The organism is Pontibacillus salicampi (assembly GCF_042434395.1).
Classification (GTDB): Bacteria; Bacillota; Bacilli; order Bacillales; family BH030062; genus Pontibacillus; species Pontibacillus salicampi.
Genome location: NZ_JBHLTP010000003.1, coordinates 806,691 through 862,334, shown reverse-complemented (window position 1 = coordinate 862,334; position 55,644 = coordinate 806,691). Strand labels below are relative to the sequence as shown.

General features: G+C 40.1%; 67 protein-coding genes and 1 pseudogene (1 of these 68 cut by a window edge). 15 read left to right on the top strand and 53 right to left on the bottom strand.

Annotation, left to right across the window (positions count from 1 at the left end; genetic code table 11):
* Positions 1-108 precede the first annotated feature (108 nt).
* Positions 109-795: a glutamic-type intramembrane protease PrsW gene (gene prsW, locus ACFFGV_RS05870; RefSeq protein WP_377345667.1), complete on the bottom strand. Its 687-nt coding sequence runs from the start codon at positions 793-795 to the stop codon at positions 109-111.
* A gap of 89 nt (positions 796-884) precedes the next feature.
* Between prsW and ACFFGV_RS05865 the strand changes: the two genes are divergently transcribed.
* On the top strand, positions 885-1,853 hold the full coding sequence (locus tag ACFFGV_RS05865) for an asparaginase (RefSeq protein ID WP_377345665.1): 969 nt from the start codon (positions 885-887) through the stop codon (positions 1,851-1,853).
* Between the two features lie 152 nt (positions 1,854-2,005).
* On the opposite strand, the gene ACFFGV_RS05860 is transcribed toward ACFFGV_RS05865, so the two are convergent.
* The 6 genes from ACFFGV_RS05860 to ACFFGV_RS05835 all read right to left on the bottom strand — a co-directional run bounded on the left by ACFFGV_RS05860 (position 2,006) and on the right by ACFFGV_RS05835 (position 7,887).
* Positions 2,006-2,983, bottom strand: a complete 978-nt coding sequence (locus ACFFGV_RS05860) for a YpdA family putative bacillithiol disulfide reductase (protein WP_377345664.1) — start codon at positions 2,981-2,983, stop codon at positions 2,006-2,008.
* Positions 2,984-3,197: 214 nt separating this feature from the next.
* Complete coding sequence (locus ACFFGV_RS05855; protein ID WP_377345663.1) at positions 3,198-4,478, bottom strand: Glu/Leu/Phe/Val family dehydrogenase; 1,281 nt, start codon at positions 4,476-4,478, stop codon at positions 3,198-3,200.
* 688 nt (positions 4,479-5,166) lie between these two features.
* Positions 5,167-5,748: a genetic competence negative regulator gene (locus ACFFGV_RS05850; RefSeq protein WP_377345662.1), complete on the bottom strand. Its 582-nt coding sequence runs from the start codon at positions 5,746-5,748 to the stop codon at positions 5,167-5,169.
* A 111-nt stretch (positions 5,749-5,859) separates the two neighbouring features.
* Positions 5,860-6,774 carry a MerR family transcriptional regulator gene (locus tag ACFFGV_RS05845; protein ID WP_377345661.1) on the bottom strand — a complete coding sequence of 305 codons (915 nt, stop codon included), beginning with the start codon at positions 6,772-6,774 and terminating at the stop codon, positions 5,860-5,862.
* A 79-nt stretch (positions 6,775-6,853) separates the two neighbouring features.
* On the bottom strand, positions 6,854-7,201 hold the full coding sequence (locus ACFFGV_RS05840; protein ID WP_377345660.1) for a hypothetical protein: 348 nt from the start codon (positions 7,199-7,201) through the stop codon (positions 6,854-6,856).
* Positions 7,202-7,254: 53 nt separating this feature from the next.
* Entirely contained in the window at positions 7,255-7,887 is a 633-nt protein-coding gene (locus ACFFGV_RS05835; RefSeq protein ID WP_377345659.1) for a CBS domain-containing protein, read from the bottom strand.
* A 190-nt stretch (positions 7,888-8,077) separates the two neighbouring features.
* Between ACFFGV_RS05835 and ACFFGV_RS05830 the strand changes: the two genes are divergently transcribed.
* The 3 genes from ACFFGV_RS05830 to ACFFGV_RS05820 are packed head-to-tail and all read left to right on the top strand — an operon-like array spanning position 8,078 to position 9,140.
* The gene (locus ACFFGV_RS05830; RefSeq protein ID WP_377345657.1) at positions 8,078-8,293 is read left to right on the top strand and encodes a spore coat associated protein CotJA; all 216 of its coding nucleotides are present in this window, start codon (positions 8,078-8,080) and stop codon (positions 8,291-8,293) included.
* Complete coding sequence (locus ACFFGV_RS05825; RefSeq protein ID WP_377345656.1) at positions 8,286-8,549, top strand: spore coat protein CotJB; 264 nt, start codon at positions 8,286-8,288, stop codon at positions 8,547-8,549. The genes ACFFGV_RS05830 and ACFFGV_RS05825 overlap by 8 nt, the downstream gene beginning before the upstream one ends.
* Positions 8,550-8,570: 21 nt before the next feature.
* Entirely contained in the window at positions 8,571-9,140 is a 570-nt protein-coding gene (locus ACFFGV_RS05820; protein ID WP_377345655.1) for a manganese catalase family protein, read from the top strand.
* A 94-nt stretch (positions 9,141-9,234) separates the two neighbouring features.
* Here the strand turns inward: ACFFGV_RS05820 and ACFFGV_RS05815 are convergent, their stop codons facing one another.
* From ACFFGV_RS05815 to ACFFGV_RS05800, 4 genes are read right to left on the bottom strand one after another with little or no spacing between them, the layout of a single operon-like run.
* Entirely contained in the window at positions 9,235-9,591 is a 357-nt protein-coding gene (locus tag ACFFGV_RS05815) for a hypothetical protein (RefSeq protein ID WP_377345653.1), read from the bottom strand.
* Between the two features lie 4 nt (positions 9,592-9,595).
* Positions 9,596-10,177 (bottom strand): CPBP family intramembrane glutamic endopeptidase, encoded by a 582-nt coding sequence (locus tag ACFFGV_RS05810; RefSeq protein WP_377345652.1) that lies wholly within the window; start codon positions 10,175-10,177, stop codon positions 9,596-9,598.
* Complete coding sequence (locus ACFFGV_RS05805; protein WP_377345651.1) at positions 10,164-11,711, bottom strand: RecQ family ATP-dependent DNA helicase; 1,548 nt, start codon at positions 11,709-11,711, stop codon at positions 10,164-10,166. The genes ACFFGV_RS05810 and ACFFGV_RS05805 overlap by 14 nt, the downstream gene beginning before the upstream one ends.
* Positions 11,708-12,757, bottom strand: a complete 1,050-nt coding sequence (locus ACFFGV_RS05800) for a YpbB family protein (RefSeq protein WP_377345650.1) — start codon at positions 12,755-12,757, stop codon at positions 11,708-11,710. The genes ACFFGV_RS05805 and ACFFGV_RS05800 overlap by 4 nt, the downstream gene beginning before the upstream one ends.
* 202 nt (positions 12,758-12,959) lie before the next feature.
* Between ACFFGV_RS05800 and ACFFGV_RS05795 the strand changes: the two genes are divergently transcribed.
* Complete coding sequence (locus tag ACFFGV_RS05795; protein WP_377345649.1) at positions 12,960-13,208, top strand: ferredoxin; 249 nt, start codon at positions 12,960-12,962, stop codon at positions 13,206-13,208.
* A gap of 53 nt (positions 13,209-13,261) precedes the next feature.
* Here the strand turns inward: ACFFGV_RS05795 and ACFFGV_RS05790 are convergent, their stop codons facing one another.
* Complete coding sequence (locus ACFFGV_RS05790) at positions 13,262-13,720, bottom strand: helix-turn-helix transcriptional regulator (RefSeq protein WP_377345648.1); 459 nt, start codon at positions 13,718-13,720, stop codon at positions 13,262-13,264.
* A gap of 126 nt (positions 13,721-13,846) precedes the next feature.
* Between ACFFGV_RS05790 and ACFFGV_RS05785 the strand changes: the two genes are divergently transcribed.
* Positions 13,847-14,344: an inorganic diphosphatase gene (locus ACFFGV_RS05785; protein ID WP_377345874.1), complete on the top strand. Its 498-nt coding sequence runs from the start codon at positions 13,847-13,849 to the stop codon at positions 14,342-14,344.
* 98 nt (positions 14,345-14,442) lie between these two features.
* On the opposite strand, the gene ACFFGV_RS05780 is transcribed toward ACFFGV_RS05785, so the two are convergent.
* From ACFFGV_RS05780 to ACFFGV_RS05705, 16 genes are all read right to left on the bottom strand, one after another.
* The gene (locus ACFFGV_RS05780) at positions 14,443-15,807 is read right to left on the bottom strand and encodes an RsiX family anti-sigma factor (protein ID WP_377345647.1); all 1,365 of its coding nucleotides are present in this window, start codon (positions 15,805-15,807) and stop codon (positions 14,443-14,445) included.
* On the bottom strand, positions 15,791-16,339 hold the full coding sequence (gene sigX, locus ACFFGV_RS05775) for an RNA polymerase sigma factor SigX (protein ID WP_377345646.1): 549 nt from the start codon (positions 16,337-16,339) through the stop codon (positions 15,791-15,793). Before sigX ends, ACFFGV_RS05780 begins: the two co-directional genes overlap by 17 nt.
* Positions 16,340-16,517: 178 nt before the next feature.
* Positions 16,518-18,290: an ATP-binding protein gene (locus ACFFGV_RS05770; RefSeq protein WP_377345645.1), complete on the bottom strand. Its 1,773-nt coding sequence runs from the start codon at positions 18,288-18,290 to the stop codon at positions 16,518-16,520.
* Positions 18,290-19,012, bottom strand: coding sequence for a response regulator (locus tag ACFFGV_RS05765; RefSeq protein ID WP_377345644.1), 723 nt, complete (start codon positions 19,010-19,012; stop codon positions 18,290-18,292). Before ACFFGV_RS05765 ends, ACFFGV_RS05770 begins: the two co-directional genes overlap by 1 nt.
* A gap of 91 nt (positions 19,013-19,103) precedes the next feature.
* On the bottom strand, positions 19,104-20,300 hold the full coding sequence (gene ccsB, locus ACFFGV_RS05760; RefSeq protein ID WP_377345643.1) for a c-type cytochrome biogenesis protein CcsB: 1,197 nt from the start codon (positions 20,298-20,300) through the stop codon (positions 19,104-19,106).
* Between the two features lie 98 nt (positions 20,301-20,398).
* A complete protein-coding gene (gene resB, locus ACFFGV_RS05755; protein WP_377345642.1) occupies positions 20,399-22,033 on the bottom strand; it encodes a cytochrome c biogenesis protein ResB in 1,635 nt (544 codons plus the stop codon).
* A gap of 30 nt (positions 22,034-22,063) precedes the next feature.
* The gene (gene resA, locus ACFFGV_RS05750; protein ID WP_377345641.1) at positions 22,064-22,612 is read right to left on the bottom strand and encodes a thiol-disulfide oxidoreductase ResA; all 549 of its coding nucleotides are present in this window, start codon (positions 22,610-22,612) and stop codon (positions 22,064-22,066) included.
* A 57-nt stretch (positions 22,613-22,669) separates the two neighbouring features.
* Positions 22,670-23,410 carry a pseudouridine synthase gene (locus ACFFGV_RS05745; RefSeq protein WP_377345640.1) on the bottom strand — a complete coding sequence of 247 codons (741 nt, stop codon included), beginning with the start codon at positions 23,408-23,410 and terminating at the stop codon, positions 22,670-22,672.
* A 149-nt stretch (positions 23,411-23,559) separates the two neighbouring features.
* Positions 23,560-24,093, bottom strand: coding sequence for a spore maturation protein (locus ACFFGV_RS05740; RefSeq protein ID WP_377345639.1), 534 nt, complete (start codon positions 24,091-24,093; stop codon positions 23,560-23,562).
* Positions 24,090-24,680 carry a nucleoside recognition domain-containing protein gene (locus ACFFGV_RS05735; RefSeq protein WP_377345638.1) on the bottom strand — a complete coding sequence of 197 codons (591 nt, stop codon included), beginning with the start codon at positions 24,678-24,680 and terminating at the stop codon, positions 24,090-24,092. Before ACFFGV_RS05735 ends, ACFFGV_RS05740 begins: the two co-directional genes overlap by 4 nt.
* On the bottom strand, positions 24,673-25,776 hold the full coding sequence (locus ACFFGV_RS05730) for a D-alanyl-D-alanine carboxypeptidase family protein (RefSeq protein WP_377345637.1): 1,104 nt from the start codon (positions 25,774-25,776) through the stop codon (positions 24,673-24,675). Before ACFFGV_RS05730 ends, ACFFGV_RS05735 begins: the two co-directional genes overlap by 8 nt.
* Before the next feature lie 340 nt (positions 25,777-26,116).
* Entirely contained in the window at positions 26,117-27,007 is an 891-nt protein-coding gene (locus ACFFGV_RS05725) for a superoxide dismutase (protein ID WP_377345636.1), read from the bottom strand.
* 158 nt (positions 27,008-27,165) lie between these two features.
* The gene (locus tag ACFFGV_RS05720) at positions 27,166-27,669 is read right to left on the bottom strand and encodes a DUF3907 family protein (protein ID WP_377345635.1); all 504 of its coding nucleotides are present in this window, start codon (positions 27,667-27,669) and stop codon (positions 27,166-27,168) included.
* A gap of 82 nt (positions 27,670-27,751) precedes the next feature.
* A complete protein-coding gene (locus tag ACFFGV_RS05715) occupies positions 27,752-28,156 on the bottom strand; it encodes a hypothetical protein (RefSeq protein ID WP_377345634.1) in 405 nt (134 codons plus the stop codon).
* A gap of 74 nt (positions 28,157-28,230) precedes the next feature.
* Entirely contained in the window at positions 28,231-28,827 is a 597-nt protein-coding gene (scpB, locus tag ACFFGV_RS05710) for an SMC-Scp complex subunit ScpB (RefSeq protein ID WP_377345633.1), read from the bottom strand.
* Between the two features lies 1 nt (position 28,828).
* The gene (locus ACFFGV_RS05705) at positions 28,829-29,581 is read right to left on the bottom strand and encodes a segregation/condensation protein A (RefSeq protein ID WP_377345632.1); all 753 of its coding nucleotides are present in this window, start codon (positions 29,579-29,581) and stop codon (positions 28,829-28,831) included.
* 153 nt (positions 29,582-29,734) lie between these two features.
* Here ACFFGV_RS05705 and ACFFGV_RS05700 point away from each other — a divergent pair, with 153 nt between their 5' ends.
* A complete protein-coding gene (locus ACFFGV_RS05700) occupies positions 29,735-29,824 on the top strand; it encodes a YjcZ family sporulation protein (RefSeq protein WP_084103087.1) in 90 nt (29 codons plus the stop codon).
* A gap of 231 nt (positions 29,825-30,055) precedes the next feature.
* Complete coding sequence (locus ACFFGV_RS05695) at positions 30,056-30,580, top strand: DUF309 domain-containing protein (RefSeq protein WP_377345631.1); 525 nt, start codon at positions 30,056-30,058, stop codon at positions 30,578-30,580.
* Positions 30,581-30,638: 58 nt separating this feature from the next.
* Here the strand turns inward: ACFFGV_RS05695 and ACFFGV_RS05690 are convergent, their stop codons facing one another.
* The 15 genes from ACFFGV_RS05690 to ACFFGV_RS05620 all read right to left on the bottom strand — a co-directional run bounded on the left by ACFFGV_RS05690 (position 30,639) and on the right by ACFFGV_RS05620 (position 41,753).
* Positions 30,639-30,986: a GNAT family N-acetyltransferase gene (locus ACFFGV_RS05690; protein WP_377345630.1), complete on the bottom strand. Its 348-nt coding sequence runs from the start codon at positions 30,984-30,986 to the stop codon at positions 30,639-30,641.
* 368 nt (positions 30,987-31,354) lie between these two features.
* Positions 31,355-31,801 (bottom strand): site-2 protease family protein, encoded by a 447-nt coding sequence (locus ACFFGV_RS05685; protein ID WP_377345872.1) that lies wholly within the window; start codon positions 31,799-31,801, stop codon positions 31,355-31,357.
* 134 nt (positions 31,802-31,935) lie between these two features.
* Entirely contained in the window at positions 31,936-32,370 is a 435-nt protein-coding gene (locus ACFFGV_RS05680; RefSeq protein WP_377345629.1) for a peptidylprolyl isomerase, read from the bottom strand.
* 22 nt (positions 32,371-32,392) lie between these two features.
* On the bottom strand, positions 32,393-33,694 hold the full coding sequence (lysA, locus tag ACFFGV_RS05675; protein WP_377345627.1) for a diaminopimelate decarboxylase: 1,302 nt from the start codon (positions 33,692-33,694) through the stop codon (positions 32,393-32,395).
* Positions 33,695-33,875: 181 nt separating this feature from the next.
* Positions 33,876-35,342 carry a spore germination protein gene (locus tag ACFFGV_RS05670; RefSeq protein WP_377345626.1) on the bottom strand — a complete coding sequence of 489 codons (1,467 nt, stop codon included), beginning with the start codon at positions 35,340-35,342 and terminating at the stop codon, positions 33,876-33,878.
* A complete protein-coding gene (gene spoVAEA / locus ACFFGV_RS05665; protein WP_377345625.1) occupies positions 35,308-35,901 on the bottom strand; it encodes a stage V sporulation protein SpoVABEA in 594 nt (197 codons plus the stop codon). The genes ACFFGV_RS05670 and spoVAEA overlap by 35 nt, the downstream gene beginning before the upstream one ends.
* Before the next feature lie 6 nt (positions 35,902-35,907).
* Positions 35,908-36,258: a stage V sporulation protein AE gene (gene spoVAE / locus ACFFGV_RS05660; protein ID WP_377345623.1), complete on the bottom strand. Its 351-nt coding sequence runs from the start codon at positions 36,256-36,258 to the stop codon at positions 35,908-35,910.
* Entirely contained in the window at positions 36,259-37,275 is a 1,017-nt protein-coding gene (gene spoVAD, locus ACFFGV_RS05655) for a stage V sporulation protein AD (protein ID WP_377345621.1), read from the bottom strand. It lies immediately after the preceding gene.
* A gap of 11 nt (positions 37,276-37,286) precedes the next feature.
* Positions 37,287-37,742: a stage V sporulation protein AC gene (gene spoVAC, locus ACFFGV_RS05650; RefSeq protein ID WP_377345620.1), complete on the bottom strand. Its 456-nt coding sequence runs from the start codon at positions 37,740-37,742 to the stop codon at positions 37,287-37,289.
* A gap of 14 nt (positions 37,743-37,756) precedes the next feature.
* Positions 37,757-38,173: a stage V sporulation protein AB gene (locus ACFFGV_RS05645; protein WP_377345619.1), complete on the bottom strand. Its 417-nt coding sequence runs from the start codon at positions 38,171-38,173 to the stop codon at positions 37,757-37,759.
* Complete coding sequence (locus ACFFGV_RS05640) at positions 38,154-38,786, bottom strand: stage V sporulation protein AA (protein ID WP_377345617.1); 633 nt, start codon at positions 38,784-38,786, stop codon at positions 38,154-38,156. The genes ACFFGV_RS05645 and ACFFGV_RS05640 overlap by 20 nt, the downstream gene beginning before the upstream one ends.
* A 131-nt stretch (positions 38,787-38,917) precedes the next feature.
* On the bottom strand, positions 38,918-39,673 hold the full coding sequence (sigF, locus tag ACFFGV_RS05635; RefSeq protein ID WP_377345616.1) for an RNA polymerase sporulation sigma factor SigF: 756 nt from the start codon (positions 39,671-39,673) through the stop codon (positions 38,918-38,920).
* Between the two features lie 12 nt (positions 39,674-39,685).
* Positions 39,686-40,129 carry an anti-sigma F factor gene (spoIIAB, locus tag ACFFGV_RS05630; RefSeq protein ID WP_377345615.1) on the bottom strand — a complete coding sequence of 148 codons (444 nt, stop codon included), beginning with the start codon at positions 40,127-40,129 and terminating at the stop codon, positions 39,686-39,688.
* On the bottom strand, positions 40,129-40,482 hold the full coding sequence (gene spoIIAA, locus ACFFGV_RS05625; protein ID WP_377345614.1) for an anti-sigma F factor antagonist: 354 nt from the start codon (positions 40,480-40,482) through the stop codon (positions 40,129-40,131). The genes spoIIAB and spoIIAA overlap by 1 nt, the downstream gene beginning before the upstream one ends.
* Positions 40,483-40,586: 104 nt before the next feature.
* Positions 40,587-41,753 carry a D-alanyl-D-alanine carboxypeptidase family protein gene (locus ACFFGV_RS05620; RefSeq protein ID WP_377345613.1) on the bottom strand — a complete coding sequence of 389 codons (1,167 nt, stop codon included), beginning with the start codon at positions 41,751-41,753 and terminating at the stop codon, positions 40,587-40,589.
* Positions 41,754-41,985: 232 nt separating this feature from the next.
* On the opposite strand from ACFFGV_RS05620, the pseudogene ACFFGV_RS05615 reads away from it, so the two are divergent.
* Positions 41,986-42,206 (top strand): annotated as a pseudogene (locus tag ACFFGV_RS05615) (IS1595 family transposase); the annotation flags it as partial.
* A gap of 131 nt (positions 42,207-42,337) precedes the next feature.
* Positions 42,338-42,682, top strand: coding sequence for a hypothetical protein (locus tag ACFFGV_RS05610; RefSeq protein WP_377345612.1), 345 nt, complete (start codon positions 42,338-42,340; stop codon positions 42,680-42,682).
* Between the two features lie 164 nt (positions 42,683-42,846).
* Here ACFFGV_RS05610 and ACFFGV_RS05605 read toward each other — a convergent pair whose 3' ends face one another.
* The 9 genes from ACFFGV_RS05605 to ACFFGV_RS05565 all read right to left on the bottom strand — a co-directional run bounded on the left by ACFFGV_RS05605 (position 42,847) and on the right by ACFFGV_RS05565 (position 50,669).
* Positions 42,847-44,154, bottom strand: a complete 1,308-nt coding sequence (locus ACFFGV_RS05605; RefSeq protein WP_377345611.1) for a pyrimidine-nucleoside phosphorylase — start codon at positions 44,152-44,154, stop codon at positions 42,847-42,849.
* A 30-nt stretch (positions 44,155-44,184) separates the two neighbouring features.
* A complete protein-coding gene (locus ACFFGV_RS05600; protein ID WP_377345610.1) occupies positions 44,185-45,000 on the bottom strand; it encodes a purine-nucleoside phosphorylase in 816 nt (271 codons plus the stop codon).
* A gap of 14 nt (positions 45,001-45,014) precedes the next feature.
* Entirely contained in the window at positions 45,015-46,193 is a 1,179-nt protein-coding gene (gene deoB, locus ACFFGV_RS05595) for a phosphopentomutase (protein WP_377345609.1), read from the bottom strand.
* A gap of 94 nt (positions 46,194-46,287) precedes the next feature.
* The gene (xerD, locus tag ACFFGV_RS05590; protein WP_377345608.1) at positions 46,288-47,175 is read right to left on the bottom strand and encodes a site-specific tyrosine recombinase XerD; all 888 of its coding nucleotides are present in this window, start codon (positions 47,173-47,175) and stop codon (positions 46,288-46,290) included.
* Positions 47,176-47,181: 6 nt separating this feature from the next.
* The gene (locus ACFFGV_RS05585; protein WP_377345607.1) at positions 47,182-47,400 is read right to left on the bottom strand and encodes a YqzK family protein; all 219 of its coding nucleotides are present in this window, start codon (positions 47,398-47,400) and stop codon (positions 47,182-47,184) included.
* A 262-nt stretch (positions 47,401-47,662) separates the two neighbouring features.
* Complete coding sequence (gene fur / locus ACFFGV_RS05580; protein ID WP_377345606.1) at positions 47,663-48,115, bottom strand: ferric iron uptake transcriptional regulator; 453 nt, start codon at positions 48,113-48,115, stop codon at positions 47,663-47,665.
* A gap of 106 nt (positions 48,116-48,221) precedes the next feature.
* Positions 48,222-48,860 carry a stage II sporulation protein M gene (spoIIM, locus tag ACFFGV_RS05575; protein WP_377345605.1) on the bottom strand — a complete coding sequence of 213 codons (639 nt, stop codon included), beginning with the start codon at positions 48,858-48,860 and terminating at the stop codon, positions 48,222-48,224.
* A 93-nt stretch (positions 48,861-48,953) separates the two neighbouring features.
* The gene (locus tag ACFFGV_RS05570; protein WP_377345604.1) at positions 48,954-50,120 is read right to left on the bottom strand and encodes an endonuclease Q family protein; all 1,167 of its coding nucleotides are present in this window, start codon (positions 50,118-50,120) and stop codon (positions 48,954-48,956) included.
* On the bottom strand, positions 50,121-50,669 hold the full coding sequence (locus tag ACFFGV_RS05565; RefSeq protein ID WP_377345603.1) for an NUDIX domain-containing protein: 549 nt from the start codon (positions 50,667-50,669) through the stop codon (positions 50,121-50,123).
* Between the two features lie 137 nt (positions 50,670-50,806).
* Between ACFFGV_RS05565 and ACFFGV_RS05560 the strand changes: the two genes are divergently transcribed.
* Positions 50,807-51,727, top strand: a complete 921-nt coding sequence (locus tag ACFFGV_RS05560; RefSeq protein ID WP_377345602.1) for an aldo/keto reductase — start codon at positions 50,807-50,809, stop codon at positions 51,725-51,727.
* A 74-nt stretch (positions 51,728-51,801) separates the two neighbouring features.
* Here the strand turns inward: ACFFGV_RS05560 and ACFFGV_RS05555 are convergent, their stop codons facing one another.
* Complete coding sequence (locus ACFFGV_RS05555; protein ID WP_377345601.1) at positions 51,802-52,137, bottom strand: winged helix-turn-helix transcriptional regulator; 336 nt, start codon at positions 52,135-52,137, stop codon at positions 51,802-51,804.
* Positions 52,138-52,311: 174 nt separating this feature from the next.
* Here ACFFGV_RS05555 and ACFFGV_RS05550 point away from each other — a divergent pair, with 174 nt between their 5' ends.
* The 4 genes from ACFFGV_RS05550 to ACFFGV_RS05535 all read left to right on the top strand — a co-directional run.
* Positions 52,312-52,740, top strand: coding sequence for a DoxX family protein (locus tag ACFFGV_RS05550; RefSeq protein ID WP_377345600.1), 429 nt, complete (start codon positions 52,312-52,314; stop codon positions 52,738-52,740).
* Between the two features lie 270 nt (positions 52,741-53,010).
* Positions 53,011-54,681, top strand: a complete 1,671-nt coding sequence (locus tag ACFFGV_RS05545; RefSeq protein ID WP_377345599.1) for a PTS transporter subunit IIBC — start codon at positions 53,011-53,013, stop codon at positions 54,679-54,681.
* 3 nt (positions 54,682-54,684) lie between these two features.
* Positions 54,685-55,479: an endonuclease/exonuclease/phosphatase family protein gene (locus tag ACFFGV_RS05540; protein WP_377345598.1), complete on the top strand. Its 795-nt coding sequence runs from the start codon at positions 54,685-54,687 to the stop codon at positions 55,477-55,479.
* A gap of 27 nt (positions 55,480-55,506) precedes the next feature.
* On the top strand, positions 55,507-55,644 hold the beginning of the coding sequence (locus ACFFGV_RS05535) for a glycoside hydrolase family 13 protein (protein WP_377345597.1). Its footprint extends 1,518 nt past the window's final position; the window shows 138 of its 1,656 coding nt (coding positions 1-138); its start codon is at positions 55,507-55,509; its stop codon lies off the right edge, out of view.

The following is a 55,644-nucleotide window of genomic DNA, read 5'->3' as shown; positions in this document are numbered from 1 at the left end:
AATGGAATATCTTAAATGTCTCCTCTAGTTTCTGAAACTGTACCGGTTTTATACATGGTTACCAAAAACGACATAGAAAAAGGCAACCTACTTGGAAGTAGATTGCCGTTAAGCCTCTTTCTTATTCTGTTTAATGGAAATGACATCAGCTGTAACCTGATTGGCCAGCTTAACTTTCCGAAGCGCCATAAACCAAAGCCCTATCATAAATGGAACTAATATAAACAACCAGCTAGTCTGCCATACCTCCAATACGAAATCATATGATCCATGAACGATGATGGGAATAATGAGTGCTACACTCAATATTTTGAATTGATCTCTAGGGGGGCCGACTTTTGCTTTTCCCATATAATATCCCATTAGTACGCCAATGAGTGCGTGGAAAGAAACAGGGAAAAATGCACGATAAAATGCAAAGGAGATACCTTTTGCAAGCAGATATAGTATATTTTCTACCGTAGCAAAGCCAAGGCTGATGGAAACACCGTACACAATGCCATCATAATGACCGTCAAATGATGTATGTTTGTAAATGGCATACAAAAAAATAAACCATTTAAAGAACTCCTCTAAAGTAGCTGCCGTTACAAAGGAGGAGAGAAATGGCGACTGCATAAGCCCTTCCTCTTGAAAGGCATATTGGATAAACATAATCGGAAATACTAGTAATGCTCCAAGAATAAACATTCGAAAAACCATGGAAAAGGGTTCCGGTTCAAAGCGGTCTTTTAAATAAAAAAATGCCAAAAGCGCAAATCCTGGTGCTACAGCTGCTGATAGTATAGCAATCATACCGGCCTCTCCCCTTCCATTACAATCTATTTCATCGTATCATGAACATATTGGAAAGAAAATACTAATTTATACTGCAGGTGATGGAGATGAAAAAGGTACTAATTATACATACAGGTGGAACTATTTCCATGAAGGAAAATAAAAATACTGGTGAGGTGAACACAGAAGGAGAACACCCTTTAGAGGAAATGGTCCCTTCTTTGTCCAGTATAGCAAAAATACAAGATGAAGTTTTATTTCATATCCCCTCTCCTCATATGACCCCTAGTCATATGCTCCAATTAGGCTCTCGTATACACGAGAAGCTTGCTCAGGAGGATTTTGATGGAGTGGTGGTCACACATGGTACAGACACGTTGGAGGAAACAGCATATTTCTTGGATCTATATGTACAAACAAGGAAACCTGTCGTTGTGACAGGGGCTATGCGCTCGATTAATGAGATTGGTTCAGACGGTTTATATAATTTGATTACGTCCATTCGGGTAGCCTGCTCTGATGAAGCGCAGGATAAAGGGGTATTAGTAGTCATGAATGACGAAATTCATACTGCTAAAAACGTGACGAAAACATCCACAAGTAATGTAGCCACTTTTCAAAGTCCACAATACGGACCGATTGGTATCGCGACTAAACGGGGAATATTCTTTCATCATACGTTAACAAAGCATGAATCCTATCCAATCCAAGCTGTTACCAATAATGTCGTATTGCTCAAAATGTACGCAGGAATGGATGCTGCCCTTCTAAGGGCTATTCAGCAAACCCAGTTGGACGGTTTGGTAATTGAAGCACTAGGACAGGGCAATATCCCTCCATCACTTGTTGATCCACTACGGGAGATTGTAGATAACGGTGTTCCAGTAGTATTAGTTTCCCGATGCTATCAAGGCATCGTTCAGGATGTGTACAGTTATAATGGTGGCGGGGCACAGTTAAAAGACATGGGAATAATCTTTGCCAATGGTCTTACCGGGCCTAAAGCAAGAATTAAACTAATGATAGCTCTGGAACTAACCAAAAACAAGCATGACCTGGTAGCCATGTTTGCATAACGCCACACGGATAAGACGAAATCCTATATTTTTAGGATTTCGTCATTTTTTATCTAGAAATGAATCAAAAAAATAACCGTCCAAGGTTATTACCCTGAACGATTATATGTGAAGGGAATCTATCTCATGCCAATATTTTACCCTACCTTTAACTATTTTGACTCACAAATGTGTTTGGCAATGTGCACACCGTGATGTCGTCCATTTTCAATAAAGATTTCATTGTTATTATATCCAGCAGCAATCACGCCTGCAATATAGATTCCAGGAATATTCGTTTCCATTGTTGCTTCGCTAAACGAAGGTCTTCCTGTATCTTCTTCGATCGTGATTCCCATCTCCTTTAGAAAGCTATGATCAGGATGATAACCAGTCATGGCAAATACGAAATCATTGTCCACTGCTTTCTTCTCACCTTGGACAGTATAATACACTTTATCGTGGGTAATTTCCGTAACAGAAGCATTGAATTCCATATCTATATGCCCATTTCGGACAAGCGCCTCAAATTCTGGTAAAATCCATGGCTTTACGCTTTTGGAATAATCAGAACCTCGGTAAATCACGGTAACATTAGCGCCTGCCTTTACCAATTCTAGTGTAGCATCTACGGCAGAATTTTTTCCTCCAATGACAACGACATCCTTATCAAAGTATGGATGGGCTTCTTTGAAATAATGCATCACTTTATCAAGCTGCTCTCCCGGTATGCCCATGTGATTAGGATGATCATAATAGCCAGTTGCTATGACGACATGCTCTGCTGCATAGCTATGCTGTTCCCCATTTTTTCTAGTAGTGCACACTTTGAATTGGCTTCCCTCTTTCATCACCTTATCCACTTTTTCATAAGCGTTTATCCGTAGTTCTTTTCTTTTTGCAACCGTACGATAATACGCTAGTGCCTGATTACGTACTGGTTTTTTATGCTCTGTTATAAATGGCATATTGCCTATTTCCAATTTTTCACTTGAACTAAAAAACATTTGGTGAGTCGGGTAATGGTGAATGGAATTCACTACATTTCCTTTTTCTATAAGTAAGGGATGGATTCCACGTTCCTGTAGCTCAATAGCGGTAGACATACCACAAGGACCTGCTCCGATAATAATTACATTTTCTTTTTGCACTTTCTTCACTCCTCTTACATGAAAACTGCATGAATTTGTACTGCATCCTATGCTTCCTTAACATAGCAGGCAAATAAATAGCGTATTAGAACGAATGGCAACAGATTATTTCTCTTCGCATTTCGAATCTAATCGTAATGTTCCTCTTAACTATGACAAAAATAAAACATCTCCTACCGTCATAATGATAGGAGATGCAAAAGAAAGTTTCAAGTTATATCCACCCACGGAAGCGAGCAGCCTCAGCCATTTTCCGGACTCCAACCATGTAGGAGGCAAGACGCATATCAATTCGTCTTGTTTCAGCTGTTTGATATACAGAGTTAAATCCTTTAACCATGACCTTGTGAAGCTTCTCTTCCACTTCTTCTTCTGTCCAGTAATATCCTTGGTTATTTTGCACCCATTCAAAATAGGATACAGTTACACCACCGGCAGACGCCAGTACATCTGGAACGAGGAGAATATCACGCTCGGATAATATCTTGGTTGCTTCTAAAGTGGTTGGACCATTTGCAGCTTCCACAACAATACTCGCTTTAATGTTATGAGCATTATCTTCTGTGATTTGATTCTCAATGGCTGCTGGGACAAGAATATCACAGTCCAACTCTAATAGTTCCTGGTTTGTGATTGTATTTTTAAATAAATTCGTTACGGCTCCAAAGCTGTCCCGACGATCCAGCAGGTAATCAATATCTAAGCCGTCTGGGTCATGCAACCCTCCATAAGCATCAGAGATACCAATGACTTTGGCGCCTTTATGATGCATGAATTTCGCAAGGAAGCTTCCCGCATTACCAAATCCTTGAATAACGACACGAGCACCTTTAATGTTTATATCTTTCTTTTTCGCTGCTTCTTCAATACAAATGGTAACCCCTTTAGCGGTTGCTGATTCACGTCCGTGCGAACCACCGAGTACAATAGGCTTACCTGTAATAAAACCAGGATTGTTAAATTCATCAATACGGCTGTATTCATCCATCATCCAGGCCATAATTTGAGAATTTGTAAAGACATCTGGTGCTGGAATATCTTTAGTAGGTCCTACAATCTGACTAATGGAGCGTACATAACCACGACTAAGCCCTTCTAGCTCTCGAAAGGACATTTCACGTGGGTCACATACTATACCACCTTTACCTCCACCGTAAGGCAAATCTACAATTCCTGCTTTCAGGCTCATCCATATAGATAATGCTTTTACTTCTTTTTCAGAAACATTTGGGTGAAATCTTACTCCACCCTTAGTCGGTCCTACAGCATCGTTATGTTGGGCCCGGTAGCCTGTGAAAATTTTGATAGAACCATCATCCATCCTTACTGGGATACGAACGGACATCATACGTACTGGTTCTTTTAATAGATCAAAAACTTCATTAGGATAACCCAATTTCTCTAGTGCATTTTTCACCACTGTTTGAGTTGACTTCAACACATCCATGTTATCGTTCTTCTCGTTTGAAGAGTCTGCTGCTTTATCGGCTACCATCAACTTACCTCCCATGAAAATCTGTTCCATTTAGAAAAGGCCTTCCCTAGTGGAAAAGAATACTTTTCTATTGTTAATTAATTTTTACCTATACCGTCTATATGTGTGTACAACCTTATCGACTATGTTACAAAATCAGTATACATGTTCTATACACATATGCAACAGTATTTAAACATTACATACACTTACGAATTCATAACTGTAAGCGATTTCATTATAAAAGGGTTCTCTTAAGGTTTCAATGCATCTGCCTAAACTTTTCTGCTATTCCTATTTCCGGCTAACAGAAAAAAGATAGATATGTATAATACAGACAGCTTGCATCACTAATTTGATACTAACACATTTTCATGAACCAAGTGAAATAGTATCAATTTATACGCCTTTCTCTAGTCCCAACAAATCCTTTCTAATAGTAACATGATATGAATAGGTAGTGTATTCCCTTTTTCATATTTTTTAAATTAAATGTTCCACTTTTTAAGGGATGTGGTTAACTGAGATTCTAACCCTAATTGGTAATCTTTAACGTGGATATTTGTTATAGCTTGTTGTCAATTACTCTATTAGCGCCCTTCCCCGTTAACATTGTCAGGATGAACATGGAAAAAAGCAGCGTGTCTATTTATTTGGCACAATAAAAAAGATCGCACCAGAAGGTCGATCTTGTTCCTATGCATTAAGGCTACCCAAAATACTTTGTTAGCAAGTGTACAGCATTATCCTTCATTATTTCTTTCCCATACTCTTGTAACCGATGTGACGTTACTGTACTAGGAGAGGCAAACTCTGACATGATAGCAATGACACTTTCTCTATCATGAATGTCTAAGTCTTTCTCTTCCAGCTGCATATAATACGTGGAGTCCATATAATAAACGGATCCACCATCAAGTGGAAGCTGATAGAGGTGCTGACTTACTCCAATAACATCTTCGAAGCTTGTAAAGGCAAATATCATTTCCTTACTTTCATCTAATGTTACTTTCATTTCAATAAAATCCTCATCGAAATCTTCTGTATCCTCTTCACTTTGTGTAACAACAATCAACATTCCTTGTGCCTGCATGAGATACACCTGAACTTGCAGCATGCCCTCTAACTCTATACCTAATTCATCCGTGGCCTCATACATCATGTCATGAAACAGCTGATGAACTCTAGGCAGATCATACCAGAGGTCTTCTCTCGTTAACCCCCGATCCAGCAAATCATCAAACGTCAGAAATATTTTGAACTTATTGTTAGACATTCTCTCAAGACGCATTCACTCGTCCCCCTTGAATGCATATAAAAATCCTTTTGATAGTATATGTGTTCTTTAGTAAAATGCTACCGTTTTATAAAGTATATGAAAGAAAAGGCTTGGGGACAAGTTTTATTTATTTTTCAGCAGCCAACTCTCCCATTCCGCTTTGGAATTACCGATTTTATAAGGAAGCACAATCTCCTGCTCTTCCTGCGGCAAATTATCCAGAGCATGGCCGCCAACACCAATTTGGAGCGCTGGATACCTTTCGTCCAACGTTTCAGCTAACTTCAGGGTTGCTGGTATATTTTTCTTTAACGTACAAGACATAAATAAAAAGGCTGGCTGAACTTCATTAATAACCACATCAACATCTCCTGCGGCAACACTCTGTCCTAGATATATAACATCATAGCCTTTTCGTTTGAGAAAAAGCGTGAAAATAAGAAGCCCTAATTCGTGCTTCTCATTCGGTCCACAGACGCATACTGCTTTAGGAAGCATCTTATCACTTGGCATGGTAATTAACATCATTCCCAGTCTGGAACGCAAGAAATTAGTAGCGAAATGTTCATGGGCACTAGAAATTTTATTTTCTTCCCAGTAGTAGCCAATTTTAACTAATAGAGGACTTACAATATCCATGGCTACCTTTTCAGGGGAAAACATACTAAAAGCATAATCTAATTTCCCATGAGCCTTGGATTCATCAAAGGCCAGTAAGGATGTCATTAAATCATCGGAAAGACTCTCTAGAATACTTTTCCCTTCCTCTTCTTCCGTATCCTCCGTTTCATATGATACGGAAGCTTGGTTATTTTCTAAAATAGAGACCGCCTGGGAGATAGTAAATCCCTTATCTACTTTATCGATAAGCCATTTTAATACTTTTACATGTTCTTCTGTGTACAATCTATGACCAGCCTCATTACGGGTGGGACGAATCATTTGGTATCTTCTTTCCCAGGCTCTTAGGGTGCCTGGTTGTATTCCGAGCATATTAGATACTGCTTTTATGTTATATTTACCTTGAGTGCTGGACATACTGTTTCCTCCACGACTAACTTTTTTGTCTATTATACCGCTTCGTCTAAATTATGTATAGGTTTTTTATAACTTTTGGTTAAGTTCTTCGGTGGAGAAAACTTAGCATAAATACAAAGGTATAAAAGCCTATTGTCATTTTAATAGAAAAAACAGCTAAACTGCCAGGCATACATAGTATTCCCCCAAATAATACGTGTTTAAAAGCAGGCATCTTCCTTGTATGCCACCAATGGAAAACCACGATGGAATGTGCCCAAATACCAATTAGAAAAGCAATCCCACCCAACAGAAAATCGACGGGAAATAAAATGGTTTGAAGTAATGCTTCTAATGTTAGAGGCACACGGGCAAAAGGCAGCCAATAAATCGAGAAAAAACAACCAATAAACCCTACAGCCCCCGGTATCAGACATCTTTTAAACATGGAAAAACCTCCTTAGAACATTTTTATGTTCCTTAGGAGGTCCCCATGCCCTACTAGTCCTCTTTTACGTCTAGGACACGAAAGCCTGATTTTTCTAGTTTTTTTACCAGCTTATCTATATTTGGTGTCTTCTCTATTTTCATAACAATCCTTCTTGCCAATTTATCTGTTTCATCGAACGTTGCCAGTGATATAACGTTCTCATGAAACTGTTTAAGGATTTCCGCTAAGCGGGCAATCCTTCCCTCCGATTCCTCAGAAGTAAATGCAATCCTGACACCGCTTCGCTTCGTACCAAAAGCACTTTCAAATTGTTCGATAACGTCGAACCTCGTTACAATGCCCAAGAATCGGCGCCCATCGTCTAATACCGCGACGATAGGAAACCCCTTAAAGGTTGTCAGTGTCCTCTCAAAGACATCCTCTTCGGTGACATAATAGTCCTGATGGGAAACAAGATCACCAGCCAGGGTCTGTTGCAAAAATATATCCTTTTCTTGATTTGAAGTAAAATACGTTTGATAAATAACCTGCCTGGAAATCATCCCCAGAAATGTACCTGCTTCCAAAACAGGCATCCCCTCAATGTCATGCTCATCAAGTGTATGTAACACTTCGTGTAAAGGAGTACTAGCTTCCGCAATCCAGCATTGATGCATTGGTTTCATAATCCCTTTGACAAACATCTGCTTCACCTCATTATGTGTTCTTTTTTGACTAGCCGTTTTGTCTTCTTATCATTATCTTCACTGTACCTTAATTATTATATTCGACATGGTTCTATAAATCCCTTTATATTTTGTGAGAATAGGACATGTTCCACACCCATAAAGTGGAAGTGAAGCCTATTGTCTAATGTAGAAAGGAGGAGAATGCTTGTTTACACAAGTAAAGCAATATTATCCTTATATAAGTCCTTTTGATCCCTGTCCCCCAATGAGAGTGAAAACCTATCAAACGCCACCTAACCTTTATATCGGATATCAGCCTCCTAATCTAGAACAATATCCACCAAAACAAGCACTGTATTGCGGCACGTTATGGCCAGCATTCTTTAGTCCCTATCCAAGCAGGAGCGATGAACATGGATAAACAGATGCCTAAAGAATTTTATGAGCTGCTAGAGAATATTCAAGCAATTGATTTCGTGTTAGTAGAATTAACTTTATATCTCGATACTCACCCAAATGATTATATAGCTATTCAACAGTTTAATGAATGCGCAAAACAAAGTAAGCTACTTAAGAAACAGTACGAAAAAAGCTACGGGCCCCTGCGACAATATGGAGAGAGCTATTCCGGCTACCCATGGAATTGGGGAGACGCCCCTTGGCCATGGCAGGTATAGAAAGGGAGAGGGTGAACAACCATGTGGTACTACGAAAAAAAGCTCCAATACCCTGTTCGTGTAAGTACGTGCAGTCCCCACTTAGCCAAATTCTTAATTGAGCAGTATGGCGGCGCAGACGGAGAGCTTTCCGCAGCTCTCCGTTATCTGAATCAACGATATTCTATACCTGATAAGGTAGTTGGTCTGCTCACGGATATCGGAACGGAGGAGTTTGCACATTTAGAAATGATTGCAACAATGGTATATAAATTAACGAAAGACGCTACTCCAGAACAAATGGATGCAGCTGGTTTGGGAGCCCATTATTCCAATCATGAAAAAGCGCTGTATTATGAAAATGCAGCTGGTGGAGCATGGACGGCAACTTATATAGCAGCCAAAGGAGACCCTATAGCAGATTTGTATGAAGATATAGCAGCAGAAGAAAAAGCACGAGCTACGTACCAGTGGATAATAAATCTTTCTGATGATCCTGATTTAAATGATGGTCTGAAATATTTGCGAGAAAGAGAGATTATTCACTCTCAGCGCTTTAGAGAAGCTGTAGAAATTTTAAAGGAGGAGCGTGACCGACAGTTATATTTTTAATGTCAACAAGACCCACATCTCTCTCTGCTAATGTGGGTCTTATTTCTTCTATATAACGTTCATTTCATGCCCCTCCTTAATAGGGGCAGCTACGTTAGCGTTGTTTATTCTGGAGGACAAAATGGTTATTTTCTGTTTGTTCATGGGCGGCTTGTTCCGTAACAGTATTAAGATTGCTATACATATTCGTAAGTAAAGCGTCCTTCATATAGAAAATATAAAGTGGAATGAGAATCAGTAGTAAAAGAAATACAATAAGCAGCACTTTGCTAACGGTTAGCTTATTCTTCTGATTGGTTTTCCCAGTATGCACTTTACTTCTTGGCGGCAAATCGAGAACATCCACCTCCTCCGCTTCGAATTCGGGGTTAGAAGATGCCTCCTCCAGCTGTTCACCATTTGTCCTGTCCCTTAAAGCATTAGCTTGGTCCTTCAAGTATCTTTCTGTCATTATTTCACCTCATCCATTTCAATCGAATCATAAGACCTAAGACTAAGTCGATTAAAAAATGCGCTACAATAGTAACCCATAATTCCCCTGTCCATTCATACATTAACCCTAGATAAAAACTAATAAGGAGAACGGAGACTAGCAGGACAGGCTTAGTAAGATAGCGAATATGCATAAGCGCAAAAGCAACGCTCGCCAATACATATCCAAACTCCGTATGAAGCACACCTCTGAATAACAGCTCCTCCGAAAAAGCAACTACAAATGCAATGATAGCAATCTCCGGAATGGATATGGATCGAAATACTCTCTCGTTAATCCCACCATCATCATAATAGCTTTTCGGTAGAACTTTCATTAATATTATATCAACCAAAAGGATGAATACAGCTGCAGATACCCCGAATTGGATGACAGTAGAAACGTTCCAAACAAACAAGGCTTGAACATCTGTAAAAGAGTCAAACAGCACCCACATAGCACCTAAGGCGATGCTAAATAGTAAGGCTTGGGTAGCATATACTTGTGATACCAGTTGTCTATCACTTAATTGTTTAATCAGCTCAGCTTGCTTATTCCATTTCATAATCGTCTCCTTGCCTGAATATCATCCTAAGCTCCGTTATCCAATCAGTTGGTCGATGAGCCTTCATTAGTGAGTTTATATCCCATGCGGAAAACGTAAAATCACAGCGATCACAGCAAAATCCAGTTGGTTCCTTTAAGGATGATTGGAAGCTGGAGTAAATCTCCTTTCGAAGGCAATCATGCTGATGAAGCCAATGTAGTAAAGATTGGAGCTTTTTCTCCTTCACAAGCGTACGCTCTTGGATAAACGAAATAATGGAATCATAGCTATGCTTCATCTTTTCCTCATTTACCACAATTCTATTTTCTTGTATCATACCATGCTTTTCTAGTTGAAATCGCAAAAATCTCCATTGGACCTCGCTAATTTCCAATTTCCCTTCCATTTCGACATCGCTTGGCATAATCTCACTTTCATGGAGAGCCATCCTGTGTAAGGACTGGATTACTTGAAAGACCGTTCTGTCTTCAGGCAGCTCAGAACGTATAAATGTCTTAGGAATTTCACTATCCCCAGGAGCATAAAAGGTTAAACTTACACTTTGTTCACCATCTCTCCCGGCTCGTCCAATTTCCTGAAGAAACGATTCTACTTGGGATGGCAGATGGGCATGAATCACCAATCGGATATTCGACTTATTCACTCCCATTCCAAATGCACTTGTACAGCAAATGACGTCTAATTGATCATTCATAAATTGCTGTTGTATTAGCAATCGATCCATTTGCTCCATCCCTCCATGATAATAAGCAATCCTAAGATGAGGCAAGGCTTGAGACAAAGTAAAGGCCGCCTTCTCCGACCACTGCCGGCTAGAAAAATAAATCATGGTTGGGACGGGATGTGTCGTTAAGACGGATTGTATTCTATTTAGTTTCTCATCCATATTTGCAACATGCTCTATTGTAAAAGCAATGTTCTCTCGGTCCATCGGATAGATGCGCTTCTTCATGTGCGGACGACCAAGCTGTTGACTAATATCTTCTTGGACGTGAAAGGGTGCTGTAGCGCTGAGTGCTAATAAGGTGGGATTATCTAACGCTGTAATTGCCTCATGCAGCTTTAAGTAATCCGTTCGAAACTCATGCCCCCATTGTGATATACAATGAGCTTCATCCACTACAAATAAACTTATGGTTACGCGCTGTTTAAGCTCGTGAATAAATATCTCGTTCTGCAGCATTTCTGGAGAGCAATAAATAAGCTGATACGATTCTAAATGATCATACACCTTTTTCTTCTGGCTACGATCCAAGAAGCTATTGATGGCAGCCACACGCTTAAATCCTTGCTGCTTTAGTTGCTTCACTTGATCGACCATTAAGGAAATTAACGGGGAGACAATAAGTACCGTCCCATCCATCACTGCCGCCGGATATTGATAGCATAAGGATTTACCGGTACCAGTTGGCAGAATCCCTATGACATCCTCCCCTTTCAAAACATCTTCTATAATTTCCTTTTGCCCCTCCCGAAAGGAATCAAATCCGAAATATTTCTTCAGATTATCTTCTAATGGAACGTTAATCATGTAAAAGTCTCCTTTTGAAAAGCTGCTAGCACTAACCGAATTTGAAAGTACGAATACTGATCATCCAATGCTTCTTTGATAATCTTTAATCTGTTAGTGTTTAATTCGTCAGCTTTATGGGAAATGTCATGTGCAGCGTTTTTTGGGACAAATCCTTCCACTGAAAAACCAGGATCCTGTATAGCGATTTCTATAACGTGATCCTGTATCGTGCTTTGTTTTAAGTTACGGATTTGTGCGATTCGCTCCAGAGGCTGGCCTTTTTGAAGCCATTCTCTTGTCTTTCTAGCAGATTGGGTTAACGGTATTTGCTTTTGGATATCGATACAGAAAGAGTACAATACCGGATAGGGAGCTGCTTTATGTAGTATGTGTTCCAATTGATAATGAATAACAGCAGTTAACAACAAACTAATATCATGTATCGAGCATTGAAATTTCGCTGCTAACTGAGCTTTGCTTAACCCAAATCGATGAAGACCGCTCATGCGGTACACAACGAGCTCTGCTAGGTATTCCGGCATGTCAGCTAATATCGTATGTAATTCTTCATACAATTGCTGCATATAATGACGTAAATCAGGCATGGTTTCTTTATATTTCTTTTTCACCCATTCCAGAATGTCTTGTTTCTCCTCAACTGGTATAAAGTTGTGTTGAGATGCTACCATATGAGAAGCAGTCTGAACAAACAGGAGAAGTCTTGACCAATATACTTGCTCCATGTAGTGGTAATGAATACCACCAAGCCAGGAGAATGGATATTGATCCCAATTTGCTGCAAGGTATTCTTCTCCCTTCATTGTTAAGTGGAGATTTCGGTTATGTATTTGAATTAAATCATCCTGTGCTAATGCACGTACTTCCTGTTCCAGTTGATCTCGATGCAGACTTCTGTAGCTTCCGAAAGCAAAAGCAATGTCATATGCCTGCATATCCTGGAATGTTTGGGATGATTTCTTGCCTGTTAATGTATGATGTATGGCTGATAGGCTTCGTTCGCCTTTTATTTGCTTAATACAGTGAAGAATTAACAAATGAAACATGGCTATAATCACCTCTTTCGGACAATGATAAGACTAGGTAGTTAAAGCTCTCCCTAGTGGGATTTCAGCATGATTTGTTGTTGAAATGTTAAGAAAGTAGCTTTACAATAAGTAATGAGGCGAATGTTTCCAACTCAGGATACTTATATATGATATAGAAAAAGTCCATTTTAGACTCAATTTTTTTAGGAGGGTATGAGACATGGCTAAATATACAATTGTTGATAAAGAGACATGCATCGCTTGTGGTGCGTGTGGAGCAGCAGCGCCAGATATCTATGATTATGATGATGAAGGTATTGCTTATGTAATTCTAGATGACAACCAGGGTACGGCTGAAGTACCAGATGAGCTAGATGAAGATTTAGAAGATGCATTTGAAGGTTGTCCTACGGATTCGATTAAAGTGGCTGATGAGCCATTTAATGGTGATCCATTAAAACACGAATAAAACCATTCTCATAGATGAATCCCTTCACCTTGGTGGAGGGATTTTATATGGTCTTATTTAGTTTGTTGAATTAGCTCCTTCATCTTCTCTTCTGCTTCGCGTAAATCGAAGGTGCTAAAATAACGATAATATGCTTCATCAATAATACGATAATGCTGACTTAACACATTTTGCTGTATGGAAAATCCCTTTTCCGTTTGAATGTGCTGCCACCATACTTTTCCTCCGAGTGTTTTTTCCTTCGGTCGATCTACATGCTGATGCACGATAGTTTCTAACACTTCAATTGGATCGGCACCGATACTATTTTGTATCACTTCACTATCTCGAAATAAAGCACACATAGCAACAATCGTCGTCCACCCAGCATCTATCCGACCTTTTTCTATTTGTACAAGAGTCTTTTTGGATAAACCTAATATGGCAGCCATCCTATCTTGTGTATATCCTTTTTCCACCCTAACTAACTTCATCTTAGTAGAAAGTTGTTGTATTAAAGCTTGTTTGTCCATATTCACCAGTCCCAGTTTTACATCGATAACAATATTTTAACACGTATCGGACTTTCCTTCCTACCTAAATATTGATATAATATGAAGTCGAAACCTGATACATATTTAGAATTCAAAGGAGGAACCATCATGGCTGAAAATAAAGTACTTGATGTTTTTATTGAAATTCCAACTGGAAGTCAAAACAAATATGAATATGATAAAGAGCAAGGCGTCTTCAAACTGGACCGCGTTCTTTTCTCTTCTCAATTCTACCCTGCTGAGTATGGCTATATTGACAACACGCTAGCTCTAGATAATGACCCTCTAGATGCACTTGTTCTTGTAACCAACCCTACTTTCCCAGGCTGCGTTATTGAATCTCGTGTTATCGGATTCTTGAACATGATTGATGATGGAGAGGAAGATCAAAAGCTTCTAGCTGTTCCTACAGAGGACCCACGTTTTAAAGATGTGCACACATTAGATGATATTCCTCAGCACAAGCTTGAAGAAATTTCTCATTTCTTCAAGACCTACAAGGACCTACAAGGGAAGAAGACTGAAATTGGTGCTTGGGAAGGCGTAGAAGCTGCTAATAAATTAATTGATGACTGCCTAACTCGTTATCAAGAAAATAACTAAGCCAAGCCTTATCACCCAAAATAACTCAATCATACTTCCACAACAAAGAAGGACGATATCATTTGTGATATCGTCCTTCTTTTTATTAAACCCTCTTACTAGCTTCCAGATGGGAGCGTGAAAGGTTTCGGATTTACTGCTTCTGGCACCTGAATCGGAGTAGTGAAATGATAATCTGACACAGACTCAACATTTGCTCCTTTGAAGTGAACAGCAGTAAAATTATATGATTTAGCGGTCATAAGAATACCTTCTACGAGTGCCATAGAGAAAAAATCGTCATCTAGCTCCACGTTATCTGCAAACGTAATTATTAGTACATCTCCATTTTCCTCCACATTTTCATAACCTAGAGAGGAAAAAACTGGTTCACCTTTCTTATTCATTATCGAATGGGTAGTAGTAGTTATTGCTTTTTCAACAGATTGCTCTTCCTTTATGTCTTTTGGTAAAAGCAACGGATCTTCAGTACCAGACGGATAAAGCAAGGAATACGTTTGCTTTAAGTCAGTTGACGTAATTTTTTTCGTGAACCCACTATGGGTGAAACGAATTCCTTCTTCTTTACCTTTTCTTAGCGTTAGGGCATCCTGATTTAAAGCATTCAAAATAACCTGTAAAGAATGGATTATGGTCTCTTCAGTCTTTAATGTTGCGGGAGGATCATAATCCTCTGGAAAAACAGCTTGGAGAGCTCCATTCTCCGTATTTTGAAATTCCACGTCTTGGAGAGCATATCTCTCCAAGCCCCACCTTGCATTTGTATAAGAAGTAGAAATGGCATTATATACATCAGCTGTACTCCCAAAGGAGGCTGGAACCTTGAAGGAGATGGGAACAACTTCACTCCCGCCTTTCCTTGGCACTCCAATGGTGGCCAGCAGTTCCTTATCATGAGTAGTTGTAACAAGAGTTTCCTGTTTCATCCCATACGTCCTCATGGATGTTTCCCCAGATTCGTTCTCTTGATGTCCCTTCTCCTCCTGTTTTGTATTAGGCATTTCGTCCTGTTTACTTATCGTTGGTGGAGAATTATCTGTTGCGTCGTTTGGCTCGGCTCCCTCATTTTCCATGGGGGGTAAGGACGAGTCATTAGCACCTGTAGAATCCCCCTCTTTTCCTTCGGGTGGTGTTTCGGATGCGGAAGGCAATGATCCTGATTTCTTCTCCGCAAAATCAGCTGTACTTTCTTCCGTCGACTCTGATGGCTGGTTTGCCGAATCAAACGTACGGTCCATCCAAAGGGGGGTGCTCAACATAGCAAACAAGGCAGCAGCCGCTATTCCTGTAATAGGAATTAGCTTTTTTCGCTTTGGTTTAACATGAGCGGACATATGCTGATCTGATAGGTTTGCTTCTATTCGTTCATAATATGTTTCAGAAGGAGTAGAATCGTGTATTTGCGGCATTTTTTTCAACAGATCTTCCAGTGCTTCATCTGAATAGTTATCGTTGCGCTTCATGATTCCCCTCCCCCTTTCTTTGTTCTTCCTCCATTAATTGTTTCAATACTTTCATTCCCCTATGCTGGGTTGTTTTTACTTTACTGATACTCATATCTAATATTTCTGCTGTCTCCTGTATGGATAAAGAGTGAATAAAACGTAATATTAGTACACTCTTTTGGTCAACACTGCAGCGATCCAAGCAACGATACATTTGTTGAATAGTTTCATTCTGCAGGGCGATTTCCTCTGGTAATGGTTCATTATCAGAAATGAGCTCGCCTTTTTCTCCCCAGTCAAAGAATTCAAGAATTTTATCCCTTTTTCTTTGCTGTTTTCGAAAGAAGTCAATAGCTACGTGTCGTGCAATGGAGAAAATCCAAGTCTTTTCACTGCTTTCGCCTTTAAAGCGATCATATGATTTCATTACTTTAATATACACTTCCTGAACGAGATCTTCTGTTTGTTCACGGTTTTTCACCATGTAGAAAATAAACTGATAGACATCATTATGGTATTTATCGTAAAGTTCTTGAAAAACCGCCTTCATCATTGGACCTCCCCGTTCATCCATTTAGTCGTTTGAGCTATGTAAAAGTTTCAACTTCTATTACTATAAAATAAATTATAATATATGAATAGATTGCATTTAAAAAATCCGGCTGCCCGTTGGGGGTCAAGCCGGATACTGTTCCATACGAAACAAGATTCTTCGTCATAATAAAGGGTTATTCGTGTTTCTCAGGAATCTTAACGATAAATGTCGTACTTTCGTTCACCTTACTATGCACAGAAATAGTTCCTTTATGTGCCTCCACAAGGTTCTTAGCAATTGCTAAGCCAAGCCCCGTTCCTGATTTCCCATTTTTACGCTGTCGTGATTTATCAGCTTTATAAAACCGTTCAAAAACAAATGGTAGATCCTCTTCTGGAATTCCTTCTCCGTGGTCTTTCACCGCTATCTCAATGGAATCTCCTGCTCTGGTAACGGAAACATGAACGGTTGTTTGGGAATGGGTATGGCGGATGGCATTATCTATTAAATTTGTAAGAACTTGCTCCATCCGGTCTGGGTCCATTATAGCTGCCGCCGTACGAAATTCCTCCTCAATATGCTGCTTTAATTCGACCTGATGCTCATTAGCAAGACCGGCGAATTTACGTATTATCCGCTCCACAAATGGTTGCAGAGGCACCTGCTCTTCATGAAGTTCAATATGACCAGCCTCCATATGCGCCAAGTCCAACAGCTCATTAACTAGACGGCCCATCCGTTGAGATTCATCATAAATAATTTGAGCTAAATCATTCTTATCCTCTCGTGACTCGGCTACATCATCCACGATTGCCTCACTGTATCCTTGCAGCATAGAGATCGGTGTGCGCAGTTCATGAGAGACATTTGCGATAAAGTCCTTACGAAGTTTATCCAGTCTTCTCTCTTCTGTCATATCTCTTAATACCGCAACAGCTCCACGTACATATGATTTATCATAAAGAGGGGTCATAATTACCACCCAGCTTCTTCCTTGAAGGGTTAGCTCCGTCATCACTTCACTTTCGGAGGAGATGACCTCTTGTAATAACTGTTGAAGCTCCTCAGGTAAGGTGTTAATCATTTGCTCCTCTTGATTATGTTCAAAATACCAGGCATCTATAAACCTCTCAGCAGGTGGATTTGTGACCAGCATATCCCCTTTTCTATTCAGCGTAATAACCCCGTCAGCCATGGAACGTAAAATGCTCGATAATTGTTCCTTCTCCTGGTTTAGAGCATTTATGTGGTATTTCAATTGGCGTCCCATTCGATTAAATGCCATCGCTAATTCGCCAATTTCATCGTGAGTCAGAATAGGCACCTTTGTATTAAACTCCCCTCTTGCCAATTCGAATGCACCTTCACGCATTTTTATAAGCGGTGATGTTATGCGAGTGGATAGGAAAAAAGCAAAGATGGTCGTTAATATAATGGCAATACCTGCGCTCAGCAAAATGATATTAGTTGTTTGGGACGTAGTCTGCTCCACAAAGCTTAACGACTGGTACACATATATAGCCCCATTGTTATCCGGAAGAGGATACCCTACTATCATCACATTCGTTTGACTGTCGGGCAGAACTGTCTCCTGTTTCACACTTTCTCCACGTTCTAGAACAGCCGATAACTCGTCTTTGCTTTGTATCCATTCCATATCAATGGTAGGGACAGATTCTTCCTTGCTATCTGATATCCAATAGTCCTCCTGATCAAAGGCAATGACAATTCTACTGGATGGGTCTATGACAGTTTCCGCAATAGAAAGGGTTAAATCCCGATCCTCTTCATGCTCGTCTACTATACTTGAGACCTTTTTAGCTGTTTCCATTAATTCCTGCTCTGCTTGGTACACATGGTAATTCTCAAAAAATTCGAGCAGCAGCACCGTTAGGATAAACAGGACAAAGGATACAAGAAGCAAGATGGTAAACCAAAGTTTACCAACAACACTTCGCCAGAACATTATTCACCATCCACCTCGAATTTATATCCAACACCCCAAACCGTTACAATCATCTTAGCTGCTTCCTTGGATACTTTATTCAACTTCTCCCTTAGACGTTTCACATGAGTGTCCACTGTTCTTAAATCGCCAAAAAATTCATATTGCCAAACTTCTTTCAACAATTCCTCTCGATCAAACACCTTGTCAGGGGACTGTGCCAGAAAGAGCAATAATTCATATTCCTTCGGGGTTAGGTTTACATCTGAACCATCTGCCTTCACACGATGAGCATCATTTTCAATAGTAAGATGATCAAATACTAGTACATCCTCTGTAGCGGTTTCCGTCTGGAGGAATTTAGTAGTAGAGGAACGGCGCAGCAGTGCTTTAACGCGCAGGACTACTTCTCTTGGGCTAAATGGCTTTACAATATAATCATCGGTTCCTACCTCAAAGCCCTGCACTCGATTAGCTTCTTCCCCTTTTGCGGTCAACATTATGACTGGAGTTGCCTTCTTCTCTCGTAATTCCTTGCACACTTCAATTCCATCCTTACCTGGCAGCATTAAATCCAATAGGATAACATCAAAATCCTCTTCCAGTGCAAGTGTTAACGCTTCTTCTCCGTCCTCTGCATCCGTTACTTCGAAGTTTTCCCGTTCTAAATACATCCTTACTAATCGACGGATGCGTTCTTCATCATCTACTACTAATATTTTCCCACTTTGTTCTTGGTCCATTGTGACCGCCTCCTATAATCAATATTCATACTAGTGTTACCTATGATGAAAAGAAAGGCTATCAATCAATTGATTGTAGCCTTTCTAGTCTTTAAGCATACGAATGAAGTCCAGCAATAACGAGATTTACAGCGATAAGGTTGAACATAATAATGACGAAACCAATAACAGCAAGCCACGCAGAACGTTCTCCTTGCCACCCTTGTGATAGACGAAGGTGTAAAAATACCGCATAAAAAAGCCATGTAATAAGAGCCCAAACCTCTTTCGGGTCCCAGCCCCAGAACCTATTCCATGCCTGTTGTGCCCATATCATTGCAAATATCAAGGCACCTAAAGTGAAGACAGGGAAACCGATGGCTACTGCTCTATAGGAAATTTCATCTACTAGGTCTGGTTTCACTTTCGATAAATATGGCTGAATGGCGGCAGCCACTCTCTTGCGTAAGATTAATAGGGTAAGTCCGTATAAGACAAGACCACTAAGCAAGGACCAAATCATTGTGTTTAATTTACTGGCTGCTTTTTCTCCTGCCATCCAGCTCGGAATTTCAAATATAGGTGACATGGCATCTTCTGTTACTAATTCTCCTTCATATGGTCCAGATATGGCAGGTAGCGTATATTCCACTTGAGTGGCTTCCGCACCATCTGTTTGTGACGGCAGCTCAAATACTGCTTCGTAACCCACTGCTCTGAAGGTCGTTGTAATCAGGATGAAACCAATTGTTGCGTATAAGCCATACAATATAAATTCCAGCCAAAAGGTTTTTTTATTCAGCTTTGATTGATCAACCATTTTAATAAGATAGATAAGACCAGCGGCAAAGCTTACCGCAAGAATAGCTTCTCCAGCCGCGGCCGTTGTCACGTGTATATATAACCAATGGGTTTTCAACGCTGGAATTAGTGGAGAAATTTCACGTGGAAACATACTCGCATAGGCGATAATTAATAATGCTACTGGCAGCGTGAATAAACCTAGTAAATTGAGTCGATAAATAAAATAAATGACGATAAATGCCAATACCAGCATCATGCCAAAGAAAGTCGTAAATTCAAATAAGTTACTAACAGGAGCATGCTGGCTAGCTATCCAGCGAGTAATGAAATAGCCCACCTGCAATACAAAACCAATAATGGTCAATGTTATTGCAATCGTCCCTGCTTTACTACCAGATGTATTCCCACTCTTTTCTCTTATGGTTCCTCCAAAGAAAAAAGTAGCAATTAAGTATAAAATAAAGGCAGCATATAAAAGATTACTACTGATTGTACTTAGCTCCATTCCAATTCCTCCTTAAGTGAATATCCCTATTTAACCGCATACACAAAAAGCCAAAGCAGGTCTCCAGGAGACCTGCATTCTGACGAAGAGATATCCCCTTATGCTTTCCGCTCATTTTGATCCTCCACGGTAGGAATGTTGGTCCCATCTACTAGTTTATCAATTTCCCGCTTAATCCCATACCAATTCTTATTCGTATGAGCAGCCAGCCAAATTCCATCACCTTTAGGGTGGATCCATATTCTACGGTGATTCCAATACATACCTTCAATAACACCCAACATGAAAATAATACCGCCAATGGCCAAAATAGGTAGCGTTCTATCCCTCGTAACGGTAAGACCTGTTACATCTCTTGTTGCAAAATCCTCTATACCAACTTTGAATTCATTTGTCCCATTTGGATCCAGATTAGTTCCAATCCCTACAAAGCTTACTTCTGGATCTTCAGCATCTGGCTCGAATATATGGAATACAAACGCAGGGTTCTTAGGAAATTTAGAGATAGAAGTAGGTTCTTTGTCCTGCATTTCGAATTCAGGGAAGTAACTGTCTAATTTCACGACCATTCCGTTCTCTAACGTGTATTCAGATTTTGGGTTAACTAAATCCACTGTAAAAGTGCCCCCTAGCGCTTTTTCATCAGGGTCATCCTTTTTGTGAATTTTAAACGTCATCGTCTTAAATTCATTTAACTGATACGTCGTTTGATACAACCCGAACCCATCTATGGAAAGGGGCCTATTCACCTGAATAGAGCCTTCCTTTACTTTTTCAAGCTGAGGCTCGGCTCCCGGTAAAGCATCATCGGTCCTCTTATAAAGAATAGCGTCTGTTTGGTAATTCTTAACCACATTACCACCCTCTTGCTCGATGGCCTCTTTATACCTCGGATCGTCTTCATCATACATTTCTACAAAGAAGTCTTTATTTTCTATATAATACTGGCGATCTGTACCAGGTATTTGCTGAGTTTCTCCTTCTCTGACCCACATGCTTTTATCTACATACATAACAGGGACAAAACGGAGCAGCACACCTATTAGAAAAATGATTAACCCGATATGGTTCACATAAGGACCCCATCTGGAAAAACGACCTTTTTCCGCTAACACATGGCCATCCTGTTCCGTTACTTTATACCGGTGTTTTTTTAATTGTTCCAGAAGCTTCTCTTTATCGCCTTGTAAAACATTTTCAGCCTGTCCAAAAAGTCTTTGACGTTTCATGAAAGATTCATGACGCTTTGGTTTTTGCTTTTTCAAAGCCCGATATAGAGGTACAACCCTGTCTAAACTTGCTATGACAAGAGAAACCCCAATGGAGGCAACTAAGATCATATACCACCATGAGCCGTACAAGTCATGAAATCCTAATTGATAATAAATCTTTCCTGGTATCCCATATGTTTCTTCATAATATTGTGCTGCAGGCAGTGGTGACTGATTGTTTGCTTCTTGAGGGAAGATCGTTCCGACGGACGATGCTATAAGCGTAAGAGCAATAAGCCATACGCCTACCTTCACGGAGGAAAAGAAGTTCCATATCTTATCTACGAACGTTTTATTATACGTTCTGGAACGCCGTGCACTTCCATCGTATCGCATGTTAAGTAATTGATTCGATTCATTTCCATCTATGTGCTGATTTCCTTCTATTGGTTTCCCACAAGATTCACAAAGAACGGTGCCTTCTGGATTGACATGCCCGCATTCACACGTAATTTTTTTCATGTTGAAACCCTCTCTATCCTGTGAATGCTATTATGATTGAGGGGTGATATCTTTCATGTAGCCCTCTATCCTATCTAATGTAAGAGCACCAATTACTTTATGCTCTATTTTACCATCTGGTCCAACAAAATAGGTTGCCGGTAAATTCCCAACATCATACAATTCCATTACCTGACCGTTTGAGTCCTGTACAATCGGAAAGGTCAAGTCATAGTTGTTTAGGAATTTGTCTACCACCAATTGCCCCTGATCCAGGTTAACCGCAATAATTTCTACCCCTTTTTCTTTATACTCAGGGTACAGCGTTTGCATATAAGGCATTTCTTCCTTACATGGAGGGCAGTAGGTTGCCCAAAAATTAATCATAACGCCCTTTCCTTCAAACTCATCCAGCGTTAGATGCTCCTTGCCTTCCACATTAACTGTTTCTAACTTGAAATTAGGGGCTTCATCCCCCACTTGTATTTGTTCACTACTACCCTTAGTAAAGCTGGAGTACAAGGCAAACCCAACAGCTGAAAGCATGATGGCAAGCATTACACTTCTAAATACTAGTCTTTTTTTCTTTTTATCTGCCATACTTCGTCACTCCTCTTGCACATTATACCATTTCAAACGAGGAAAACTTGTGAAAATTTAGTTAACATTTTGATTTGCTAGATGTCTCAGCTTCTTGACTTCTTTCGGGGTTAGTTCACGATAGTCCCCTGGCTGCATGCCTTGTTCAGATAAAAAACCATAACGCTCTCGTTTCAATTTATCTACTGGATATCCAAGTGCTTCAAACATCCTTCTAATTTGTCTATTTTTACCTTCGTGTAAGGTCAGTTGAATAATAGCAGTATTCTTCTTTCTGTCAGTAGACAATAAACGTTGACGCACAGCTTTAAGAGTATCTCCATCTACGTGAATGCCTTTTGTTAACTGTACGAGTTCTTCCTTAGCAGGAATGCCCTTCACCTTCGCAACATATACTTTGTCAATTTGATGCTTGGGGTGCATAAGCTCTTGGGCAAAGCTTCCATCATTTGTTAATAACAGAAGGCCTGATGTATCATAGTCTAACCTGCCAATTGGATATATACGTTGTGGGACTCCAGGTAATAGATCGGTTACGACTTTTCTTCCTTTATCATCCTTAGCACTAGAAATAACCCCTCTAGGCTTATAGAGAAGGAAGTAAACCGGCTCTTCTTTTTCAATTGGAACACCATTTACTTCAATTGTGGCATTAGGTCCTACTTTTGTTCCAAGCTCTGTTACGACTTTCCCATTTACTTTAACACTGCCTTCTTGCATCAATTGTTCAGCTTTCCTTCTGGAAGCTACACCACTTTGGGCAATTAGCTTCTGTACGCGTTGTAAATTATCTGTCATTCCTATCACCTTCTTGTTCTAGTTGAAATGCTTCTATTCTTTCACATGGATGTGGACTGGTTTTCTCTCACCTTAAACTTCCTCTATATAGTATAAAGGTTCAGCCTTCATAACAAAAGAAACGCGTTAACATTCATATGTTAACGCTTTTAACTGCCGAAAACAATCGACACAACTATGATTGAAGCAATTATACCAATAAAGTCTGCTATCAGTCCAACCTTTAATGCATCTCCCATTCTTTTTATTCCTACCGCTCCAAAATAAACCGTTAAAATATATAAAGTGGTATCTGTACTGCCCTGCATAGTGGAAGCAAGACGCCCTATAAATGAATCTGGTCCATGCGTTCCAATCATTTCAGTTGTCATGCCGAGTGCTGCTGCCCCTGAAATTGGTCTTACTACAGCTAATGGGACAATATCAGGCGGCACACCAAGCATACCAAGTATAGGGCTTATAAGTGCTACAAAGGCTTCCATAGCACCTGATGCTCTAAATATAGCAATAGAAACCATCATTCCTAATAAAAAAGGAAGAAGAGAAAAGGCCATTTTCACCCCTTCTTTTCCTCCCTCTACAAAAGTCTCGTACGTAGGTACTTTTTTAATCGTCCCATACATGAGGATTAATAAAATTATACAAGGGATAATCCATGTACTTATTGTCGTGACCAACGTCATCTCGTATCCCTCCTTGATCTAACAGAATAAAAAAAGCGATCCACTAAAATTGCCCCTAATGTAGAAATACACGTAGCTATAATCGTCGTCCCTACTATTTCTGTTGGTGCAATAGAGTCATATTTCATCCGGATTCCTATTACCATCGTGGGAATAAGCGTGACACTAGATGTGTTTATAGCTAGAAAAGTTATCATAGAACGGCTCGCTTCTTCTGATTGAGAAATCTTCTTCATTTCTTCCATCGCTTTGATTCCCATTGGGGTCGCCGCATTGCCTAAACCAAATAAGTTAGCAGAAATGTTTGAAAGAATATAACCCATTGCCGGATGATTTTCTGGAATATCCGGAAAGAGCTTAGTGACAATGGGACGGAATAGTCGAGCTAGAACGTTAAGCAAACCAGATGCCTCGGCAATTCTCATCATCCCCAGCCAAAACACGAGTACACTTACTAAACTAATCACTAACATAACTGCGTCATCCGCACCTTTAAACAGTGCTTTATTTACTTCATCCATTGTTCCATTAAACATGGCATACACAATTCCTATTACCGCCATGAGCATCCAAATAATATTAACCATGGAAGGTCCCCGCTATACGGTTCCACATTTGTATCACACTTTCCACGAAGGAAGTACGAGGCTTTCGTTCTGCCATTACTGGCGCTTCTATAATCGTCTTGCCTTCAATGGAAAGAGCTGCTCTTCCAACGACCGAATGAACTCCCTCTGTTTCGGATGGTTGTGACACATATTTTAAGGAATCAAGCTGCAAAAATTCCTCATCTGTTAAAGGTACTGAAATATCCTCCCACAAATATCCTGTTGGTTTCTCAGTGTCTTTACTCTCTAGAGGTACTTTTCCTTTTTGCTGAATTTCTCTTAGCTTATAATTTTTGTAGCCCCATTCAAATGCATTACGGTGATCATTCCAATCATCTGGTCCATTCAAGGTAACCATAATCAATTCCATATCCTCTTTCTTGGCAGTGCTTATCAGGGTACGGCCTGCTGCTTTCGTGAAGCCAGTTTTTCCCCCTGTACTATATTCATAGTACTTCGTTAACATTTTATTTTTATTCCCCCACGCATACGCACGGTTTTCCGCTTTATACATTTTCGTTTGAGAAATGTCTTTAAACACATCGTTATTCATAGCATACCTCGTTAGGAGAGCCATATCATAGGCTGTCGAATAATGCTCGTCAGAATCAAGCCCGTGAGGATTATCGAAATGAGAGTTATTCATCCCTATCCATTCTGCTTTCTGATTCATTAAAAAAGCGAATCCTTCTAGGCTTCCTCCTACATGTTCCGCAATAGCGGTAGCTGCGTCATTACCAGAGCGAAGCATTAATCCATATACTAAGTCTTTTAACTTAATCTCTTCCCCCTGTTCCAGGTATATCGAAGACCCTTCCTCATAAACCGCCCTTTTCGAAACTGTGACTAACTCCTCCATTTTTCCAGATTCAATAGCTATGATGGCAGTCATTACTTTCGTTATACTGGCGATTTTCCGCTTTTCATGCGCCTGTTTTTCAAGCAGCACCCTTCCTGTTGTCTGCTCCATCAACACAGCGTTTCTAGCAGACACATTTGGCTGCGCTTGGACAAGAACAGGATTATGTAAAAGAAAAATCATCACGAATACTATCAATAGGCATTTCCGCATCATACCTATTCCCCCATTTCCTACGCTTTGTACTAATCTATGCACGGAGGACAGGCGTATGCTTTCTTTCTTTTATTTCTCATGAAAGCGAGGTAGGACATAGTTGTGAATAAAATCCTTGAATAGAAAACTTACATGCGGGAGCTATAGCTTCATTTCTATAATACTTGTGATATCCGGAAAGGCGTATAAATTGGAATAGTAAAAATGTGCTATTGGTACAAAACAATTGATGAGGAGCATGAGAGAGCATACTTTGGAACAGAGGGGAAATAGCATGTTGCTGCTGTTAACAGCTTTACCATAAAAAATAAGACAGCCTTATTATAGCTGTCTATAACCGTTAGTATAGTGTCCATTTTATATCTTTTACCTTATCATAACGTTCTTGGACATTTGACCAATTCACGATGTTCCACCAATTATTAACATAATCTTGTCGCTTTGTTTGGTATTGTAAGTAATAAGCATGCTCCCATACATCTAAAGCTAGTAAAGGAACGACATCCCACAAAGCAAACATTTGATGCTTTTCAGCCGTTTGAATTGCTAATCTCCCAGATCGAAGTTCCCACACTACTATTGCCCAACCGACACCCTCTACGGACAAAGCAGCCTCCGAAAATTGCTTTTTAAAAGCTCGAAAACTTCCAAAGTCACGTTCTATCTGCCTCAGAAGCTCTCCCGTTGGCTTGCCCTCCCCTCGAGGGGTCATGTTAAACCAGAACATCGTATGCAAAAAATGCCCTGAACCATGAAACGCTTGTTCTCGTAACCAATGCTTTAGCAAAGATTGATCCTGGTTTGACTCCCGTCGCAGCTGCTCCAATTTCTTCTCAGCCTTGTTTAATCCTGTAACATAGGATTGGTGGTGAATATCATGATGCAGCTTCATAATCTCCTTGGAAATATAGGGCTCTAGCGCATCGTAGGCATATGGAAGAGGAGGTAATGTATGCTCTCCAACCCCAACCACCTTCTTTTTTCTTTCTTCTTCATAATAGTCTGCAAGCGAATACAATAAGGTTTGCCCCTCTTGTTGTATCTTCTGCACTTCCGATTCCGTTATGTTGTTCTGCTTCAATGCCTTTTTAATCGTACTTCTCCATTTCTCTAACTGATCCAGCCATTTTTTCTCATTTTCCTCAGACATATGGGTGGTCTTGACTTTCATTTCCACTTCCTTGGACCAGTGTAAAAGGGATTGAAGGTATTGTTCCTGTTCCGTTATCATACCATCACCTCGCCCTATCCTATGCTTTATGCCTATTAGAAGTGATACACCAGGCCATAGAAATAAGCGCGGAGTATGAACAAGCATATGTAATATGCGGGCTTCATTCCCCCAATCGAAAAAAGGGTCAGTGCTGATTTCAGCGCTGACCCTTTTGCTCAGGACATTCCTTTTGTTTTGTTCGAGAACCTACCATTATAATCTGTTTCAAAATAGGATAAATCTTCTCTGCATTTTTGAAAACCATCCTCTAATTCCGTCATTAGCTTACGGAAGGAATAAGGTGGTTGATCGTAATAGGATATGGCCGTTTTACCCGTATAGGCTGCACGGCTGTTTTCACTCCAAGCATCACTGCGTGGAGAAAAGAACTCCAGTACGCATTGATGGTGGATGCCATACAATACTTTTTCTGCTGGCTGCTGCTGAAATGGATGCCTCTGCAACAGTAGCGTCACTTTATGAAAAGCTTCTTCACAAAAAACCTCGAGGCGGCGCAATGTTTTTAATAGAAGCGCATAATACTCTTTGTTCTGGCTTCCATCCTCTTTGAGCATATCATGAATGGTGTAGTGATTTAAGTATTCGCTTATTTCATCTACTGCTGTGTTCATGACGTTCTGGACAGTTATCAACTGTTCACGAACCATCTGGCTATTCATTCAAATAGGACCTCCCAGTCAAGTTCAAGATACTAATAGTATATTAACTACAGAAAAAATAAACCGCATATCCAAGCCTTTTTTACAATTTTAATTCTAATACAGTGTCGACATCTACAGGCCGACCTTTTGCTAATAATCCTAACATATTGGACACGTTGCCCCAATGCAAAGATTCGAATAATTTGTTGAAATTTGCTTCTTGGTTAATAAATACCCTCTTTCGATGCTTATACTCTGGATATTGAATAAATGCAAAAAGAGCTATTAGGTCTTTCAATTGAAAAGGAGTTCCTTCTATCATGTCGTAAAGCTTCTTCTTTTCTTCTTCAGCGATAGTGGATTCGAAATAGGTAATATAGGTAACCTCAAGCTTCTGCTCCTCTTGTCGATCTTGGTACACGAGTTCCGACAGACTAAAAGCATCTTCCGGTGAGTTGGGCTGCTTCTTTTCCAATGTGTATCCTTTACACGTAATGATTTGCATTCATCGCTCCCCCACTTTTCTATCGTTCTTACCTTTTATTTATTCGCCCTATGAGGAAAACATCCTTTATAAATTTACTCAAAAGGATCATTTTCTTCCTCTTCTTTCCTATTACCGAAAAATAAATCTGCTTCTTCCTCCTTTTCCTCTTCGCTTGTTCCTTCTGGAAGGGGAGGAAGCTCCTCAATGGAGGTAAGGCCGAAGTAGGTGAGAAAATCTGTAGTAGTTCCATACAGAATCGCTCGGCCAATTCCTTCTTTTCGTCCCCGTTCTTCAATTAAAAAACGATTTACCAGCGTCTGAATAGGTCTATCACACTTTACTCCTCTTATTTCCTCAATTTCTGTCCGAGTGATTGGCTGTTGGTATGCAATTATTGCAAGGGTTTCTAATGCAGCCTGTGATAAGCGGCTAGCATGAGGAGAGTCCATCAGCTTTCTAAAGTAGGGAGCGTGGGTCGGCTTTGTTGTCAAATGATAATAGGACTTTGACTTCATAAGCGTAATTCCTCTAGATTCATGTTCATAATCGTATTTCAGTTCATCTAAGACGAGTTGAATGGTTTCTGTGTCTAATTCCATAACCTCTGCTAGTTGCTTTCTTGTCATTCCTTCATCTCCTGAGGCAAATAACAAACCTTCAGCAATTGCTTTATATTGCTGTAATTCCATACTACTCCTCCATTTTATACACCACTAGTTCTTCAAAGTGCTTTGATTGTTCACAGATGATTTGTCTGTTTTTCATTAGCTCTAATATAGCAATAAACGTTACCACGATATGAGAACGAGTAGGCTGAGGGAATAAATCAAAGAATCGCATTCCCAGCGGATTTTCGTTTATATGTGTCATCACTTCGTCCATTCGTTCCCTAATCGGTATTTCTTGACGTTGTATTCTCGTTTCTAGGGGTTTTTCCCATTTCTTTTTTTGCAGTAGCTTTTGCATTGCTCCAATCATATCGTAAATAGTAACATCCCCTTGTGTGGTAACGGGCTGATGACTTCCTTCATCCGTTTCCATTTCTTGAGGAGGCCGGGTATATATTTGACTGGCATTGTGTTCTCGATCTTGCAGCTCCTGTGCTGCTTCTTTATACTTTCGATACTCAATTAGTCTTCGCATTAATTCATCTCTAGGGTCCTCTTCCTCTTCATCACCAAACTCCTCTTGAAATTCTTCCATTTCCTGATGAGGCAGGAGCATTTGACTCTTGATGGCTAATAATGTAGCTGCCATGACAAGATATTCACTGGCGATATCCAATTCCAACTGCTGCATAGTGTGGATATATGCCATATATTGTTCTGTAATTTGAGCAACAGGAATATCATATATGTCTATTTCATATTGATTTATTAAATGGAGTAATAAATCCAATGGACCCTCAAAGGCATCAATTTTCACTGTATAACTATGGTTCATACGCTTTTCCTTTCTAAATCCATATCAAAAAAATAACGTTTCTAGTGGAAACGCCCATACACAATATCGGATTCCCTCATATGGTAATACCGTAAGATAAATGTTATCAAAAAAACATTTATCCGTTAACAGATTAAAAGGAGGAAATCAATTATGAGTGGATACGGATATGGTGGCGGCTTTGCGCTAATCGTTGTGTTGTTTATTCTTCTAATTATTGTAGGTGCTAGCTGGTTATACTAGGATTAATTGGTGCGCGTTAAGCAAAGGGCTTAACGCGTATTTATTTGAGAACGGCATGACCTAATGAGTAAAGGTGTTACCGCCTTTAGCAAATTCAGTATTGCTTCCCTACTTAATGGATAGTCACGCCTTCTTAGTTGACTTGTTTCCAGTAGGTTGTGATAAACTATTTCATTAGAATCACATCTACATTATATAGGAATCCACACCGTTCAAGAAGGAGTCGTTTGTATGTATGATCAAGCTTATGTCGACTTTCTCGCACACTTTCACGGAACGAGAGATTATTTCGAATGTCATGAAATACTTGAAGATAGATGGAAAGAGGATACCCCTCTAGATAGACAAGCTACTTGGGTTGGGCTCATTCAAATCGCTGTCGCTATGTATCACTATCGAAGAGAAAACGTCATCGGTGCCTATCGAACGGGTCAAAAGGCGTATGATATCCTAAGCGAAAGAAAAGAAGAACTCTCTTCCTATGGCTTGGAGGAACATTCCCTATTTTCCTTCCTCAACGAGCTATTGTATCGTATTCAGAATCGAGTGCCCTATCAAAGCATGGAGCTGCCAATTGAGGACTCTTCCTTACTGGAGGCTGTAAAGGTTCGTTGTGAAGAGCTTGGCTGCACATATGGTGCTCCCAGTCCACTAGAAGATCCCACTATCATTCACAGACATACGACAAGAGATCGCTCTGAGGTCATTGAAGAACGCGAGAAACAACTAGAAATTAGGAAGCAGAATAGAATATAACTCTCCACAAGCATAGAAAAAGCCAGTTCCCTAGAAGGAGCTGGCTTTTTCTACTACCTTACGATTCACAGCGTGTTACAAACGCTTCCGTATTTGTATTAGAACAAACGCTATATTTGGAACCAAGCTGCTGTTTTACTTCTTCAACCATTTTCTTTCCTATGCCACTATTACGGTGGGAAGGATTGACGGTGATGTGTTGAATAACAGCTTCCTGATTATCATTAATCCGGATTCCAATGGCACCTAAAATGTCTTCTTCTTTCCACAAATATAATTGCCAATTTTCGTTTGTTTCATATTCCTTAATGGTCTGAAGCAGCTTTTTTACATCTTTTTCTTCAGGCATGAAGGACAACAAACCCATAGCAATCTTTTCGAAACTCTTTTTATATCGAATTAACATATGAACCCCTCGCTATGAAAAAAACTTTCCAATCATGGAGAGTAGAAAAGCAATGGCTACTACCATCATTAGCCAGAAGAGTTTTTTCTAGTGATTATTACTAAACATAGAAACAACCTACTCTTATATAACATGTGTTCATCCACAATCGATTTTCCATTATAAAGAAAACTATACGCTAGTTCAATCCCTTATTCAATTACAAATAATATCCAGTACAGTACTCCCCAAATCATGCTGATACCAAAGAAGATTAGAAAGAGCATCCAGTTCTTTTTTTTCAAGCTCATCACTCCTACCTTATTATAACGCCATTTATACATAATGCAAGCCCATTTACATGTGGCTGCCAGGAAGGGGTTTTTTCGTTAGGGAGAACGTTGCTGGCCAATTATCGATTGAAGAGTGATGTATCCGTCAGAACGCTTAGAGCCGACTCGATATGGAATCAAATTCATAACACATAGCCACCCATTGAAGGCGATGAACATAGCAACGATCGGTAAGGGGAGCCATTGGTAAAGAACTAATCCTCCCCCAGCTGCAAGACCGTTCGCCAAAGGACCTGCTAAAGAAATAATTGCTTGTTCCGCTTTAGAAAAAGCCTCTTTTCGTTCATACAACGCCATTGCTCCCACAAGGAAAAGTAAATTGATTTGGAATTGGAAGTGCTCTGTATGTACATTCCATACCTTAGGACCAATCCCTAAATGTAAATAGATATATTCTGCTTTATGTATCCATGCAGTTAGCGCGTGCCCACATTCATGGATAAGTACGCTGCATGGAGCTATTAGTATCAGAAGCCCTATCATTGTCCACACGGCTATCAATCCTCTGCTTTCTTTTCTTGCATTTCGCTTACCTAATACATGAAGAAAGCGTATGTACTAAAGAAAACGTGAAAAGTAACCCACAGTTTCAAAAAAAAAGAGTAAGTCTTTACGACCTACTCTTCCACAACGGTTACTTTCTTCATTACATCGCCTACGCGTACTCGATCAATGGAATCTAACCCTTCAGTCACTTGACCGAAAACAGTATGACGTCCATCTAAATGAGGCTGAGGCTCTAATACAACAAAGAACTGACTGCCGCCTGTATCCTTACCTGCGTGAGCCATGGAAAGAGATCCACGATTATGTTTATGAGGGTTTCCTTCTGTTTCACATTTAATAGTGTATCCTGGTCCCCCACGTCCATTACCTTCCGGGCAGCCTCCCTGGATAACGAACTCTGGAATCACTCTATGGAAGGTTAGACCATCATAAAATTGAGAGTTAGCTAATTTCTCGAAATTTGCAACGGTCCCTGGTGCTGCATCTTCAAATAATTCAAATACAATTTTTTCACCATTTTCAAATTCTATAGTACCTTTTTTCATATATGTTTTCCTCCTCTTTCATTTAAAGACGTTCATAAGGCAAATCCAAGCGAGTAACCTCTTGATAGGACTCCCTCTTTATGACAAGCTGATGTTGTCCATTTTCTACAAATACCACAGCAGCCTTAGGGAATCGGTTGTAATGGTTACTCATTGAATATCCATAAGCACCTGTACTAAAGGTTGCCAGCAGGTCGCCGCTTTCAAGTTTCGGAACGTCCACATCCCATATTAACATATCTCCGGATTCACAGCACTTTCCCGCAACGGAAACTGTTTCATTTTTTGGTTCCAGCATTTTATTCGCTGCTACAGCTTCGTATTTTGCATGATACAAGGCGGGACGTAAATTATCCGTCATGCCTCCATCAACAGACACATAGGTGCGTACGTTAGGGATGTGCTTCGATGCTCCCACTGTATATAATGTTGTCCCGGCGTCACCAACGATGGCCCTTCCTGGTTCTATCCAAATCTCTGGTATGGGAAAGTCAAACCGCTTTGACTGAACTTTTACTTCTTCTACGAGCTGATTGACATAGGTAGGTAGCGGTAGTGGCTCGTCTTCATCCGTGTACTTGATCCCAAAGCCGCCACCGAGGTTCATAATTTCTGGAACGAAGCCATGCAGCTCATTCCAACTACCTAATGCCTCGAACAGTTTTTTCACTGCTAAAACAAAACCATGTGTTTCAAAAATTTGAGAGCCAATGTGGCAATGCAGTCCTTTCACATGAACTCTGTCCATCCCAAGCATACGCATCAATGCTTGCTCTGCCTGACCATTCCATAAATCAAATCCAAACTTGGAATCTTCCTGGCCAGTTAAAATGTAATCGTGCGTATGTGCTTCGATTCCTGGTGTGACACGCAACAGAACATCCATTTCCTTGCCATGTTCCTCAAGTAATGCATGTAAAAGCTCTATTTCATGAAAATTATCTACCACGATACACCCGATGTCTTCTGTTATTGCCATCTCCAATTCTTCTAAACTCTTATTATTGCCATGAAGATGAATTCTGTCCTTTGGAAATTCTGCTTGAATGGCTGTATAGAGTTCCCCTTGTGAAACCACATCTAAGCTCAGCCCTTCTTCTTTCGCAACCTGAAGCATAGCAATGGAAGAAAACGCTTTGGATGCATACGCAACCTGTGCTGTCACTCCCTGTTTTTCAAACGCGGAAACAAAGCCTCTTGCATTACTTCGGATTCGTTCTACATCATAGATAAACAAAGGTGTTCCATATGTATTGGCTAAGTCAACCACATCCACCCCGGCTATTTCGAGATGGCCGCTATCATTTATTGTCGTATGGTTCATCTTCCTCACCCCTGGTTCTTTATATATTTACAACATTCAAATTATTCACTCTGTATTGTTTAAAATAGAAGGATCCGGTATGGATTAGAAAAAAGAAGACAGTTACACCGCCTTCTTTCCTTTTACGCACTGAAAGATTAAAATCAATTTATCACAGAAAGTACGTTTGTTCAATATTAATTTATTGTCTGTTGTCATTCCTTGGATGCACGATGCTGGGGCGTTTTTTCGATAATGGTACAGCAACCCGAAATAATATTTGCATCATTGCGCTATAATTAAACGGTATAAATGGCCAGAAATATGGTGTACTTAATGACCTTGTTGCTGTTAACAACAGGATATACAGCGTACTCCCAATCATAAACCCATTAATCCCAAACAACCCTGTTAAAATGACTAGTGCAATTCTGCTCATCTTATTGGCTACACTTAGTTCGTAGCTAGGAGTGGAGAAGGAACCAATCGCCGCGACAGATACATACAATATTACTTCCGGTATAAACAATCCTACATCTATGGCAATTTGCCCGATTAGTACAGCAGCAATTAACCCCATTGCGGTCGATAATGGTGTAGGAGTATGAATGGCGGCTATCCTTAGAAATTCAATCCCTATATCAGCAAGGATAATCTGAAGGACGACAGGAATATTGCTCTCATCCTGGGGTCCAATGTATTGTAATGCTGGCGGGAGCAGGGATGGATCCATTACGAAAAGAATCCATAATGGCAATAAAAAAACGGATGCAAAAATACCAAGGTACCTTACCCATCTAACAAACGACCCAACCATTGGTGTCTGTCGATATTCCTCCGCATGCTGGACGTGGTGGAAGAAGGTGGTTGGTGTAATAATCATACTAGGACTCGTATCCACCATGATAAGAACATGCCCCTCAAACAGATGGGCAGAGGCAACATCTGGACGCTCCGTATATCGAACGAGAGGGAAGGGGTTTTTCCCTTGACTAACAATATATTCTTCTATGGTCTTATCAGCCATTGACACTCCATCTACATTAATACTCTTTATTTCCTGTTTAAGCAAATCAATTAAATCAGGGTCTGCAACATCTTTTAGGTAAGATATACATATGTCTGTTTTAGACCGCTCCCCAACCTGGAAGATCTCATGTCTTAGTCGTTCATCTCTTACCCTTCTTCTCGTAAGCGCAGTATTTTCAATAATGTTCTCGGTATAACCATCTCTGCTTCCTCTTACTACTTTTTCTGTGTCAGGTTCCTTAGGAGTTCTTCCCGGATAACTACGAACATCCACGACAAATGCTTCTTCAAAATCTTCAATAAAAATAACAATAAGTCCAGATAGCATTTGGGTCACAGCTTCACCCATAGATGTAATTTTAGTTACTTGCTGGTGAACTAATCGATTCTCTATGATGGAAGGTAATTTCGATTTTACATGCCGCTCTACATCATTTATTTCAATTAATTCCTTCATCAATTCAATAATGTAAGCCGTATCACACATTCCAGTTAAATAATAAATGTCTATCTTCTGGTCAAAAATGGTAATTTGTCTGTATCCAAGATCAAAAGAGACACCTACACCAACTGTATCCTTCATAAACTGCTCATTTTTTTTAATATCAGAAGATATTGGTGTTTCCGTTTGAGTTCTCATTTACTTCAGCCCTTTCGAGAATCAATTCAACAGCCCTTCTAGTAATAGGCGCACCTTTAGCAACGTCATCCTTCCCGCGCATCTTACCGATATCACCTATAGCAACAATAGTTGGGATATCTAGCTGATCCAAGCAATAAACGGTATCCCCGCTTATCCTTCCCACTTCCAATTCCGCTATCCCCTCTTTATCTACACCAAAAGGAATCAATTCTCCATCGCCGTCTACAGCGAAATCAAAGCGCGACCACTCCTGGAATTTTGTATGAGAGGCAACGGCAATGGCGCCAATGATAGAAATGGATTGCTCCTGTGCCATTTGCAATAGCACCTTCTCGCCTGGGCCAATCCCTGGAACGCCTGCATCATCGAAAAGAACATAAATCGGTTCACTAGGTGCTGAATGTATTGCTTTTAAGAATTCTTCCTTCGTAGCTGTAGTCGGATTGGCAGCAAGATGTCCGAGGCATGTACCCCCAATGGACGTTGCCAGATGATCGATTGCTTTCCTGGCATATTCGTCCCCATCGGTTATAACAATTACTTTCTTGGGATCCATCGTCATCTATCCCTTCGGTTTAAAAATGACAGCTACTAAAAAGCCAAATAAAATAGCTGATGATATACCAACAGAAGTAAGATTAAAAATCCCCATGGCAATTCCGATTAATCCATTCTCTTCTGCCTGCTCCATCGCACCATGTACTAAAGAATGGCCAAAGCTGGTAATAGGAACCGTTGCACCAGCGCCAGCAAATTCAATTAATTTGTCATAGATATTAAATCCATCTAAAACGGCGCCAGCAACTACAAATGAAGACATAACGTGCGCAGGGGTCAACCGAAATACGTCAAATAGGATCTGGCCAATAACACATATGCCTCCACCTACTATAAATGCCCATACATAATCCATTTATCCCTCACCATCCTCTCTCATAAGTACAACTCCGTGGGCTATAGTGGGAATGGTTTCTTTTTGCTGTACCATAGTCGGACTCATCAGGGCACCAGTAGCAACTACCAGCACTTTATGATATCTTCCTTCTTGAATGGCTTGAACTATATGCCCGTAGGTCACGACCGCTGAACAAGCACAACCGCTCCCCCCAGCAAGTACATTCTGATCACTGTTATACACCATCAAGCCACAGTCATTATGGACCTTTTCCATATTGTATCCATCCTCTTTCAGCATATCCTTGAGGATGGGACTGCCAACGCTAGACAAATCACCCGTTACGATGAGATCATAGTCTTCTGGTTTTCTGCCAGTGTCTTCAAAATGGTGCTTGATGGTATCGTAGGCTGCTGGAGCCATAGCTGAACCCATATCAAACGGATCCTTTGTACCAAAATCCATCACTCTTCCGATTGTGGCACATTCAATGCGAATCTGAGACTTGACTTTTGATACAAGCCCTGCACCTGCTCCGGTGACGGTTGACGTCATTGTTTTTGGCTTTTGACCACCATATTCTGTAGGATATCGAAACTGGCGCTCAGCCGTTGCATTATGACTACTCACTGCAGCTACAATATGATTAGCAAAGCCTGCATCCACTAAAGCACTACCCACGGCCAGTGTTTCCATGGAAGTAGAACATGCTCCAAACATACATAGAAAGGGAATGGAAAGTGTTCTTGCCACATAATTCGATGTAACGTTTTGATTCAGCAAATCACCAGCTAGGAAGATATCTATTTGCTCTTTAGACATATTGGCCTTTTGCAAGCATATCTCCACCGAATCTTCCATCAGCTTTCGCTCAGCTAGCTCCCAATTGGCTTCATTACAATGTAACTCCTCATACTGTTTGTCAAATGTATCTGCTAGAGGTCCTTTAGCTTCCTTGGGACCTACTGCAGTGCCACTTGCGTTTAAATATATTCGATTTTCATACATCCACGTTTGCTTCCCTAAATGGCGCATGCGACATCCTCCTACATCAACATTTTAAATAACTGACGAACAATCCCGACAATATATGCCGATACAACTCCATAGACAATAACAGAGCCCGCGAGCTTGAACAGATTGGTTGCAACGCCTAACACATATCCCTCACTCTTATGTTCTAGCGCGGCACTTGTAATGGAATTGGCAAAGCCTGTCACAGGGACGGCTGAGCCTGCACCAGCAAATTGAGCAATTCTGTCATACACTCCAAATCCCGTTAACAGAGCTGCTAATAGTATCAACGTGGTTACTGTGGGGTTGCCCGCTTGTCTCTCTGTCATATGGAATACATTCATATAAAAGCCTGTTAGAAACTGTCCGAATAAACAAATAGCCCCACCGACGAGAAATGCCCTAACACAATTACCAAGTAAATTAGGCTTTGGCTGATAGGCTTTAACTGTTTTATCATACTGCTGTTGATTAAATTTATCGCTCATCTTATCACCTCATCTTATTTCACAAACACCAGCCATTGAAATAAGGAACCACTAATTTTCCCTAGTACAATAGCCATCAAAAACCACAGCATACTATTCTCCATGCCAATTCTTCTCGTTAATACTGGAAACACATTAAGAACCTCTGTCAAAGCGGCTGCAAGCATTCCAATAAAGATTCCATGAAACCCTCCCCAAAAGACTAGAAGAAAAACAGGGAAGGAAAGAGTGAAATCAGTAAAGCTTAAATAAGTACCAGTCAGCACTCCTAATACGACACATGTTTCATATACTCTTGTATAGGTGAAGGTCTTACTTAGTTGTATCAATCTCGGAATAATTCCTAATACCGTTAGAAACGCTACAAACCCAGCCCCAACAGCAAGTCCGCCGCTTAATCCGATAAATACTTCAAGAACTCGTGTCATCATGATTGTTCAAACCCTTGCTAAGTTCATTTTCATGAAACACAACATACTGATCTAAATCCTGCTGATATTTGTGCATCTCAATTTCCAGTGGACTTGGTTCTTCATTAATTCTCTTTTTAAAAAGATGATTAAAAAAAAGTATCATCCCTAAACCAAGACCGATGGAATACGGAATCTCCAGCCATAATGGATGCTTCACTTCCTTTCCTGTTAACAGGAAATGTATCCTTTGCTGTACCGCTTCCATACTGACATCGAAATGGAAATTAATAATGGCCATGGCTGCCCCTATAAACAACAGCAGCCAAATGACGATTACCAACAAAATAGAGGGATTTTTTTTCGACCTTTGAATCATAACAATAGATTGGTTGGGACCTATTGGTTGAACCTCTAAATCCGGGAATACATCTCGTAAGTAATAAATAACTCTAAATACATCCATAATCACTATGTTTCGATCAGACCCTTGTATGGTATAGAGCTTCATGCTTTCTAATGTTTCCTTCCACGTTGAAGGAGCTGAAATATAGGCAACATCTGAAAGGCATAGGGATTGATTCTTGCTAGCGTTTATTTTTTGTTTCATTCGAATATAAACAATTTCACTCACATGGACCCTCCATTCGCTTTGAAGGTTATGGTTAGTATGAGTAAGAGGAGTCATATTCATACCGGATATCTGTAAAGCATTCTTTATTCCCACAAAAAAAAGACCTCCCTCCACGGGGAAGTCTTGCCAAACTACTCATCCATTTGATCCTTAATATATTGCAGGATTTTCTTCTCTAATCTAGACACTTGTACTTGTGATATACCTAACCTCTCCGCAACATCAGACTGAGTCTGATCCTTATAATAACGTAAGTACACAATTAGTCTTTCTCTCTCATCTAAGGCACGGATAGCTTCCTGTAAAGCTATCTTATCAAACCACTTAGTATCATTATCTGCAATTTGATCTAATAATGTAATTGGATCCCCATCATTTTCATACACCGTTTCATGAATGGAGTGTGGTGATTTAGAAGCTTCTTGAGCAAGCACTACATCCTCTGGCGAAATGTCAAGCTCCTCTGCTAACTCGTGAACAGTAGGAATTCTTCCTAGCTTCTTCGTTAGTTCATCCTTCTTCTTACGGATTTTGTTGCCTGTTTCCTTCAAACTACGACTAACCTTCACACTTCCATCATCACGAATAAAACGTTGTATTTCACCAATGATCATTGGTACAGCGTAAGTCGAAAATTTCACATCATAGGAAAGGTCAAATTTATCAACAGATTTTAAAAGTCCGATACACCCTATTTGGAACAAATCATCAGGATCGTAGCCTCTGTTTAAAAAGCGCTGAACTACAGACCACACAAGACGCATGTTCCTTTCCACTAGTGTATTACGGGCCTCCTGGTCTCCCTGCTGACTACGGGCAATGTATTGTTTGACCTGTTCATCAGACAACTGCTCCTGTTTGGAGGATTGCTTTAATTCCACATCCATATGCATGTCCCCTTAATTACATAAGGTTTTGCTTTTTTTTAGATGTTTGACCAGTCTTACGGTGGTTCCTTGCCCGGGAATGGAAGTAATGTCTACTTCGTCCATAAAATTCTCCATAATAGTAAAGCCCATTCCTGATCGTTCTAATTCAGGCTTAGATGTGTATAACGGCTGCTTAGCTTCTTCGAGGTTAGGGATACCCATTCCATCATCCCAAATAGTCACTTCAACACTTCCATCGACAAGAATACAGTCAATGTGGACTAATCCTTCCTCCGTGTCGTTGTACCCATGGATAATAGAGTTAGTAACGGCTTCTGATACAACAGTCTTCAGTTCTGTCAACTCATCCATCGTAGGATCAAGCTGCGTAACAAAGGCTGCTACCGTAACACGCGCAAACGATTCGTTTTCACTTAGGGCAGAAAATTGAATATGCATTTCATTTTTACTCATTAGGACGCCACCCCCAATGTTTCTAGAGCAAACGCTTCGTTTTCTTCTAATCGAATTATCTTAAACAAACCAGACATTTCGAACAATCGTTTGACCGCTGGGGAAATAGAACACACTACCATCTCCCCGCCAATTTGTTGTACTTCTTTATATCTACCAAGAATGACACCAAGGCCAGAGCTGTCCATAAACGTAAGGGATTCAAGATTTAAGACAACATGTTGAACATTCTGCTTCACCATAATACTTTGAAATTTGTTGCGAAGGTTCTCCGCTTCGTGGTGATCCAATTCTCCTGTTAATCGAACTAACAGAACGTGTTGTTTTGTTTCGAAGTGAACGGAAAGACTCACAGCTACTTCCTCCTCTTAATTGGGTTAGTGAATCTTTCTCTATTCCTAGATTGTTTTCCTGCACCATGACAAAACTAGTACCTATTCGCTAAATAGTCTTATCGTTAGCGGTTTTTTACCATTTCACTCATCGTTCGTTTAAATAAGGTGAATACACCCGCCTCATCTACGGAATCCTTAACGACCAGCTTAGCTTCAGAAAGTGGTTTTCCGTTACTGGATACTTTGAGTATTCCAATTTCCTGTCCTTTATTTAACGGGAGCTTTAAGTTCTCGTTATAGATAATATCCGTCTTAACGTTATCCATTTGTTCCCCTTTTTTCTTCAGCAGCGAAACCGATTCATTCGTTACTACATCGATTTCTGATTGTTTTGCTCGAATCATGTTCAACTGATCCACTTTTTGATAACGCTTATATAAAGCATCCGTTTCATATGAATTAAATGCATAATCGAGCATCGAGGAGATGGTTGCATTTCGTTCTTTTGGCGTCTTTGCTCCCATCACTACAGCAATCACTCTCATATCATCCTTCTTGGCAGTAGCTGTCAAACAATACAGCGCCTCTCTAGTGAAACCTGTTTTCAATCCATCGACACCGTCATAGAATTTAACTAATTTATTTGTATTTACGAGCCAGAATTCATCTTCTGTCCCTTTTCGAAGGTAATCCTCATATATACTCGTGTACTTTGTGATTTCTTCATGCTTTAGTAGCTCTTTAGCCATCACTGCCATATCATGAGCTGTCGTATAGTGATCTTTAGCTGGGAGACCTGTGGTATTTTGAAAGGAAGTATTCGATAGACCAAGGTTTTTTGCTTTTTCGTTCATTTTTGCTACAAATTCCTCTTCGCTCCCTGAAATTCGTTCCGCTAAAGCGACAGAAGCGTCATTACCTGATGCGACAGCAACGCCTTTCAGCAGTTCATTCACAGTCATTTCTTCGCCAGCCTCTAAAAAGATTTGGGAGCCTCCCATAGACGCTGCGTACTCACTTACACGAACGTTCTCATCAAGCTTCAGTGTTCCTTTATCAAGTGCCTCCATAATAAGAAGCATGGTCATAATTTTCGTCATACTAGCCGGAGGTAGTTTCTCATCCGCATTTTTGTTATATAAAACTTCTCCCGTATCTCGTTCCATTAAAACAGCGGATTTTGCATCCTCTGCAAGCTTAGGACCCTTCTCTTCAGCCGCGAAACTAGTAGAAGCAAAACCCGATATGAACATAAGAAAAATGGTCAAACAGATGCCACACTTTTTCATTGTTGTCCCTCCAATCTTAATGTTAGCTATTTTTTCCAACGATTCGGTTTTTATAACTCGATTTTGAAAATAGATAAAAAAGGCGGTAACAGTGCGAGCGTATGGAGCAAATGCGTTTACATTTTCTCCTTATATAGAGGGAATGGTTTGATGCTAATTGAGGTTGTGCCAGATAATGGGGAAGTAGTACGAGACTTTAACTTGATAATACAGACGTTAGGAAAAAGAATAGTTAGACAAAGCTAACGGGAATATGCTTTCTAATGAGAATGAGTTATGCACCGATGCTTGGCGTGCGTTTAAAACCGGGATTTACATGACCTGGTTATAGGTCTTAGAGAGCATCCATGATCAGCAGAATGAAGTTACGATGAAGGATGTGATATTAAAAGTAATTTATTTCCAAGTAATGAAACCTATGATAACCTTAGATTATCTACTTTCACGATGTAGACATTCTATCTTGTTTCTCTGATAGGGATAGTTATCTGGAAACTGAGTCTTCCGGTAAAGGTCACAGATAGTTAAGTTTCAATGTGAGATTGATATTACTCGTTTGTAAACGGGAGAGGCGGAATAACAGTATGGAACAAATATTCTTTATTCTTTTCTTGTGTGGTATTGTAATTGCAACCCTTGCTTGGTATCGAGGACGTAAGCAATTAAACAAACACTATACTTGGCTTAGTTATCTTTCTTTAGGACTTTCTGTGATATTAATCATAATGATATACATCATTCCTAAAGATTCAGTATTTATATTCTCCATACCTATTGGTACTCCAATTGCATTTATTTTGAGCATATTTACACTATTCAAGAGAAACGAAAAAAAACCCCTTGCTGTAATTGGTTTATTCCTTTCGCTAATTTTGCTTGGAATCATGATGCTTTTTGGGATCTTTTTAATTACTCCTTACCAACCTTGAAAAAGGTATTTATACCATTAAAAGGAGCTTTAGTTGGAGAAGCTCCATACAAAAACCATAAAATTGATAGCTGTTTATTGTTAGTATATCAACACTAAACTTTAATAGAGCCAATCAAAAAAAGACGACACATTGATTGTGCCGTCCATGTTGCTTTTACTGCGTTATTTTGCTGTTATTGAATCGTGAATTAATGTTGGTGCATCCACCTTCTGATCGCTTACTGTAATGTTCTCATACAGCTTCGCCTTCACTTCTTCTACATCGGATTGATTAGCGTAAATCGTAAGCAGAGAATCTCCTTCTTCTACGTAGTCGCCGACCTTCTTGTTTAAGTATAAGCCTACTGCTAGATCAATTTCGGATTCCTTCGTTGCTCTACCAGCTCCAAGCATCATTGCAGCTGTACCGATTTCGTCAGCAACTATATCACTAACATAACCAGACTTTTTCGCTGGCAGTTCAAATTGTTTAGAAGCCTGAGGCATAATACTCGGGTCTTCTACCACACGCCCATCTCCACCTTGAGAGGCCAAGAATGTTGCAAATTTCTCCAGCGCTTTCCCATTCTTCATACTTTCTTCTAATTTATGACGCGCTTCGTCTAACGTTTCTGCTTTACCCGCTAACACAACCATTTGACTGCCAAGGGTCAAGCACAGCTCTGTTAAATCCTCTGGACCGTTTCCATTAAGCGTGTCAATGGCTTCTTTCACTTCAAGAGCGTTACCAATCGCACGGCCTAAGGGCTGATTCATATCAGAAATGACAGCCATAGTATTACGACCTACCTGATTCCCAATTCGAACCATTGCCTCGGCTAATTCCTTGGAATCCTCTAAACTCTTCATGAAGGCACCAGCACCCGTTTTCACATCCAAAACAATGGCATCTGCTCCAGCTGCAATCTTTTTACTCATAATGGAGCTAGCAATTAATGGGATGGAGTTAACGGTAGCCGTTACATCGCGAAGACCGTACAGTTTCTTATCTGCTGGAGTTAAATTACCAGTCTGGCCAATTACAGAAACTTTATTTTGATTTACTAAGTCAATGAATTCCTGTTTATCTATTTCCACGTGGAATCCGGGCACTGCTTCGAGTTTGTCGATGGTACCACCAGTATGACCAAGTCCACGGCCGCTCATTTTAGCAACTGGAACGTCTAAGGAGGCTACTAAAGGACCTAGGATTAGTGTAGTAGTATCTCCTACCCCACCGGTAGAGTGCTTATCCACCTTAACTCCTTCAATAGGTGATAGGTCTATCGTTTCTCCGCTATTTACCATGGCGGTCGTAATATTAGCTCGTTCCTCATCACTCATATCCTGAAAGAAGATTGCCATACATAATGCACTAGCTTGATAATCCGGTATATCCCCATTCGTATATCCTTCAATAAAGAAATTAATTTCTTCCTTTGTTAAAGCCTGGCCATCTCTTTTTTTGGCGATTATGTCATACATTCTCATATACTTACCACCCTTAATAATAGTTTTAGCTTACAACGATTTCAGCGTTTGTTTAATGAAGGACAGGAAATCCTGACGTACTCGCTGGGTAGTTTCTATAACCTCATCATGGGTTAGAGGCTGATCAAGAATACCAGCAGCCATATTAGAAATACAGGATACTCCAAATACCTTCATGCCCGATTGATTAGCAACGATAACTTCTGGAACAGTTGACATTCCTACTGCATCTCCACCTAGCGTGCGAAGCATACGAACTTCAGCTGCTGTTTCATAGGAAGGACCTGTATTCCCAACATACACCCCTTCTTTAACATTCAAGCCTAGCTCTTGTGCCGTTGCTTTAGCATGTTGTATGAGGGATGGATTATATGCTTTTGACATATCTGGAAAACGAGCACCCAATTCCTCGTCATTAGGGCCAATGAGAGGATTATCACCCATATTATTAATGTGGTCTGTGATAATCATTAAATCACCAGCATCGAAGGTTTCATTAATACCTCCTGCAGCATTCGTGACAAATAGTGTTTCTACACCTAGCTCTTTCATTACACGGACCGGAAAGGTTACCTGATTCATGTGATACCCTTCGTAATAATGAAAGCGTCCTTGCATAGCAATGACTTGTTTTCCTTCAAGGCTCCCAATAACAAGCTGCCCCTTATGCCCTGCCACTGTGGACTGTGGAAAGTGAGGTATCTCTCCATAAGGAATAGTTGTCGGGTTATCAATTTCATCAGCCAGAACCCCTAAGCCAGATCCTAGAATCAGCCCTGTAGTTGGCTGCTCTTTAATTTTTGATTGGATATATTGTGCTGCTTCTTTTCTTTGTGCTGCGTTCATATAAATGCCCCTCCCTATTGAATATCTTTTAGAAAACTAGTACCGTATTCCGGTCTTTTCGTATTGAAATTCTCTGCAACGGTTGCTCCGATATCAGCAAACGTCTTACGAAGCGGAAGCTCTTTGCCTTCTTGTACACCATTATGGAATATAAGCAATGGTACGTACTCTCTTGTATGGTCTGTACCATGGTGAATTGGATCGTTCCCATGGTCTGCTGTAATGATGAGCAAATCATCATCCTGCATTTTGTCTAGGACTTCAGGTAGTCTTTTATCATATGCCTCCAGTGCTTCTCCATAGCCTTGAGGGTTACGGCGATGACCGTATTTCGCATCAAAATCAACCAAATTCAAGAAGTTTAAGCCTGTAAAGTCTTCATCCATGGAAGCCACGAGCTTATCCATTCCATCCATGTTATCTTTTGTTCGAATTTCTTTCGTCACACCTTCGCCATCGTAAATATCAGAAATCTTTCCAAGTGCGATAACGTCATACTCGTCCTCTTTCAAATAATTCATAACTGTTTTGCCAAACGGCTTTAAGGCATAATCATGTCGGTTGGAAGTCCTTTCAAAATTACCAGGCTCCCCAATAAACGGTCTGGCAATGACACGTCCAATCATATATTTCTCATCCAGAGTAATTTCACGGCACATTTCGCATATTTCATATAATTCCTCAATAGGAACAACGTCCTCATGTGCTGCTATTTGCAATACCGAATCCGCAGAGGTATAAACAATTAAGGCTCCTGTTTCCATATGTTCAGGACCTAACTCATCGATAATAGCTGTGCCAGAAGCAGGTTTATTTCCGATTACTTTTCTTCCAGTACGTTGTTCAATCTCATCGATAAGTTCTTTTGGAAATTCCTCAAAGGTTCGAAATGGTGTATCGATATACAGACCCATAATTTCCCAATGACCTGTCATCGTATCCTTTCCGTTCGACATTTCCTCCATCTTTGTGTAATGAGCCTTTGGACTGACAGCCTTTTCAATACCTTTAATCTCTCTAATATTACTCAAGCCCAGCTGTCCCATATTCGGCATCTGTAAGCCATTCATGTGTTCTGCAATATGGCCTAACGTATCTGCTCCTTTATCGTTAAACTGTTCGGCGTCTGGTGCCTCACCAATTCCTACAGAATCCATAACAACAAGAAAAACTCGCTTAAATGTATTGTCCATAATATGATCCCTCCTATAATGTTACATTCCCTTTCATACGTTCGTTTATGCACAGAGGTTGTAAGATGTCAGACCTCTAAAATCAAAAAGAAATTTAAGCTCTCGGATGATAAGAGCTATAAATATCTTTCAATCTAGCTTTCGTAACATGTGTGTACACCTGCGTAGTGGAAATATCAGCATGTCCCAGCATTTCTTGTACTGCTCGAAGGTCTGCTCCATTCTCAAGTAAATGAGTTGCGAAAGAATGGCGTAATGTATGAGGAGTTATTTCCTTCTGAATACCTACATCTGCCGCAACCGCTTTTAATATTTTCCAGAATCCTTGTCTCGACAAAGAGTTCCCATGATGGTTAACAAATAGTGCATCTGTTTTCTTCTGCCGAAGCAGAGTTGGACGAGCAGTAGATAAGTAGGTCTCCAGCGAATTCTTCGCCATTTTGCCAAGAGGAATGATTCTTTCCTTGGAGCCTTTGCCAAGACATCGTACAAAGCCCATCGTTAAATGAAGGTCACTCACCTTTAATGTCACCAGTTCCGTCACGCGCAGCCCTGTGGCATATAGCATTTCCAACATAGCTTTATTTCTAGCTGAAAGTGCGTCTGTATGGGGAATATTCAATAATGCATCGACTTCATCCATAGATAAGATCTTTGGGAGCTTCCTTTCTTTTTTCGGCGTTTCTATATGTAAGGAAGCATCCTGGTCTGCATGCCTTTCCCGAATCAAAAACTGATGAAATGTTCTAATCGATGATAACGTCCGTGCAACCGTTGCTGCTGAACGATCTAAATCATGTAAATGGTGTAAATATTGCATGATATGCACTCTGGCAATTTGATTCACACCCTGTAGCTGACAGGTTTCTGTCATAAACTGAACGTATTTCTGTAAATCTCTACGATAAGAAGAAAGAGTATTTTCAGAAAGCCCTCTTTCCACCTGTAAGTAATGTAGGAAATCATTAAGTTCATGCTGCATGAACTGCTACTCTCCTAACCGAAAAAATATCGTCAAGCGTTCTAACAAACGCTCGTCCTCCCATTGAAAAACCTTAACCGCTTTTCCATCTGGTTCATCATAACGATGGAGCTGATCGTATTCCTCATTCATAAGACGGAGCCCAAAGTAAAATAACAAGGTACAGCCTGTAAAAATTATGAAGATTTTCAAAACATCCTTTAATAGATGTATAAACTGTAACATAGGCATAACTCCTTTAAAGCACTTTCCAAAATGGTTTATACTTTAAAGATATGCCAGTTTTCCTTGAAAATATACTAGAAAAGTTCAAATGTGAATGATAGGGAAGGCCAGAATCCTTGTAAACATGCTTCACAAATTAAAAGTAACCGATTTCTTTTCATTTGTAAATAGATTAGATTGAATTATAGTAGATACGTAATCATCAACAAACGTCAAAATAAAAAACCTTTCTCCTATGGGAAAAAGGTCACACTTAAGTATATTAAGATTTAATAGTAATAACTTGACACTTCTTACAAACACCGTGAAAGGTTAAACGATGGTCCTTTACCTGAAAGCCCCATTCCCTTTCTACCTTGCTTTCTACATCAGTAAGTAAATCTTCTTCAATTTCTTGAACGGAACCACATTCCACACATACTAAGTGATGATGAAAGTGCTCTGCCCCTTCTTTTCGAAGGTCATAACGCGATACTCCATCACCAAAATTTATTTTATCGACTACTTTTAATTCGGATAGTAATTCTAATGTACGATAAACTGTTGCCAGACCTATTTCCGGAGCTTTTTCTTTTACGAGGAGGTAAACGTCTTCTGCACTTAAATGATCCTCTTCATTTTCAAGTAAAACCCGCAAAACCGCTTCACGTTGCGGAGTAAGTTTATAGCTCTGGGAATGGAGTTGCTTTTTTATCTTTTCAATGCGTTGTTCCATGTCTGGTCCCTCCCTCGTATATCCACTTTATATTATAAGCAGACATGGAACCAGTGTCAAATTAAACTCATTACAATCTATTAATTGTAACAATTATTATATGATTTTAATTATAAATTAGTTTAATAATTCCCTTTAATGTTTGTGGAGCAATATAGGACTCAATGACAGCCCCTACACTGACACAGACAATTAAAATGGCGAACAAGCTGCTATACCGCATGAAAGCAGGCAAAAGCGGCTGATGACTTCTCTTTGCTGTCAATTTCTGAATTAACCCAAACGAAAAGATCATAGCGAGGCTACCTGCCATGATATACACAGGTATGATAATCAAATTCTGTGGAGCTATGGAGGCTGCTGCTGCCAATAATCCGTACCAGCCCATTTGATTTACGAGAAATCCTACCGAAAACCCTACCACTACACCCTTCATAAAAATAAGAATCCATATAATAGGCATCCCAATTATAGATAACCCAAGAATGAAGATAAGCAGTAAATATTTTAAGTGGTAGAAAAAGCTACTCTTCAGCAATCCTTCTGCGCTAATGATAGATTCGTTTATCATTTGGTTAAAAAACTGATCTAAATAAAAAAACAAATCTTCTTTTTGGATAAAGTTCATACTGTTCACAATTACAGCTCCAAAAATAATGCCAATAAGAAAAAGCAAGCTGACAAACACATATATACTGGCATTGTCCCGAACATGCTGAGAAGCTGCATAGCCTTTTGCATACATAAGAATCCTCCATTCTACCGAATCTTTTTCTAGTAGTAATATAACTCTATGAAGGATTCTCCTAAAATAGACCACAGAGGAGACGAAAACACTCTATCCTTTCACTCGACCATATCGTCCTCCGCCCCCTGCTTCAATGGTCATTTTGCCTTCTCTATTGGCAATAATGGTTTTTGCCAATGTCTTAGGGATTATGTTTGCCAATGTATGCTCTGGCACATGATGGATAACATTCATTTCAGTACCAAAATGATAGAGTAGTTTTTCTAGCGTTTTGGGTCCTAATTTCGGGAGGAATTGTAATGGGACTTGAGGTACATAAGGGGGCCGTTCAGGGCTTTCTACTGTTGAATCATCTGTGCTTAATTCATCGACCCGCTCTTTTACCCCTTTAATATAATGGGAAGAATCACAGCGATGGCAACGGTCTCCCTTTCCCCAAACGGTTCCACATGCTTTACAAGTTGTTTCGTAGTATTTTCCAAGCCTTGGGTTCATACCGTAATTTGCAACGATACTTCTACCAGCTTCTCTATGAAAAGCCAGACGCACCTCTTCAAAACTAGCCCCATTCAGATAGGCTTGCTGATATTCTCTGGCAATTTTCGGAAGGGAGTGAGCGTCTGAATTAGTCAAATAGGTGTACTGATGAAGCTCTGTAAGCTGATCAGCCATCCTAGAATCAGCACTTAGGCCAAGCTCTACTGCATCAATCCAATCAGGATGAAATACTTCCGATAAGGAGGAGTGAACACCTTTCCCATATAGACTTTTAAATGGTGTAAACATATGGGCAGGAACAAACAGGCCGCCCAATTCCCTAACCTGTTTCTGCAACGTCATACCGCTCCCGTAAAAACGTTGAGTACTTAGCGTGATATTTGTGACATAATGACTCATCCAACGGGTAAACTGCTGGATGCTAGTGATCGTCGGAAAGTAACACAGCACATGTATAGGTCCTTTGCATCGGTCATCATACACTTCTATTTCCACACCCGGTAGTAGGGTAGTGCCTTTATAACGAATCCCGCCTTGTTCCAGCTCTTCTGCAGTTCCTGACTGTATCCATTGAAGTATTTGAGATTGAACGTCAGGTACGTGACAATCAATTACACCTACTACATCAATGCCCTTCCGTTCAGAAGCTTCCTCTACTACTCCTTCTAATGTCAAGGAATCAGAGGCTGTAATCTTGACTGGCGCACCATACATCGTTCTACCAATGTGGATATGGAGATCAAGAAAAAACGTATCCATTTATTTCAACAGTCCATTTGCTCGGGCAAAGAGAACAGCATATGCTGTCTTTGCATCCCAAATCCGTTCTTCCTGCTGCATACGTTCAGCTTCATCTAATGTAACCTCCAACAGCTCTACAAATTCATCGTCGTCGCCGGCTAGTTTCTCCTCCACAACAGACAATTGATGAGCGATATAAAGATGAATGACCTCATCCGCAAATCCTGGTGATGTAGCAAAGGATGTTACCCGCTCTAACCTTTTCGCTGTGTAGCCCGTCTCTTCTTCTAGCTCCCTAACTGCAGTTGTATGAGGCTGTTCCCCTGGCTCCAGCTTCCCTGCTGGAATTTCAACAAGACTCCTTTCTAGTGGTTTACGGTATTGCTCCACCATGACCATCTTGCCTTCATCCGTTATGGCAATGACAGCTACAGCCCCAGGGTGCTTCACCAACTCACGCTTTGATGTCTTACCGTCTGGCAAGCTGACCTCATCCACTTGTAAGGAAATCATCTTCCCATTAAATATGTGATTGGTATGTATCGTTTTCTCTTCAAATTTTTTCATAATCTTTATGCACTCCTTTTCCACTCTACTGTTCCACATTGTATCACATATGAAGCATGTACTGATGGTGTATGATTTGAGAAACAGGGTATAGACTTATACAATGAAAATAGTACATATGGAAAGGATGGTACGAAATGAATAAAAGACAAGTTGGCGATTCCAGTCTATATATATCAGAAATGAGTCTTGGATGTATGTCCCTTGGGACTAATGAAGCAAAAGCGAAAGAAATCATTGATGGGGCACTAGACGCTGGTATTAATTATTTAGATACAGCAGATTTATATGACTTTGGAGAAAATGAGGAGATTGTTGGGAAAGCATTGAAAGGCCGTCGGGATGAGGTCATTCTCGGAACGAAGGTAGGCAACCACTTTAACAAGGAACAGAAGGATTGGTATTGGGACCCTTCCAAGGCCTACATTAAAGAAGAGGTGAAAGAAAGCCTTAGGCGCCTACAGACCGATTACATAGACTTATACCAGCTTCATGGCGGGACGATGGATGACCCTATCGACGAAACGATTGAAGCATTTGATGAACTGGTACAAGAAGGATATATTCGATATTATGGCATATCCTCCATTCGACCAAATGTAATCAAACAGTATGTAGAAAGATCCAGCATTGTCAGTGTTATGATGCAATATAGCCTCTTGGACAGACGCCCGGAGGAAGAAATACTCGACCTCCTTCATACGAATAATATTAGTGTATTAGCGAGAGGGCCAGTTGCTAAAGGGATGCTTAGTAATAACGGCATACAAAAAGTAGAGCAAAAAGCTCAGCAAGGACATTTATCCTATTCTCATGACGAATTAAAGAATATGATTGGTAACTTGCAAAAGCATATAGGTGAGGAACGCTCCTTGCAGGCTCTTGCTTTACAATACGTCCTAAGCCATCCTGCCGTTGCATCAGCTGTATTCGGTGCAAGCACGACGGAACAACTAAAAGAAAATATCTCCATGCTCGATGCACCTGAGCTCGACCCTTCCCTTCGTGCTCAGCTACAGCAGGAAACGAGACCGATTGTGTATCAAAACCACCGATAATGTTAAACGATATACATTAATTAGTACACAAAAAATCACAGCCTCTCCTAATAGGCTGTGATTTTTTGTGTGCACTAATGGTTTATCTGTGTATCTTGCTCTTTGTCAACCCATTGCTCAGACCATTCTTTCATGTCTCTCATTAACGGCTCTAAGCAACGCCCTTTCTCCGTCAGCGAATACTCTATTCGAACTGGAGTTTCAGGGAACACTTCTCGTTTTATAATCCCTTCTGCCTCTAAGTCTTTCAATCGTTCGGATAACAAACGCCCGCTTATTCCGATTGCTTCCTTAATAGTAGAGTTACGTTGTGGACCTGCAAGTAATTGGTAAATAATAAGGGCACTCCATCGCTGGCTAATGATGGAGACGGCTTTTTCAAATTTAGGACATATACTCGAAGAATCCATATATTATCTCCCCTTTTACAAAAAGTTTAACATATCTAAACAAAAAAGTAATAAGATATGTTTTTGTAAACAGATTACTTGTAGTTTTTCGCTTACCTATATACAATAGGTTACGATTAGTAACTAGATGCGAATAAGTATCTATATTACTGATAAAGAAAATGAGGTGATCTAATGATTCGTAATAAAAGCGTATTAGTCTTTCTCTTCCTTCGTATGTTACTCGGGATTACAGTCTTCATACATGGATTGACTAAATTCAAGATAGGTATGGGCAATACTTCCATTGCAATAGATAACATCGGTATGCCTATCTACGCACTGTACACACTAGGATCGTTAGAGATCGCAGGCGGCGTTGCGCTAATTGCAGGTATTGGTGTAAGGTATGTAGCGATAGCATTAACGATACTGATGTTTGTATCAACCTTTCACTTGAAGTTAGATGTAGGCCTAACGGACAGCAGTCGGATGGGAAGCTATGACTTAAATCTAGCATTGCTATTTCTATCTACTTATATTGGGCTAGATGGGAAGTTTCAGCATATTAACTTCCAGCTTAAAGAATACTTTCAATTTCCACAGGTTTGTGAAGGAGAGTAACGAATAAAATATGGATGACAAGGAAGACGAAAATCTAATATGGAACAAAGCGTAACCAGTATCGTATAAAGGTAAATACATCCTAAAACGATACTGGTTATTTATATATGATACCCTAGTATCAGAGAAGAAATGGTAAATTTGTGTTGCAATATTGGAGAGAATTAGGTAAACTAAAATCGGAAATTGCGAAAACGTTTGCACAAAGCATTTCCATTTTATTTCTTTCTTTATGATAACGATTCCATATAAAACAAGGAGCGTGAACACATGTCTAAAATTACAAATTTACCGATCTTCTCCTTTGACTTTTGGCAGAAGTTCGGCAAAGCGTTGATGGTAGTAGTAGCTGTTATGCCTGCTGCCGGTATTATGATCTCCCTTGGCAAAGCATTGGATATGCTTGTCCAGGACATAGCTTTTATGCAAACGACTGCGCGTATTATGGAGGACATAGGCTGGTCCATTATAGGAAACTTACATATCTTATTCGCCGTTGCCATTGGAGGGTCGTGGGCTAAAGAAAGAGCTGGTGGAGCTTTTGCAAGTCTACTCGCATTCGTTTTCATAAATCGTATAACTGGCGCCATTTTCGGAGTGAACTCATCTATGCTAGATGATGGAACAGCTAGTGTTTCTTCCCTATTCGGCACGAACATGCTAGTTAACGATTATTTTATTAGCGTACTTGGAGCACCTGCTTTAAATATGGGTGTTTTTGTCGGGATTATTTCTGGTTTTCTAGGAGCTAACTTATTCAACCGTTACTATGCTTTCGATAAGCTGCCAGACGCGTTGGCCTTCTTTAATGGAAAACGGTTTGTACCATTTGTTGTAATGGCGGGCTCTGTTGTTGTTTCCGTTTTGCTTGCCATAATCTGGCCTGCAGTTCAAACCGTATTGAACCAGTTTGGTGAATGGATCGCAACCTCAAGAGACAGTGCGCCTATATTTGCACCGTTTATTTACGGTGCAATGGAGAGGTTAATGCTGCCCTTTGGTCTCCATCATATGCTTACTGTCCCTATTAACTATACGGAGCTTGGCGGGACTTATCTCATCCAAACAGGGGCTAACGCCGGTGATGTCGTCGCAGGACAAGACCCTTTATGGCTGGCATGGGCAACAGATTTATATAATCTCATGGCGCAAGGTAATATGGGGGCTTATCAGGAATTGGAGGAAGGGGTTACACCTGCACGCTTTAAGGCTGGACAAGTGGTCACTTCTACCGCTTCCCTAATCGGTATAGCCTACGCTATGTATAAGAACGTAGATCAGGATAAAAAGAATAAATATAAGTCTGTATTCCTATCTGCTGGCTTAGCCGTCTTCCTTACTGGTGTTACAGAACCAATTGAATTCATGTTTATGTTCGCTGCTCCCCTTCTATACGTTGTGTATGCCATTAACACCGGTATTGCATTTGCTATTGTAGATTTAATTGATTTACGGATTCATGCATTTGGCATGGTCGAATTACTGACGAGAACACCGTTAATGATTAATGCAGGCATCGGTAGAGACCTCCTTCATTTTATTATCGTCTGTATTGTGTTCTTCTCATTAAACTTTGCCATAGCTAATGTTATGATTAGAAAGATGAAATTACCAACTCCTGGTCGTAAAGGAAACTACATTGAAGACGGAGATAGCGGAAGCAATCATTCCTCCGCCCATACAGAGGAGGGTGAGGTGGATAACTCTCTGTCCGGTCATGTTATTACATTGCTAGGTGGTAAAGATAATATTTATGAAGTAGATGCTTGTATGACCAGATTACGAGTAACAGTTAATGATTTAGATAAAGTAGCATCAGAGGATGAATGGAAGCAGAACGGTGCGATGGGATTAGTTGTAAAGGACAGAGGTGTTCAAGCCATTTATGGTCCTAAAGCAGACGTATTAAAGTCAGAGATTCAAACGAAATTAGGAGCCTAATCTATGAAGCTATTAACACTCAACGTGCATGCTTGGCAGGAAGAAAATCAATTAGATAAAATATATACACTAGCTAAAGCTATTAACGAAAAAGAATATGATGTTATTGCTTTGCAGGAAGTAAGTCAGCATCGGGAATCTCCTATCCATCAAGGCTCAGTGCGTTCAGACAACTATGCGTTATTGTTACAACAAGCACTTGCTTCCTTAGGAAACAATAACTATGAGTTAGAATGGGTAATGTCTCATTATGGGTATGAGGTGTACGAGGAAGGGCTTGCATTATTAACTAAGCTACCGGTTGATGAGTACCATCAATTCTATATTACATCCTCTACCTCCATTGATTTTTGGAAATCTCGAAATATAGTTGGGGCTACTATGCACATAGAAGATAAAGATATAGCTGTGTATTCTTGTCATCTCGGATGGTGGGATGATCTGGATGAATCATATGAAAAGCAAGTAGATACACTCTTACAGCACGTAAGTCCAGCCACCTACACCTTTTTAATGGGAGATTTCAACGCTGCATCCTCTACTAACTATCAGGGATATGATTATATCCTTTCTAAAGGAGTAAAGGATACCCACTCTATCGCAGCAACCCAAACAGGTCAGAGTACAGTAGAAGGAAAGATTGCAGGATGGGATAGTAACCAGGGAGGGGTAAAGATTGATTACATCTTTTCTTTAACCAATGTTAATGTTACTTCTTCAAGCATTATCTTTAACGGGACCCACTACCCTATTCTATCAGACCACTACGGTGTGGAAGTGGAGGTTACGCTTAACTAAATGATAAATAGAAATGAGGGAATCTTTATGAAAAGAGCATGGTGGAAAGAAGCAGTAGGTTATCAAATATACCCTAAAAGCTTTCAGGATGTTAACGGTGACGGAATTGGAGACATTCAAGGAATCATTGAGCGCTTAGATTACTTAGAAGACCTAGGAATAGAT

Excerpts from the sequence above, each read along its gene's own strand:
- prsW (WP_377345667.1), bottom strand. The coding sequence starts at position 795 with ATGATTGCTATACTATCAGCAGCTGTAGCACCAGGATTTGCGCTTTTG.
- ACFFGV_RS05865 (WP_377345665.1), top strand. The coding sequence starts at position 885 with ATGAAAAAGGTACTAATTATACATACAGGTGGAACTATTTCCATGAAG.
- ACFFGV_RS05855 (WP_377345663.1), bottom strand. The coding sequence starts at position 4,478 with ATGGTAGCCGATAAAGCAGCAGACTCTTCAAACGAGAAGAACGATAAC.
- ACFFGV_RS05850 (WP_377345662.1), bottom strand. The coding sequence starts at position 5,748 with ATGCGTCTTGAGAGAATGTCTAACAATAAGTTCAAAATATTTCTGACG.
- ACFFGV_RS05845 (WP_377345661.1), bottom strand. The coding sequence starts at position 6,774 with ATGTCCAGCACTCAAGGTAAATATAACATAAAAGCAGTATCTAATATG.
- ACFFGV_RS05840 (WP_377345660.1), bottom strand. The coding sequence starts at position 7,201 with ATGTTTAAAAGATGTCTGATACCGGGGGCTGTAGGGTTTATTGGTTGT.
- ACFFGV_RS05835 (WP_377345659.1), bottom strand. The coding sequence starts at position 7,887 with ATGTTTGTCAAAGGGATTATGAAACCAATGCATCAATGCTGGATTGCG.
- ACFFGV_RS05825 (WP_377345656.1), top strand. The coding sequence starts at position 8,286 with ATGGATAAACAGATGCCTAAAGAATTTTATGAGCTGCTAGAGAATATT.
- ACFFGV_RS05820 (WP_377345655.1), top strand. The coding sequence starts at position 8,571 with ATGTGGTACTACGAAAAAAAGCTCCAATACCCTGTTCGTGTAAGTACG.
- ACFFGV_RS05815 (WP_377345653.1), bottom strand. The coding sequence starts at position 9,591 with ATGACAGAAAGATACTTGAAGGACCAAGCTAATGCTTTAAGGGACAGG.
- ACFFGV_RS05810 (WP_377345652.1), bottom strand. The coding sequence starts at position 10,177 with ATGAAATGGAATAAGCAAGCTGAGCTGATTAAACAATTAAGTGATAGA.
- ACFFGV_RS05805 (WP_377345651.1), bottom strand. The coding sequence starts at position 11,711 with ATGATTAACGTTCCATTAGAAGATAATCTGAAGAAATATTTCGGATTT.
- ACFFGV_RS05800 (WP_377345650.1), bottom strand. The coding sequence starts at position 12,757 with ATGTTTCATTTGTTAATTCTTCACTGTATTAAGCAAATAAAAGGCGAA.
- ACFFGV_RS05795 (WP_377345649.1), top strand. The coding sequence starts at position 12,960 with ATGGCTAAATATACAATTGTTGATAAAGAGACATGCATCGCTTGTGGT.
- ACFFGV_RS05790 (WP_377345648.1), bottom strand. The coding sequence starts at position 13,720 with ATGGACAAACAAGCTTTAATACAACAACTTTCTACTAAGATGAAGTTA.
- ACFFGV_RS05780 (WP_377345647.1), bottom strand. The coding sequence starts at position 15,807 with ATGAAGCGCAACGATAACTATTCAGATGAAGCACTGGAAGATCTGTTG.
- sigX (WP_377345646.1), bottom strand. The coding sequence starts at position 16,339 with ATGAAGGCGGTTTTTCAAGAACTTTACGATAAATACCATAATGATGTC.
- ACFFGV_RS05770 (WP_377345645.1), bottom strand. The coding sequence starts at position 18,290 with ATGTTCTGGCGAAGTGTTGTTGGTAAACTTTGGTTTACCATCTTGCTT.
- ACFFGV_RS05765 (WP_377345644.1), bottom strand. The coding sequence starts at position 19,012 with ATGGACCAAGAACAAAGTGGGAAAATATTAGTAGTAGATGATGAAGAA.
- ccsB (WP_377345643.1), bottom strand. The coding sequence starts at position 20,300 with ATGGAGCTAAGTACAATCAGTAGTAATCTTTTATATGCTGCCTTTATT.
- resB (WP_377345642.1), bottom strand. The coding sequence starts at position 22,033 with ATGAAAAAAATTACGTGTGAATGCGGGCATGTCAATCCAGAAGGCACC.
- resA (WP_377345641.1), bottom strand. The coding sequence starts at position 22,612 with ATGGCAGATAAAAAGAAAAAAAGACTAGTATTTAGAAGTGTAATGCTT.
- ACFFGV_RS05745 (WP_377345640.1), bottom strand. The coding sequence starts at position 23,410 with ATGACAGATAATTTACAACGCGTACAGAAGCTAATTGCCCAAAGTGGT.
- ACFFGV_RS05740 (WP_377345639.1), bottom strand. The coding sequence starts at position 24,093 with ATGACGTTGGTCACGACAATAAGTACATGGATTATCCCTTGTATAATT.
- ACFFGV_RS05735 (WP_377345638.1), bottom strand. The coding sequence starts at position 24,680 with ATGGTTAATATTATTTGGATGCTCATGGCGGTAATAGGAATTGTGTAT.
- ACFFGV_RS05730 (WP_377345637.1), bottom strand. The coding sequence starts at position 25,776 with ATGATGCGGAAATGCCTATTGATAGTATTCGTGATGATTTTTCTTTTA.
- ACFFGV_RS05725 (WP_377345636.1), bottom strand. The coding sequence starts at position 27,007 with ATGATAACGGAACAGGAACAATACCTTCAATCCCTTTTACACTGGTCC.
- ACFFGV_RS05720 (WP_377345635.1), bottom strand. The coding sequence starts at position 27,669 with ATGAATAGCCAGATGGTTCGTGAACAGTTGATAACTGTCCAGAACGTC.
- ACFFGV_RS05715 (WP_377345634.1), bottom strand. The coding sequence starts at position 28,156 with ATGCAAATCATTACGTGTAAAGGATACACATTGGAAAAGAAGCAGCCC.
- scpB (WP_377345633.1), bottom strand. The coding sequence starts at position 28,827 with ATGGAATTACAGCAATATAAAGCAATTGCTGAAGGTTTGTTATTTGCC.
- ACFFGV_RS05705 (WP_377345632.1), bottom strand. The coding sequence starts at position 29,581 with ATGAACCATAGTTATACAGTGAAAATTGATGCCTTTGAGGGTCCATTG.
- ACFFGV_RS05700 (WP_084103087.1), top strand. The coding sequence starts at position 29,735 with ATGAGTGGATACGGATATGGTGGCGGCTTTGCGCTAATCGTTGTGTTG.
- ACFFGV_RS05695 (WP_377345631.1), top strand. The coding sequence starts at position 30,056 with ATGTATGATCAAGCTTATGTCGACTTTCTCGCACACTTTCACGGAACG.
- ACFFGV_RS05690 (WP_377345630.1), bottom strand. The coding sequence starts at position 30,986 with ATGTTAATTCGATATAAAAAGAGTTTCGAAAAGATTGCTATGGGTTTG.
- ACFFGV_RS05685 (WP_377345872.1), bottom strand. The coding sequence starts at position 31,801 with ATGATAGGGCTTCTGATACTAATAGCTCCATGCAGCGTACTTATCCAT.
- ACFFGV_RS05680 (WP_377345629.1), bottom strand. The coding sequence starts at position 32,370 with ATGAAAAAAGGTACTATAGAATTTGAAAATGGTGAAAAAATTGTATTT.
- lysA (WP_377345627.1), bottom strand. The coding sequence starts at position 33,694 with ATGAACCATACGACAATAAATGATAGCGGCCATCTCGAAATAGCCGGG.
- ACFFGV_RS05670 (WP_377345626.1), bottom strand. The coding sequence starts at position 35,342 with ATGAGAACTCAAACGGAAACACCAATATCTTCTGATATTAAAAAAAAT.
- spoVAEA (WP_377345625.1), bottom strand. The coding sequence starts at position 35,901 with ATGGATCCCAAGAAAGTAATTGTTATAACCGATGGGGACGAATATGCC.
- spoVAE (WP_377345623.1), bottom strand. The coding sequence starts at position 36,258 with ATGGATTATGTATGGGCATTTATAGTAGGTGGAGGCATATGTGTTATT.
- spoVAD (WP_377345621.1), bottom strand. The coding sequence starts at position 37,275 with ATGCGCCATTTAGGGAAGCAAACGTGGATGTATGAAAATCGAATATAT.
- spoVAC (WP_377345620.1), bottom strand. The coding sequence starts at position 37,742 with ATGAGCGATAAATTTAATCAACAGCAGTATGATAAAACAGTTAAAGCC.
- ACFFGV_RS05645 (WP_377345619.1), bottom strand. The coding sequence starts at position 38,173 with ATGATGACACGAGTTCTTGAAGTATTTATCGGATTAAGCGGCGGACTT.
- sigF (WP_377345616.1), bottom strand. The coding sequence starts at position 39,673 with ATGGATGTGGAATTAAAGCAATCCTCCAAACAGGAGCAGTTGTCTGAT.
- spoIIAB (WP_377345615.1), bottom strand. The coding sequence starts at position 40,129 with ATGAGTAAAAATGAAATGCATATTCAATTTTCTGCCCTAAGTGAAAAC.
- ACFFGV_RS05620 (WP_377345613.1), bottom strand. The coding sequence starts at position 41,753 with ATGAAAAAGTGTGGCATCTGTTTGACCATTTTTCTTATGTTCATATCG.
- ACFFGV_RS05610 (WP_377345612.1), top strand. The coding sequence starts at position 42,338 with ATGGAACAAATATTCTTTATTCTTTTCTTGTGTGGTATTGTAATTGCA.
- ACFFGV_RS05605 (WP_377345611.1), bottom strand. The coding sequence starts at position 44,154 with ATGAGAATGTATGACATAATCGCCAAAAAAAGAGATGGCCAGGCTTTA.
- ACFFGV_RS05600 (WP_377345610.1), bottom strand. The coding sequence starts at position 45,000 with ATGAACGCAGCACAAAGAAAAGAAGCAGCACAATATATCCAATCAAAA.
- deoB (WP_377345609.1), bottom strand. The coding sequence starts at position 46,193 with ATGGACAATACATTTAAGCGAGTTTTTCTTGTTGTTATGGATTCTGTA.
- xerD (WP_377345608.1), bottom strand. The coding sequence starts at position 47,175 with ATGCAGCATGAACTTAATGATTTCCTACATTACTTACAGGTGGAAAGA.
- ACFFGV_RS05585 (WP_377345607.1), bottom strand. The coding sequence starts at position 47,400 with ATGTTACAGTTTATACATCTATTAAAGGATGTTTTGAAAATCTTCATA.
- fur (WP_377345606.1), bottom strand. The coding sequence starts at position 48,115 with ATGGAACAACGCATTGAAAAGATAAAAAAGCAACTCCATTCCCAGAGC.
- spoIIM (WP_377345605.1), bottom strand. The coding sequence starts at position 48,860 with ATGTATGCAAAAGGCTATGCAGCTTCTCAGCATGTTCGGGACAATGCC.
- ACFFGV_RS05570 (WP_377345604.1), bottom strand. The coding sequence starts at position 50,120 with ATGGATACGTTTTTTCTTGATCTCCATATCCACATTGGTAGAACGATG.
- ACFFGV_RS05565 (WP_377345603.1), bottom strand. The coding sequence starts at position 50,669 with ATGAAAAAATTTGAAGAGAAAACGATACATACCAATCACATATTTAAT.
- ACFFGV_RS05560 (WP_377345602.1), top strand. The coding sequence starts at position 50,807 with ATGAATAAAAGACAAGTTGGCGATTCCAGTCTATATATATCAGAAATG.
- ACFFGV_RS05555 (WP_377345601.1), bottom strand. The coding sequence starts at position 52,137 with ATGGATTCTTCGAGTATATGTCCTAAATTTGAAAAAGCCGTCTCCATC.
- ACFFGV_RS05550 (WP_377345600.1), top strand. The coding sequence starts at position 52,312 with ATGATTCGTAATAAAAGCGTATTAGTCTTTCTCTTCCTTCGTATGTTA.
- ACFFGV_RS05545 (WP_377345599.1), top strand. The coding sequence starts at position 53,011 with ATGTCTAAAATTACAAATTTACCGATCTTCTCCTTTGACTTTTGGCAG.
- ACFFGV_RS05540 (WP_377345598.1), top strand. The coding sequence starts at position 54,685 with ATGAAGCTATTAACACTCAACGTGCATGCTTGGCAGGAAGAAAATCAA.